This is a genomic window from Teretinema zuelzerae (assembly GCF_021021555.1).
GTDB lineage: Bacteria > Spirochaetota > Spirochaetia > Treponematales > Treponemataceae > Teretinema > Teretinema zuelzerae.
Map to the genome: position 1 here is coordinate 458,590 of NZ_JAINWA010000003.1, position 57,671 is coordinate 516,260.

Annotated in this window: 45 protein-coding genes and 1 tRNA gene (2 of these 46 only partly in view); 7 read left to right on the forward strand and 39 right to left on the reverse strand. The window is 55.2% G+C overall.

Features of this window, described 5'->3' with window-relative positions:
• From K7J14_RS09415 to K7J14_RS09490, 16 genes are all read right to left on the reverse strand, one after another.
• On the reverse strand, positions 1-428 hold the 5' portion of the coding sequence (locus K7J14_RS09415; protein ID WP_230755594.1) for a flavin reductase. It extends 133 nt beyond the left edge of the window; only the first 428 of its 561 coding nucleotides appear in the window; its start codon is at positions 426-428; the stop codon falls past the left edge of the window.
• The gene (locus K7J14_RS09420; protein WP_230755596.1) at positions 428-1,255 is read right to left on the reverse strand and encodes a DUF368 domain-containing protein; all 828 of its coding nucleotides are present in this window, start codon (positions 1,253-1,255) and stop codon (positions 428-430) included. Before K7J14_RS09420 ends, K7J14_RS09415 begins: the two co-directional genes overlap by 1 nt.
• A 26-nt stretch (positions 1,256-1,281) precedes the next feature.
• On the reverse strand, positions 1,282-2,148 hold the full coding sequence (locus tag K7J14_RS09425; protein WP_230755598.1) for a hypothetical protein: 867 nt from the start codon (positions 2,146-2,148) through the stop codon (positions 1,282-1,284).
• Between the two features lie 59 nt (positions 2,149-2,207).
• Positions 2,208-3,464, reverse strand: coding sequence for an argininosuccinate synthase (locus tag K7J14_RS09430; RefSeq protein ID WP_230755600.1), 1,257 nt, complete (start codon positions 3,462-3,464; stop codon positions 2,208-2,210).
• A 33-nt stretch (positions 3,465-3,497) separates the two neighbouring features.
• Positions 3,498-4,706, reverse strand: a complete 1,209-nt coding sequence (locus K7J14_RS09435) for an acetylornithine/succinylornithine family transaminase (RefSeq protein WP_230755602.1) — start codon at positions 4,704-4,706, stop codon at positions 3,498-3,500.
• A 27-nt stretch (positions 4,707-4,733) separates the two neighbouring features.
• Complete coding sequence (gene argB / locus K7J14_RS09440) at positions 4,734-5,606, reverse strand: acetylglutamate kinase (RefSeq protein WP_230755603.1); 873 nt, start codon at positions 5,604-5,606, stop codon at positions 4,734-4,736.
• Positions 5,603-6,820 (reverse strand): bifunctional glutamate N-acetyltransferase/amino-acid acetyltransferase ArgJ, encoded by a 1,218-nt coding sequence (gene argJ, locus K7J14_RS09445; protein WP_230755606.1) that lies wholly within the window; start codon positions 6,818-6,820, stop codon positions 5,603-5,605. Before argJ ends, argB begins: the two co-directional genes overlap by 4 nt.
• A gap of 31 nt (positions 6,821-6,851) precedes the next feature.
• Positions 6,852-7,901, reverse strand: a complete 1,050-nt coding sequence (argC, locus tag K7J14_RS09450) for an N-acetyl-gamma-glutamyl-phosphate reductase (protein WP_230755608.1) — start codon at positions 7,899-7,901, stop codon at positions 6,852-6,854.
• A 325-nt stretch (positions 7,902-8,226) separates the two neighbouring features.
• Positions 8,227-10,158 (reverse strand): AMP-dependent synthetase/ligase, encoded by a 1,932-nt coding sequence (locus tag K7J14_RS09455; protein WP_230755610.1) that lies wholly within the window; start codon positions 10,156-10,158, stop codon positions 8,227-8,229.
• Positions 10,159-10,241: 83 nt separating this feature from the next.
• A complete protein-coding gene (locus tag K7J14_RS09460) occupies positions 10,242-11,393 on the reverse strand; it encodes a thymidine kinase (RefSeq protein ID WP_230755612.1) in 1,152 nt (383 codons plus the stop codon).
• 29 nt (positions 11,394-11,422) lie between these two features.
• Positions 11,423-14,020, reverse strand: coding sequence for an ATP-dependent chaperone ClpB (clpB, locus tag K7J14_RS09465; RefSeq protein WP_230755614.1), 2,598 nt, complete (start codon positions 14,018-14,020; stop codon positions 11,423-11,425).
• Positions 14,021-14,061: 41 nt separating this feature from the next.
• Positions 14,062-14,265 carry a hypothetical protein gene (locus tag K7J14_RS09470; protein WP_230755615.1) on the reverse strand — a complete coding sequence of 68 codons (204 nt, stop codon included), beginning with the start codon at positions 14,263-14,265 and terminating at the stop codon, positions 14,062-14,064.
• A gap of 32 nt (positions 14,266-14,297) precedes the next feature.
• Positions 14,298-17,297, reverse strand: a complete 3,000-nt coding sequence (locus tag K7J14_RS09475; protein WP_230755617.1) for an insulinase family protein — start codon at positions 17,295-17,297, stop codon at positions 14,298-14,300.
• Positions 17,294-18,634, reverse strand: a complete 1,341-nt coding sequence (locus tag K7J14_RS09480) for a flagellar motor switch protein FliG (RefSeq protein ID WP_230755620.1) — start codon at positions 18,632-18,634, stop codon at positions 17,294-17,296. The genes K7J14_RS09475 and K7J14_RS09480 overlap by 4 nt, the downstream gene beginning before the upstream one ends.
• Positions 18,631-19,758, reverse strand: a complete 1,128-nt coding sequence (locus K7J14_RS09485) for a hypothetical protein (RefSeq protein ID WP_230755621.1) — start codon at positions 19,756-19,758, stop codon at positions 18,631-18,633. Before K7J14_RS09485 ends, K7J14_RS09480 begins: the two co-directional genes overlap by 4 nt.
• A gap of 4 nt (positions 19,759-19,762) precedes the next feature.
• Positions 19,763-20,578, reverse strand: coding sequence for a response regulator (locus K7J14_RS09490; protein WP_230755623.1), 816 nt, complete (start codon positions 20,576-20,578; stop codon positions 19,763-19,765).
• Between the two features lie 204 nt (positions 20,579-20,782).
• On the opposite strand from K7J14_RS09490, the gene K7J14_RS09495 reads away from it, so the two are divergent.
• Positions 20,783-20,856 (forward strand) — tRNA-Pro (locus K7J14_RS09495).
• A gap of 91 nt (positions 20,857-20,947) precedes the next feature.
• Here the strand turns inward: K7J14_RS09495 and K7J14_RS09500 are convergent.
• The 6 genes from K7J14_RS09500 to K7J14_RS09525 all read right to left on the reverse strand — a co-directional run bounded on the left by K7J14_RS09500 (position 20,948) and on the right by K7J14_RS09525 (position 28,806).
• Complete coding sequence (locus K7J14_RS09500; protein WP_230755625.1) at positions 20,948-21,373, reverse strand: response regulator; 426 nt, start codon at positions 21,371-21,373, stop codon at positions 20,948-20,950.
• 9 nt (positions 21,374-21,382) lie between these two features.
• Positions 21,383-22,702 carry a sensor histidine kinase gene (locus tag K7J14_RS09505; protein WP_230755627.1) on the reverse strand — a complete coding sequence of 440 codons (1,320 nt, stop codon included), beginning with the start codon at positions 22,700-22,702 and terminating at the stop codon, positions 21,383-21,385.
• Complete coding sequence (gene ercA, locus K7J14_RS09510; RefSeq protein WP_230755629.1) at positions 22,692-23,843, reverse strand: alcohol dehydrogenase-like regulatory protein ErcA; 1,152 nt, start codon at positions 23,841-23,843, stop codon at positions 22,692-22,694. Before ercA ends, K7J14_RS09505 begins: the two co-directional genes overlap by 11 nt.
• A gap of 85 nt (positions 23,844-23,928) precedes the next feature.
• The gene (locus K7J14_RS09515; protein WP_230755632.1) at positions 23,929-25,359 is read right to left on the reverse strand and encodes an outer membrane protein assembly factor BamD; all 1,431 of its coding nucleotides are present in this window, start codon (positions 25,357-25,359) and stop codon (positions 23,929-23,931) included.
• A complete protein-coding gene (locus K7J14_RS09520) occupies positions 25,356-25,724 on the reverse strand; it encodes a hypothetical protein (protein ID WP_230755634.1) in 369 nt (122 codons plus the stop codon). Before K7J14_RS09520 ends, K7J14_RS09515 begins: the two co-directional genes overlap by 4 nt.
• Complete coding sequence (locus K7J14_RS09525; protein WP_230755635.1) at positions 25,717-28,806, reverse strand: AAA family ATPase; 3,090 nt, start codon at positions 28,804-28,806, stop codon at positions 25,717-25,719. Before K7J14_RS09525 ends, K7J14_RS09520 begins: the two co-directional genes overlap by 8 nt.
• Before the next feature lie 127 nt (positions 28,807-28,933).
• Between K7J14_RS09525 and K7J14_RS09530 the strand changes: the two genes are divergently transcribed.
• Positions 28,934-29,674 carry a hypothetical protein gene (locus tag K7J14_RS09530; RefSeq protein WP_230755638.1) on the forward strand — a complete coding sequence of 247 codons (741 nt, stop codon included), beginning with the start codon at positions 28,934-28,936 and terminating at the stop codon, positions 29,672-29,674.
• Positions 29,675-29,728: 54 nt separating this feature from the next.
• Here K7J14_RS09530 and K7J14_RS09535 read toward each other — a convergent pair whose 3' ends face one another.
• Genes K7J14_RS09535 through K7J14_RS09550 form a run of 4 tightly spaced genes read right to left on the reverse strand, consistent with a single transcriptional unit; the run spans position 29,729 to position 34,437 of the window.
• Complete coding sequence (locus tag K7J14_RS09535; RefSeq protein WP_230755640.1) at positions 29,729-30,166, reverse strand: response regulator; 438 nt, start codon at positions 30,164-30,166, stop codon at positions 29,729-29,731.
• Between the two features lie 18 nt (positions 30,167-30,184).
• Positions 30,185-30,649, reverse strand: coding sequence for a chemotaxis protein CheX (locus K7J14_RS09540; RefSeq protein WP_230755642.1), 465 nt, complete (start codon positions 30,647-30,649; stop codon positions 30,185-30,187).
• A gap of 26 nt (positions 30,650-30,675) precedes the next feature.
• The gene (locus tag K7J14_RS09545; RefSeq protein WP_230755644.1) at positions 30,676-32,010 is read right to left on the reverse strand and encodes a CheR family methyltransferase; all 1,335 of its coding nucleotides are present in this window, start codon (positions 32,008-32,010) and stop codon (positions 30,676-30,678) included.
• Positions 32,011-32,019: 9 nt separating this feature from the next.
• A complete protein-coding gene (locus tag K7J14_RS09550) occupies positions 32,020-34,437 on the reverse strand; it encodes a chemotaxis protein CheA (RefSeq protein ID WP_230755645.1) in 2,418 nt (805 codons plus the stop codon).
• A 119-nt stretch (positions 34,438-34,556) separates the two neighbouring features.
• Between K7J14_RS09550 and K7J14_RS09555 the strand changes: the two genes are divergently transcribed.
• Both K7J14_RS09555 and K7J14_RS09560 read left to right on the forward strand, forming a co-directional pair.
• Positions 34,557-35,669 carry a hypothetical protein gene (locus K7J14_RS09555; protein ID WP_230755646.1) on the forward strand — a complete coding sequence of 371 codons (1,113 nt, stop codon included), beginning with the start codon at positions 34,557-34,559 and terminating at the stop codon, positions 35,667-35,669.
• The gene (locus tag K7J14_RS09560) at positions 35,669-36,514 is read left to right on the forward strand and encodes a hypothetical protein (protein WP_230755647.1); all 846 of its coding nucleotides are present in this window, start codon (positions 35,669-35,671) and stop codon (positions 36,512-36,514) included. The genes K7J14_RS09555 and K7J14_RS09560 overlap by 1 nt, the downstream gene beginning before the upstream one ends.
• 183 nt (positions 36,515-36,697) lie before the next feature.
• Here the strand turns inward: K7J14_RS09560 and K7J14_RS09565 are convergent, their stop codons facing one another.
• Genes K7J14_RS09565 through ilvD form a run of 5 tightly spaced genes read right to left on the reverse strand, consistent with a single transcriptional unit; the run spans position 36,698 to position 43,982 of the window.
• Positions 36,698-37,930: an LL-diaminopimelate aminotransferase gene (locus tag K7J14_RS09565; protein WP_230755648.1), complete on the reverse strand. Its 1,233-nt coding sequence runs from the start codon at positions 37,928-37,930 to the stop codon at positions 36,698-36,700.
• A 43-nt stretch (positions 37,931-37,973) separates the two neighbouring features.
• Entirely contained in the window at positions 37,974-39,167 is a 1,194-nt protein-coding gene (locus K7J14_RS09570; protein ID WP_230755649.1) for a DUF459 domain-containing protein, read from the reverse strand.
• Between the two features lie 16 nt (positions 39,168-39,183).
• A complete protein-coding gene (locus K7J14_RS09575; protein ID WP_230755650.1) occupies positions 39,184-40,617 on the reverse strand; it encodes an MBOAT family O-acyltransferase in 1,434 nt (477 codons plus the stop codon).
• 6 nt (positions 40,618-40,623) lie between these two features.
• On the reverse strand, positions 40,624-42,327 hold the full coding sequence (gene ilvB, locus K7J14_RS09580; protein WP_230755651.1) for a biosynthetic-type acetolactate synthase large subunit: 1,704 nt from the start codon (positions 42,325-42,327) through the stop codon (positions 40,624-40,626).
• Positions 42,324-43,982, reverse strand: a complete 1,659-nt coding sequence (gene ilvD / locus K7J14_RS09585) for a dihydroxy-acid dehydratase (protein WP_230755653.1) — start codon at positions 43,980-43,982, stop codon at positions 42,324-42,326. Before ilvD ends, ilvB begins: the two co-directional genes overlap by 4 nt.
• 106 nt (positions 43,983-44,088) lie before the next feature.
• Here ilvD and K7J14_RS09590 point away from each other — a divergent pair, with 106 nt between their 5' ends.
• Together K7J14_RS09590 and K7J14_RS09595 are read left to right on the forward strand one after the other, a co-directional pair.
• Positions 44,089-44,421: a helix-turn-helix domain-containing protein gene (locus K7J14_RS09590; protein WP_230755655.1), complete on the forward strand. Its 333-nt coding sequence runs from the start codon at positions 44,089-44,091 to the stop codon at positions 44,419-44,421.
• 15 nt (positions 44,422-44,436) lie between these two features.
• Entirely contained in the window at positions 44,437-44,643 is a 207-nt protein-coding gene (locus tag K7J14_RS09595; RefSeq protein WP_230755657.1) for a hypothetical protein, read from the forward strand.
• A gap of 15 nt (positions 44,644-44,658) precedes the next feature.
• Here K7J14_RS09595 and leuB read toward each other — a convergent pair whose 3' ends face one another.
• The 3 genes from leuB to K7J14_RS09610 all read right to left on the reverse strand — a co-directional run bounded on the left by leuB (position 44,659) and on the right by K7J14_RS09610 (position 49,025).
• Positions 44,659-45,753, reverse strand: a complete 1,095-nt coding sequence (gene leuB, locus K7J14_RS09600; RefSeq protein WP_230755659.1) for a 3-isopropylmalate dehydrogenase — start codon at positions 45,751-45,753, stop codon at positions 44,659-44,661.
• Between the two features lie 94 nt (positions 45,754-45,847).
• Positions 45,848-47,479, reverse strand: coding sequence for a citramalate synthase (gene cimA / locus K7J14_RS09605; protein WP_230755661.1), 1,632 nt, complete (start codon positions 47,477-47,479; stop codon positions 45,848-45,850).
• 10 nt (positions 47,480-47,489) lie between these two features.
• On the reverse strand, positions 47,490-49,025 hold the full coding sequence (locus tag K7J14_RS09610) for a 2-isopropylmalate synthase (protein ID WP_230755663.1): 1,536 nt from the start codon (positions 49,023-49,025) through the stop codon (positions 47,490-47,492).
• Positions 49,026-49,174: 149 nt separating this feature from the next.
• On the opposite strand from K7J14_RS09610, the gene K7J14_RS09615 reads away from it, so the two are divergent.
• Entirely contained in the window at positions 49,175-50,401 is a 1,227-nt protein-coding gene (locus K7J14_RS09615) for an AAA family ATPase (protein WP_230755665.1), read from the forward strand.
• 64 nt (positions 50,402-50,465) lie between these two features.
• On the opposite strand, the gene ilvN is transcribed toward K7J14_RS09615, so the two are convergent.
• The 5 genes from ilvN to K7J14_RS09640 form a co-directional block, all read right to left on the reverse strand.
• Positions 50,466-50,957: an acetolactate synthase small subunit gene (gene ilvN, locus K7J14_RS09620; RefSeq protein ID WP_230755667.1), complete on the reverse strand. Its 492-nt coding sequence runs from the start codon at positions 50,955-50,957 to the stop codon at positions 50,466-50,468.
• A complete protein-coding gene (gene aroF, locus K7J14_RS09625) occupies positions 50,957-52,924 on the reverse strand; it encodes a 3-deoxy-7-phosphoheptulonate synthase (protein ID WP_230755669.1) in 1,968 nt (655 codons plus the stop codon). The genes ilvN and aroF overlap by 1 nt, the downstream gene beginning before the upstream one ends.
• The gene (thrA, locus tag K7J14_RS09630; RefSeq protein ID WP_330165597.1) at positions 52,918-55,431 is read right to left on the reverse strand and encodes a bifunctional aspartate kinase/homoserine dehydrogenase I; all 2,514 of its coding nucleotides are present in this window, start codon (positions 55,429-55,431) and stop codon (positions 52,918-52,920) included. The genes aroF and thrA overlap by 7 nt, the downstream gene beginning before the upstream one ends.
• A gap of 341 nt (positions 55,432-55,772) precedes the next feature.
• On the reverse strand, positions 55,773-56,444 hold the full coding sequence (locus K7J14_RS09635) for a response regulator transcription factor (protein WP_230755673.1): 672 nt from the start codon (positions 56,442-56,444) through the stop codon (positions 55,773-55,775).
• Positions 56,445-56,473: 29 nt separating this feature from the next.
• Positions 56,474-57,671 carry the 3' portion of a sensor histidine kinase gene (locus K7J14_RS09640; RefSeq protein WP_230755674.1) on the reverse strand. The gene runs 80 nt beyond the window's last position, so only the last 1,198 of its 1,278 coding nucleotides appear in the window; its start codon lies off the right edge, out of view; its stop codon occupies positions 56,474-56,476.

A 57,671-nucleotide genomic window follows, 5' to 3' on the forward strand; every position in this document is an offset into this window, starting at 1 on the left:
CTCATATCCTGCGCGTAGATTTTACGGCAGACAAGGGAAAACCTCGCCTGGGAAAATCCGACGGCGCCCGGCTCGAGCACAACCGGTTCGATTCCGGCGGCCTCAGCTTTGTCCGTATCCCGGCCGCTTACGCTCCCGCAGATCTGCAGGGCTTTTTTATGTTCAGGACCGAAAAACGAAAAAGTCAGAAGGGGCTCGCGTTCAGCAAACGGAAAGGTATGGCGGGTCGGCCTGATGACGCAGGAGACGGTTCTGCGGTTCCAGTGCACCCCGAACCCTCCCCATGACGCGGTCATGGCGTTCCATTCGTTTCTCGAGGTTCCGGTTCCGGCGCTTATCAGCATCCACTCATGGCCGATTGAGGTAAACGGCTGTACAAGAGATTCCAGCAAAGGGCCGGAGGCGTCGCAGCTTGCGAATCGAGCCATCAGGAGGCCTCCGGCGAAGCAGATTCGGAACGGCTGAAAAACCAGGAGAGCGCCGTGCCTGCGATCAAAGAGGCCAGGGAAATGAGCGTTGAAGCGATTCCGGATGGCAGACCCGGATACACGGGAAGAACGGAACCGGCCACGAGGCCGAGGATCAGCGCGTAAGTCGCTTTCGGGAACCGGGTCATGAGAAAGCGGACGAGTCCGGCTCCAGCGAGAAGGCCTGCGATAATGCCGAATCCGATGGGAAGCAGCAGGGGAATATTAAAATCGGAGATCGCGGATATCACCGTGCGGTAGCCGCCGAGTATCAACAATACAAGGGAACCGGATATTCCGGGAATTATCATCGCGACTGCTCCGACCGCTCCAAGAAAAAAGAGCCAAAAAAACACCGGAACGGACAGCGACGTAATCGCGGAAACCGACTCATCGGCCTGAACGACGGCCATCACTATCATGACGGCCAACCCCGCGGCGATGAAAACGGCTGCTCCGGGAGAGAAGGAATCGCCTTTGGCCCGCTTGAAAATAAAGGGGACGCTTCCCAGAATAATGCCGGTAAAAAAGAAAGCGGTAGGCGTCGGATGGGAGGCGAAAAGCCAATCGACGAGGTTTGCGAACAAAAGCACGCCGGTGGCGAGTCCGGCGGCAAGAAGCAACAGGAAAAGGATATTCTTTTTAATCCTGGAAAAATCCAGGGAAATGACTTCGAGTATTTTATCGTACACATTGAATACGACGGCCATAGTCCCGCCGGATACTCCGGGAATGACGTTCGCGATGCCGAGAATAATCCCGACTAAATACGTTTTCAAGTTATTCATTAAAGCTCCTGTTGCGTAAAAGTCTATCATAAAGGCCGATCCGCGGACAACAGAGACGAACAGCCGTCCGGTGAGAGGAGAGAGGAAAGCTCGAGATCCGTTTCAAGAAAGCGGCTGAAAGCGGTCGGCACAGGCTTTCCGACTGCGCCGAGCCACCTTTCGAGAAATTCCTTCCTCGGAGTGACGCGGGCTCCCAGGTCCCGCTTGTACTGCATTTGCGGCTGGCCCAGATTCCAAAAGGAAAAACCGGACCGTTCCAGCAATACCGCAAGCGCGTGGAGCTGGAGCTTTCCGCAGTTGTTCCAGGCTCGTCTGTCAGGATGCATGAAGCCCGAAAGGCTCGTGTAGACGGAGCCGGTAATATAGCCGAGCTCTCCGGCGACGGGACGATCGCAGCGAGAAGACCAGAGTTCTACGCCGACCGGAATGAGGGGCGGCGAAGGAGAATCGCCGGAAAACGAATACTCGCGAGTGCGCGAAGCAAGTTGGTTCATAACCTTCCGATATGGCGCGTGGAGCCAGGATTCGCCCTCCCAGCATTCGCCGAGGCACCGCATCGCAAGCCCGGGATCGCGGGTAACGCGGAGGGTCAGCGACAGACGATCGCAAATTCCCGAGCGGATTGCGGAGAAAAGGGAGCGGGACAAGCGGCGATCCCTCCAGTCGAGAACGGCGGACTCGATATGCATCTGAGGAAGCAACAGCATCCTGCCGTCGAAATGATCGGAACAAATCGATATGAACCCCGCTCGAGCAAGGGAAATGTAAAAATCGGGGTCCCAGTCGTCGGACCAATACCAGGCCTGCGTTTCATTGCCGTAGATGTAGGGAACCAAAAAAACAGGGTTAAGCCATTCGGGACTTATCGGAAGAATCGTGTTTTCGCTGCTCATATCGCTCTGATGATAACGGAAACGGCGCCGAACGCATAACGCCCGGCGCCGCTTACTCGTTATTCAGTAGGCCGCTGCTTCAAGGCCTTGGCCTCGACGGCCTGGCCCTGGCCGGTGGCCTGCTCCATCATGGCGCGTACTTTCAGCGGAAGGCCGAAAAGCGTGATGAAACCTTCGGCGTCGTGATGATCGTAGAGATCGCCGGTAGTGAAGCTGGCGATATTCGCGTTGTAGAGGCTGTACGGCGAACTCGAGCCGGCGCCCCTGATGGAGCCCTTATACAGTTTCATTTTGACGGTGCCGGTGACGTTCTGCTCGGCCGTATCCATGAAGGCCATCAGCGATTCCATGAGCCGGGTGTACCAGCGGCCGTTGTATATGAGCTCGCTCATCTTGAGCGAAGCCTGCTGCTTGAAGAAGTAGGTATCCCGGTCGAGGCACAGATGGTCCATCTGCTCGTGGGCGAAGTAGAGAATCGCTCCGCCGGGAGTTTCGTAGACGCCGCGGCTTTTCATGCCGACAACGCGGTTCTCAACGATGTCGACAAGGCCGACTCCGTTCCTTCCGCCGATCTTGTTCAGCTCCTTCATCAGCTCGAGGGCTCCCATCTTCTTTCCGTTGACGGAAACAGGAATGCCGTGTTCGAAGCCGACTTCCACGTACTCGCCGGCCTCCGGCGCTTCCTCGGGAACGACGGTGAGCTGGAGCATGTGCTTCCAGTTCGGCTCGTTTTCTGTTTCCTCGAGCTCGAGCCCTTCGTGGGACAGGTGCCAGATGTTCTCGTCGCGGCTGTAGGATTGATCTTTCTTCATCGGAACGGGGATGTTCCGTTTTTCGAGATACTCGATTTCCTCTTCGCGGCTCTGGATATCCCAGATCCGCCAGGGGGCGATGATTTTCAGATCGGGAGCGAAGGCCTTGATGGTGAGCTCGAAGCGGATCTGGTCGTTACCCTTTCCCGTCGCGCCGTGGCAGATGGCGGTAGCGCCTTCCTGCCGGGCGTAATCCACGAGAATTTTCGCGATCAGGGGACGAGCAGTGGAGGTTCCGAGAAGATAGCGGTCTTCGTAGATCGCGTTCGCCTTGAGAGCCGGCCAGATGAAGTCCGTGATATATTCTTCCCGGGCGTCTACGACGTAGCAGGATGAAGCTCCCGTGTCCAGGGCGCGCTGCTTGATCTTGCCCCAATCGTCGCCCTGTCCGACGTCGATGCATACGGCTACCACATCGTAGTCGTAGTTTTCTTTCAGCCAGGGAATGATGACGGTGGTGTCCAAACCGCCGGAATACGCCAAGATAACCTTTTCTTTGCTCATGTAATGCTCCTTGCTAATCTATCTTCGATAAAATCACTGATTACTGTTCGAACCGGTCAATACGCTGTGCAGAATCTCGAGGCCTTCGTCGATTTCTTCCATAGTTACAACGAGAGGAGGAAGAAAGCGCAGCGTCTGGACGCCCGCCGTCGATATGCACAGGCCCCTGCCGCCGGAACCCGGGAAGCCGAGACAGGCCTTTTGTATGTCCGAAGCGGGCGAATCGATGTCTACGCCGACCATCAAGCCGCGTCCCCGTATTTCCCGAATGCAGGGAAGCTTCCAGGCTGCGATCTTGGCGCGGATATAGTCGCCCTTTTCCGCGGCCTTCGAAAGGAAGCCCGGCTTTGCCAATTCAGCCATCACAGCAAGAGACGCCGCGCAGGCAAGGGGATTTCCGCCGAAGGTCGACTGGTGGTCGCCGGCGACGAAAACATCCGCCGCCGCGCCTTTGGAGAGGCAGGCTCCCATAGGAACTCCCCCGGCGATTCCCTTGGCGAGGGTGACGACGTCGGGATCGAGGCCCAGCTGTTCGCAGGCGAGAAAGGTTCCCGTCCGCCCTACTCCGGTTTGCACTTCGTCGATCATGACGAGGGCTCCGGCCTTCTTCGCCGCAGCGCAGGCGGCCCGGGCCCATTCGCGGTCCACGAGGTTCACGCCGCCTTCGCCCTGTACGACTTCCATGAAGAAGGCGCACACGGTTCCGTCGAAGGCCGTTTCAAGGGCGGAAAAATCGTTCGCGTCGATATGCCGGAAGCCCGCGATGTACGGAGCGAAGGCTGGCGCATGGAATTTCTCCTGCCCGGTCGCTGCAAGGGTTGCGAGCGTTCTGCCGTGGAAGGACTTTTGCAGGGTAACGATGACGTGGCGGGTTCCCGCCTGTTTTCCCTCTTTCGCGTCGGACTGAGATCCGAACTTTCTGGCGAGCTTGATCGCCGCCTCGTTCGCCTCCGCTCCGGAATTGCCGAAAAACACCTTGTCCATCTTTGTGCGGGACAGGAGGGCCTCAGCGCAGGCTAGCCCCGTATCCGAATTATAGTAATTGGAAATATGAATCTGCTTCGCGGCCTGGTCGCAAACCGCCTTCACGAGGGCCGGATGATTGTGGCCCAGACAGTTCACCCCGATCCCCGAGACGAAATCTATATACTTCTTTCCCTGGTCGTCCGCGAGGATGCTTCCGTTTCCGGAAACGAACACTACCGGCAGACTTCCCAGATTGTTGATTATCTTTCCCGCCATTCAAGGCTCCTTTCCCTGTTCCAGGGATTATACGATCATAGTTCCTATGCCCCGGTCGGAGAACATCTCTATCAGCAAGGCGTGGGGAACCCGGCCGTCGATGATGTAGGTTCGGGGAACTCCGCCCTTGATAGCCTCAAGATTGCATTCGATCTTGGGAATCATTCCCTCGGAGATTACTCCTGTCGCTATCATCGAGGGTACCGCCACATGGTCGAGGCGGCTGATGAGGCTCGAAGGGTCGTTCACATCCCTGAGCAGACCGGGGACGTTGGTAAGCTGCACGAATTTCTCGGCCTTGAGAGCCACGGCGATCTTCGCGGCGGCGGTGTCGGCGTTGATGTTGTATCGGCTCATGTCTCCCTGCTCGCCGAGCGCTACGGTAGAGACGACCGGGATGTATCCCTTGTCGAGGAGGGTTTCCAGAATCTCCGGATGCACCTCGGTCACGTCTCCGACGAAGCCGAGATCGACTCCGTCCTTGTCGATTTTCTTAGCGCGCAGAAGGCCCGAGTCCACGCCTGAAAGACCGACAGCCTTTCCGCCCGCCTGCAACAGGAGCCCGACGATGTCCTTGTTCAGCTTGCCGGTGAGCACCATCTGGACGATTTCCATGGTCTCCGCGTCGGTGTAGCGCAAGCCGTTGATGAACTTCGATTCCTTGCCGGTTTTCTCCAGCATCGCGTTGATTTCAGGACCGCCGCCGTGAACCAGGACGGTGCGGATTCCGATGGTTGAAAGAAGGACAAGATCCTCCATCACCGCGGCTTTCAGGGTTTCGTTGAGCATGGCGTTTCCGCCGTACTTCACCACGATCGTCTTTCCCACGTACTGTTTGAAGTACGGGAGAGCCTGAACCAGAATATCGGCCCAATCCTTGTTGCTTATCGCTTCGCTCATGTGCGGTAGTCTCCGTTGATCTTCACGTAATCGTAGGTAAGGTCGCAGCCCCACGCGGTTCCGTTTTCCTTTCCGTCTTTCAATTCGATCCTGATTTTCACTTCGGTTTCGCCGAGAATTTCCTTTGCCTTCGGTTCGTCGAAATCGAGCGGAACGCCGTTATGGAACACTTCGATTTCCCCGGCGCCCGAATCGAAGAACACGCTCGTTCCCTCCTGAGAGAAATGCTCTCCCGAGTATCCCATCGCGCAAAGGATTCTTCCCCAATTCGCGTCCTTGCCGAAAAAGGCCGCCTTGACGAGGCTCGACGAAATAACGGCCTTCGCGAGGTTCCTCGCAGCCTCCGCGGACTTCGCGCCGTTCACGACGCACTCGAGAAGATGGGTCGCGCCTTCTCCGTCTGCCGCGATCATCCGGGCCATCCGCGTGTTCACCGCGTTCAGGGCCGAGACGAAGGCGCGATAGTCCGCGTTTTTCGAAGCGATCAACGGATTTCCCGCCAACCCGTTCGCCAGGGCGCACAGTGTGTCGTTCGTGCTGGTGTCCCCGTCGACGCTTACGCAGTTGTAGGTTTGATCCGCGCTTTCCCGCAGAGCCGCGTCCAGCATCTTCGGGGTGATAGCAGCGTCGGTGGTAATGAAGCCGAGCATGGTACCCATGTTTATGTGGATCATTCCCGAGCCCTTGGCCATAGTGCCGATCCTGGCTTTCTTTCCGCCGAGCTCGAATTCTACGGCCGTTTCCTTATGCTTTGTGTCGGTAGTCATGATGGCTTCCCGGGCCGCCGCATTGCCGGATTTCGACAGGCCTTCGCACAGGGCTTCCATGCCGGATTCGATCGCGCCGATGTTGATCTGCTGGCCGATGACTCCGGTCGAACAGACCAGAACGTCTTCTGTATTCAGCCCGAGAAGCGAAGCGGCGAGTTCCGCCGTCCGCTCGGCGTTCGCATAGCCCTGCTCTCCCGTGCACGCGTTCGCGTTTCCGGAATTGGCGACAATCGCCTGGGCTGCGCCGTTCGCAATATGCTTTTTCGTCAGTTTTACCGGTTCAGCCTTCACCAGGTTTTTCGTAAATACCGCGGCAGCCGAGCAGGGAACTTCGGATTCGATGAGAGCAAGATCGTTCTTTGTGCGGCCTTTCTTGATTCCGCAGAGAACTCCGTTCGCCGTAAAACCGGCGGGGGCGCATACGCCGCCTTCTATAAAAGTCATAGATTCTTCTCCTTCCGCATGCTCGCGGCGGTTAAAAAGCGGCGGGAATCGCGTCGATTCCCATTGTTTCCGGGAAACCGGAAATCAGGTTCATATTCTGCACCGCTTGTCCGGCGGCGCCCTTTACCATGTTGTCGATGGCGGAAACAATCTCGACGGTGTTTCCCCCGTTCACCACATGGATCGAAAGATCGCACCAGTTGGAAAGCCGCACGTTTTTAGTCGTAGCGGTGTCTCCGAGGGGAAGCACCCGGACGAAAGGCTCTTCGGCGTAGCGCTCCGCAAAAATGGCGAACACCTCTTCTTCAGTCACCGGCCGGACCGTCTGAGCGTATACGGTCGCTATGATGCCGCGGCTCATCGGCAAAAGATGCGGAGTGAAAAGGACGTTCACGGGCTTCCCCGCAGCCTTCGAGCAGTTCCTCGCGATCTCGGGCTGATGCCGGTGCTTGCCCACATTGTACGGAGCAAAGGACTCTCCCGATTCGGAATAGTTGTTCTTCTCGCTCGGATTCCGGCCAGTTCCGGTAATTCCGCTTTTCGCGTCGACGATTACGCAGTCCGTTTTCGCCAAACCCTTTTCCAGCAGGGGAAGAAGGGCAAGGGTCGCCGCGGTCACATAGCAGCCGGGATTCCCGATCACCCTGGCCTTGCGAATTTTCTCCCGATTCATTTCCGGAAGCCCGTAGACCGACTCGCTGTGCATCGCGGGAAATGCGTACGGTTTTTTATACCATTCCACGAAGGTCGCCTCATCCTCGTCGAACCGGAAATCAGCCGAAAGATCGATCAGCTTTTTCCCCTGTTTTACGCAGGCGTCCGCGTACTGCTCGGCGACTCCGTGCGGAAGAGCGGTGAACACCACGTCTGCGGCGGCGACAACCGCGTCGGCGCCGGTGAGCACGCCGTCGGTTTTCCCCCGGAGCATTCCGCGCAGGTTCGGATACACGTCGACGATGTTCTGCCCCTCGAAACTGACGGAGCTGAGGGCCAGGGAAGAAACTTCAGGGTGCGCCAAAAGGAGGCGGACCAATTCGACGCCGACATATCCTGTCGCGCCGATAATACCGGCAACAATCATATGCTACTCCAATTCAAATAATGTATTGTGTTAGGAAAATAAAACCGGAAAGGCCTCGAACGAGGCTGACCCTGACCGGACAGGGGCGATGGAAGAAGTTCTTTACGCCTGACGGCGACGGAGGGCGCGGAAAAGATGGAAACCGGATAGACACAGTGCGGAAAACGTTTCGCAGCATTGATCAGTCATTTCTCTTCTCCTTACCAAGGATGAACTTTAGCAAAAGTGTAACTACTTTAGCTGCCGATGGTCAAGAAGAGAAATGCAAAAATATGCAGAATTCTTTCAAAAACTGCATACTTTTTCTTCCTGGAGCTGCCTTCCGTCAATCTTCCTTAAACAACCCTTCAATTACCTCGCCGTACAGTTCAGCCATAACATGGCGCTTGATCTCCTGTTTGGCGGAAAGCTCTTTCCCGAGTTCGAACGTTCTATCGAGAAGGGCGAAGCGTCCGATCCGCTCGAAGGGCCTGAATCCGTTTCGAGCGTTGATTCTGAGCGAGATTTCCTCGTTGATGAGCTCCCTGACCTCGGGCATCGCGGCAAGAGTGTCGCGGGCTATGTAGGGCACGGCGTTCGCTTTCAAATACTGCTCGACCGCCTTCGTATCGATCTGTATAAGGGCGCCGAGGAACTTTTTATCCTGTCCGACCACCATCGCGTGTTCGATGAATTCGCTTTCCCTGAGCTTCGCCTCGATGGGAACCGGCTCCACGTTTTCTCCGCCCATCAGCACGATGGTATCCTTGGCGCGTCCGCGGATCGCGAAATTGCCGTCATGCGTCCACACGCCGAGGTCTCCGGTATTGAACCAGCCGTCCGCGTCCAGAACCTTCGCGGTAGCTTCGGGATTCCGGTAGTAGCCCTTCATCACCTGCTTTCCCCGGGCGAGAATCAAACCGCGCACGCCCGGCGGGCAGTCCCTGCCTGAGTCGTCTACGATGCGTATCTCGGTTCCCGGAAGGGGCGCGAGGGTCAGGCGCACCGGGCGGAAAAAGTTGCGGATCGCGATGACCGGCGCCGTCTCAGTCAAACCGTAGCCGTTCAGCAGCGTGATGCCCGCCGCCGCGAAAAACTCGTCTATATCTGCAGGAAGGCTTCCGCCTCCTGAAATGCCCGCCTTGAACCTGCCGCCGAGCTTCGCCTTCACCTTCGAAAATACCAGGGCGTCTCCCAGCTTTTTCAACGGCCACAGAACTATCAGCGGCACAATGGAAAGAAGCCGATCGAGAACGGCCGAACGTTTTTCGAATTGCGGCATGAGGCCCTTGTTCATGGCAGTCAAACGCGCATAAAAAGAACCGAAAGCGACGAAGAAGAGGAAAATCGCAGCCTTCGCTCCGCCGTGCTCCGTCGCGTTTTTATACACTCCCGCCTTGATCGCTTCCCAGATTCGGGGAACAGAGGCCATCCAGGTCGGCCGAACGAGCGCGAAATCGTGCAGCATGATCTTGCCGATAGGCTTCGAGTACGCGAGCGTGCTTGCCGAAATGAGCGCGATATACTGGACGATGCGTTCAAAAACGTGCCACACCGGCAGAACCGAAAGGAAAATGTCGCCGGGACGGATATCGATCACCTGTGGAATAGCCTCGAGCTGGTGGCAGAAGTTCTGATGCGTCAGAGGAACTCCCTTGGGTTCTCCCGTAGTTCCCGACGTGAAAATAACAGTGGCTACATCGTCGGGTTCGACCTGCGAAAGGGATCGCTCCCAGAAGTCCTTATCCTCCGAACGATAGCTGACGCCCCTGTCGAGGATCGAGCGGTAACTCAGAATTTCTGTTTTTCGGCCTGGGGTTGCCCCGTCCGGCAGGGCGGACTGCGGATCGAGAACTATGACCCGCTCAAGCAGCGGAAGCGACTCGAGTATTCCAAGAACTTTCTCGGCCTGCTCGAGATTCTCCGCAAGCACCGTTTTGCATTCTGCCCTTGAAAGTATGTACGACAATTCTATGGGAAGGGTATCGCGGCCTCTGGGCACATCGGCGGCGCGCAATCCCAACACTGCCAAATCGGCGACCAGCCATTCGCGACGGTTGTCGGAAACGAGACCGACGCGGTCCCCCGCCCCGATGCCCAGGGTATGAAGCCCCGCGGCGAAATCTCCCGCTTCCCCGTAGAGATCAAGGAAGGTGCTGGGCTTATACTGGCCCCAGGCATTCTTGGAAAGCTGGGCAATACCGTCGGGATGCTTCTCTGCTGTCTGTTTCAGAACCGCGGCGATTGTGCCGGGGCTGGACAATGTTTCGTTGTGCATACAATCATTGTACGCTAGTACTTTTCAGGAATCAAGCAAAATATAAGACATTTCGACACTATTCGCAATTTTGTCGCAATTATTTACAACTCGATCGGACGGTGATTATCCGAAAGCCTGCGGGACAAATACTCGCGGTCAAGATCGAGGCGCTCGGCGAGCAGCCTGGTCTGGTCTGCCGAAAGCAGGTTCTGTTCCGCAAAAAGATATACGACGGCGCGCTCGGCGATGCAAGGAACGTTCAGCGCGTTCAAATGCTCGCGGGAGGGTTTCGGACCTTCGAGATATTGCTGGCGGAACGATTTATGAAGCTCGGATTTTTCCGGCTCGTACTTGATTGCGCGCAATTCCGCCTCGAGCCGGGAGAGGTCTCCGATGCTCGCCCGCTCGCCGAGCGGCTTCAGCGTGAAATACGTGTACTGCTTTCCGGGGAGATAATGATGCTGATCGCATCTGGTGCAGTAATTCGGCTCCCTCGGATCGGTTTTTTCCCTGTCTCCCCCGACTATGATCAGCGGATCGAAAAAGAGGGCCGGGCATTCGACTCCGTCGACCAGGTAATAACGGTAGGTGTTGTAGGCGCTTTCCAGGCATTCGGGATGCTCGCAGTAGGCCGAGAGGGGATAGATGTCCGTGGACGTTTCCATTAAAAGCCGCGCTGTTTCGTTGAACATCTCGCCGCGGAAATTAAGGAGAAGGGTCGGCATGACGAAGACAAGGCCGCGTTGTTCCGATTCCCGTTTCACCAGGTACGCGAGCCGTTCGTCGTAGAAAGCCGCTTCGTCGATTATCCAGGTACCGACCTCCGGATGGGCGTGTATGGTCTGTTCAAGATCGAAGGAATTGCTGATGGTCGCTATGTTTTTCCCGCACCGTTCGTATCCTCCGCGATAGGCGAGAGCGTCCTCCGGATAATCGGCGAAGCGTTCCTTATCCAGAGAGTAGCGAACGAAAAACGTATTCCTGCGGTCGGCGTAGCCTATGCCGCTTTCAGGCTCGAACAGCTCTTTTTGATTGCCGCCGCCGCTGGTGAGCCAGGCGATGGCCAGACCCTTTCTGCGGGCGACAGCCGCGTCGCGCCACAGGCGGGCGGCGTATTCGGTCTTCCCGGAACCCATCGGTCCGATGACGAGGATGGTCCGGGAAGGTTCCACGAAATCGAAGTGCGAATTCGCTTCGTGCACGGTTACGGAGGGAAATCCGAGACTTTTATATAATCCTGTATGAGTATCCATAAGCACTCAGTATATCATACAGTTCCGGTTTAGACCGCTGAAAAATCCAGTCCATGACCGTCTGCGCGGAGGTCCGCCCGTATCCTGGAGCCGTCGGGGAAGCGGCCTGAAAGAACCGCTTTGGCCAGAGGATTCTCCAATTCGCTCTGAATAGCCCGTTTTAACGGCCGCGCGCCGAAGAGCGGATCATAGCCGACCTCCGCGAGGTACTGCCGGGCAGCGTCGGTAATATCGAGGGTTAAACGCCTTCCTTCCAACCGGCGAGCGACGGAGGCGAGCTGTATATCGGCGATTTTAACGATATGATCGCGGCCCAGACGGTTGAAGGTGAGGATTTCATCGATGCGGTTCAACAGCTCGGGACGGAAGCTCGCTTTCAGAATCTCCTGAATCTTCGGCTTCGCTTCGTCCATGGTCTTGGCGGTCAGAATATAGTCGGAGCCAAGATTGCTCGTCATGATGACGATGCAGTTCCTGAAGTCCACCACCCTGCCCTGTCCGTCCGTTAAGCGTCCGTCGTCCAGCAGCTGAAGGAGGACGTTGAATACGTCGGGATGAGCTTTTTCAATCTCGTCGAAGAGAACCACGCTGTACGGTCTTCTTCTGACGGCTTCCGTGAGCTGTCCGCCCTCCTCGTACCCGACGTAGCCGGGAGGAGCGCCGATGAGCCTGCTTACCGCGTGCTTTTCCATATATTCGCTCATATCGATCCGGGTAAGGGCTTTTTCATCGTTAAATAGAAAATCCGCCAGAGTTCGGGCGAGCTCGGTTTTTCCGACGCCGGTCGGACCGATGCACAGGAAACTTCCGAGCGGGCGGTTCATATCTGAAAGGCCGGCTTTGTTTCTGCGGATCGCGTCCGATACGGCGGTGACCGCTTCGTCCTGTCCCACGACCCGTTTAGCGAGTACGGATTCAAGCTCCAGATACTTTTGCATCTCGCTGGCGAGCATTTTAGCTACCGGAATTCCGGTCCATACCGACACGACGCGGGCGATATCCTCTTCCGACACCTCTTCCCGTAAAAGCTGGGTGCCGCCTGCGCTTCCCGCTTCCGCCGCCCGCGTGAGAGCCTCTCCTACTGCCGCTATTTTTTTCTCAAGCTCAGGAATCCGGCCGTATTTGATTTCTGCGGCCTTGTTCAAATCGCCTTCGCGGGTATATCGGGTTTCTTCTATTCTGAGCTGTTCAAGGGCTTCCTTGAGCTTGCGGGATTCGTCGATGCGGCTTTTTTCGTTCGTCCACTGCATCTTCATGGCGTCGCGGCGGGCGGAAAGTTCGGCAAATTCCTTCTCCAGCTTGGACAGCCGCTCAAGGGACGCAGGATCCTTTTCCTTCGAAAGCGAGACCTTTTCAATAGTCAGCTGGAGAATCTTCCGTTCAACCTGATCAAGCTCGGTCGGCTGGCTTTCGATTTCCATCTTGAGCCGGCTCGCCGCTTCGTCTACCAGATCTATTGCCTTGTCCGGCAAAAAGCGGTTGGTGATGTAGCGGTTAGAAAGAGAGGCCGCGGCCACCAGCGCGTCGTCTCGTATGCGAACGCCGTGGTGAACCTCGTATTTTTCCTGCAAGCCGCGCAGGATCGCGATCGTATCCTCGACGCTCGGCTCCGGGCAATATACCTGCTGGAAACGGCGTTCAAGAGCCGCGTCCTTCTCGATGTATTTGCGGTATTCGTTCAAGGTGGTGGCGCCGATCGCCCGAAGCTCTCCGCGCGCGAGAGCGGGCTTAAGCAGATTGGACGCGTCCATCGATCCTTCGCTCGCTCCGGCTCCGACCAGTGTATGAAGTTCGTCGATAAAAAGTATGATGCTTCCGTTCGACTGCTGAACCTCGTGAATGACGGCCTTGAGCCGTTCTTCGAATTCTCCCCGAAATTTCGCTCCGGCTACCAGAGCCCCCAGATCGAGGGAAAGGAGGCGCTTCCCGGAAAGGCTTTCAGGAACGTCGCCGGAAACGATTCGCCGTGCGAGACCTTCTACAATGGCCGTCTTGCCGACTCCCGGCTCTCCGATCAAAACCGGGTTGTTTTTCGTTCTCCGCGAGAGAACCTGCATGACGCGCCTGATTTCCTCATCGCGTCCGATTACCGGATCGATTTTTTCCTGTTTGGCGAGCGCGGTGAGATCCCGGCAATATTTCTCCAAACTCTGAAAGGTCGCTTCCGGATCTTCGGTAGTTACGCGTTGGTTCCCGCGAATCTCCTTCAACGCTGAAAGGATGGCGTTGCGGTCTATCCGCTTGGAGCGCAGCAATTCGCCTGAGGAATCTTCAGCCTGGCTGAGCGCCATCAATATATGTTCGGTTGAAACGTAGTCGTCTTTGAGACTCGAAGCCTCGCTCTCCGCGCGGGCCAACACCTTGGCGGCGGATTGGGAAAAATGAAGCTGCGAGGATTCGCCTTTGACGCGAGGCTTGCGGTCGAGTCTGTCCAAAACCTCCGAACGAAGCGAATCCGGAGAAACGCCGATGCGTTCGATGAGAGGAGTTACAATTCCGTCTTCCTGTTCAAGAAGAGCGGCCAGGATATGATCGGTTTCCACCTGCGCATGATCTTCGCGCTGAGCAATGGAAGTCGCTTCCTGTACCGCTTCCCGGGTTTTTACCGTGCATTTATCAAAATTCATACTCTAAATATAGCGATAAATGCCGTTAATCGTCCAGATTATCAAAACTTCGGCAGGTTGTCTTGATCCTTGTCCTTCGGAAAGTTTTTATCGATATATTCAAGACATTTGATCGCTACCTGCTGCGCATGCTCGTACCATATCCGGTAGAGCTCGTTTTCTATCACATTCGGATACGGAGCGCCCTGTACGTCCGAGACAAGCTGTTTCATTATAACGTAACCTTCATGGTCCATTTTTTTCATGATCACACTCCTGTTGTCCAAGTCCTATCCTATTATATGGTATAGGCGCGCACATTTCCATAGAATTCCGATACCGAATCGCGCGGAAGCGCTTTTTTTCCCGCAAGGGCCACGACGCGGGCGGAAGACCAGCAATCAAGAAGCCTCGACGCGGCAAACGAAAGGCTTTCCGGTGTTACGCGCAAGATTCCCTCGATTTTCGCTTTTCTCACTTCGTCGGTGATTCCGTACAACGAGCGGATAAAAGCAGTGAAACCCTTGTCGGAAGGAGAACGCGGCTGGACTTCGCGGCTGTAGCAGCCGGTTATCGTCTTGGCAAGCTCGAGCGCGTCCACGCGTTCCGAAGCGGCCTGTTCGAGCGCCTCCCTGAAAACTTCGACAGAACGGAGAGGCTGAGGATCGCGGTAGGAACTGAAGGCGAAGACCCGCTCGACATAATCGGGGTACGCGAAGGTTCCGTAAGCGCCGCCGGTCGTGCGGATCTTTTCCCACAGGGGGCCGCTCGCAAGCCAATGGCCGAGCACGATTTCCACCGGCTGGCCCGGATCGCCGAACGGGAGGGCGGGAATAACGGCGGAAGCGAAGCCTACCTGAAGGGACGAGGAAAAAAGTTCGACGGAAGGGGCGCCGATGCGGGAGGCGTCAGGATTCGCCAGATCGAGGAATTCCGCGAAACGGTCCTTCCCGGACGGCGGAGTCGGCGAGGCAAACCCGGAGAGCTCTTTTGCGAGAATAGTTTTCACCTGCGCGAGTATCTCTTCGGTTCCGGTAGCGTTTACGATCATTCCTGCGCCCAAAAGCCGCGAGCGCATGTCGTCGAAGCGGGCGGCAAGGCGATTCATCGCTTTTGAGTCTCCCGCTCCGGCGGATATCTCCCGCACGAAGCGTATCTGCGCGAAACCGTTCCAAATTTCGTCCACGGCCTTGGTGCGGCTGAAATAACTGGCCGCGCGGCTCGACGCGTATTGATGTCCGGCGGGAGCCAGGGACGAATCGAGATCGTTCCGGTATTCGAGGAGGAGGTCTCCCAGGCGCTTGGCGTCCGAAAAATCGGCATCGCGCAAAAAGCGGATCGCCAGAGGCAGGGCGTCTTCCGCGAGCTCTGCGAGCATCTTCACCCTGACGACCATGAGGTCGCGTCCGCAGGCGTTCGGATCAAGGCCGGGCGTCGGCGCTGAGCCGGGAATAGAGGAGCTTGCGAAGAGCATCGCTCCGAGGCCTCCGGTGAGACGCGCCGAAAGGGCCGACGTTTCTACCCATCCCAGTCCCGGCAAAGCCATGCCGGTGAGAGCCGAGGTGAAAAGCGGAAGGTACGGGTAATCTTCAGGTTCGAGCGCGTCCACAGGAAGGGCGATATCGACGTACGCAATGCCGTTCGTCGACTGCTCATGGCACAATAGAGGAACTTCGCCTGCCCGATCGACAATCGTCGGTATGCGGTCGGCAAGGGCGGGCAGATCCTCGGTTTCAAGATGGGGAATGCGCGCAAGATTTTCAGGGCTGTCGGTCTCTTTCTGCCAGGCGAAAAATTCTTTTTGAGCGATCCCGAGGCGCTCTTTCTTTTCGGGCGTCAGCGTCGATTCGAAAAGCCTGACGCGGGAGGCCAGGGATTCCTCGAGCCTCTTTTCGTACTGGGAGTCCGGATACACGGTCACAAAACTGCGATGCGGATTCTGAAGGAACCAGGAACGCAGCAGATCCTGAATATACGAAGGATTGCCGGATAGCCGGCGCTTAATCTCCTCGAAGGCGGGAACATAGCGAAGGGTCGCCATGGGCGAAAGGCCGTGTATCCAGCCGCGCAGGGACCGGCGCATCAAAGTAAGGGCGAAGGGGCCGCCTGAACGGCGAATCTCCCTATTGCTGAAATCGATGGACCGGACGGCAGTCTCGACTTCCTCAGGATCGATGCCGGACTCCGCCAAACCTCTGATCGTCTTGAAGACAAGAGCCTCGAAGTCTTCCTTAACAGAGCGGTCTGCGCCTCGCAGTCCGATGGTGAAGCACAGATGTCGCATCTCGGTCTCCAATCCGGTGGAAGGCGCGAGATCCTCGCCGAGCCCGGACTCCATGATCGCGCGGCTCAGCGGCGCGCCGTCGTGGCCGAGAAGAATTTCCGAAACGAGATTCGCCTCCATGAGAGAAACCACGTCGGTGGCGTCCGGAAGGAGCCAATTCAACATAAAGGTGACTTTATTCTTATCCTGCTCGGCGCCGGCGGGAGCGGGCACTTCCAGTTCGCGGGGAGAATCGAATTCCGGGACGGGTGCTATCAACTCGGGCTTTTGCGCCGGCGCGAAGCGATTGAGGAATCGGTCCTGAAGGAAGGCCAGCTGTTCTTCAGTAGAAATATTTCCGGAAAGAAAAACCCGGCAATTCACGGGATGATAGTATTTTTTGTGAAAGGCGCAAAACTGTTCGTAAGTCAGGGCGGGAATGTCGGCGGGGTCGCCGCCTGAATCATGCTCGTAGGGCGTGCCGGAAAGAAGGGAGCGCACGGACCAGTCTCCTGCGACCGAATCGAAGGAGGAGTAATTCCCGCGCATTTCGTTGAATACGACTCCCTGTATCGAAACCGCGCCGTCTTCCGCGAATTCGAACCGATGGCCTTCCTGGCGGAACACCTTCTCGTCGAGCAAGGGAAAGAAGACCGCGTCGCCGTAGACGGACATGAGATTGAAGTAGTCCTTGCGCACCATCGAACTGGCGGGATACACGGTTTTATCGGGAAAGGTCATGGCATTGAGAAAGGTTTTAACGCTTTGCTTCGCCAGCACGAGGAAGGGATCCTTAAGGGGATATTGTTCGGAACCGCAGAGAACCGAATGTTCAAGGATATGAGCGACTCCGGTCGAGTCTTCGGGGGGAGTCATGAACGCATAGGCGAACAGATTTTCCTCGTCGTCGGTAACGATATGAAACACCTCGAGGCCGGTGGCTATGTGGCGCGCGAAAACCCCGGTTCCCTTCATTTCGGGAATTTCGGAGATATCCAGAATTTCAAACCCGTGCATCAGCTGACCTTTAATCATCGTATCCATTCCTCCGCATCGTCGCGATCGTCTATCCCGCACCGGCCTTCTTCCCAACCCTTTCTGACCGCGGCGAAAAAAGCCGCGGTAACGCTTACCGCTTCCGGCCCGGGCAGCGGGACGAGCAGCTTCTCCTCCTCGAGGACGAGAGCTCCCCTCGTGCGGGAAATATTGTCGAATATTTTTTTCCTGAACGCTTCGTCCTTGCGGGCGACGAGGAGGGCGATATCCCTGTCGTCGAGAGTTCGAAGGCGTTCCTGGATGAACCGGTCGTCGCATCTGACGACGTCGGCCAAGGTAAAGAGCCTCTCGCGGATATCCTTTCCCAATTCGGGATCTGCTTCTATCAGGCCGGATAGAATGGAACTTTCCTTCCCCGGATCGAGTTTTCTCAAGATTTCAGCCAGGGCGGAGCGGCCGTCTACCGATTCCGAATCTACGGCGCCCGCGGATTGAACCTTCTCGCGTATCGCGTCGTCCACGCGTCGCAGCACATCCGGATTGATATCCTTCAATTTCGCGAGCCTGATTATCGTTTCGGTTTTTTCGCCTTCGGCCATTGCTTTAATGATCCCGGCGGCTTGCGCGGGAACCAGCTTCGAGAGAACCAGAGCCTTGACTGCCGGCAGCTCATCGGCGATCAGTCGATATACGCGCGCCGGATCCATCCCGTCGAGGTAATCGAAGGGACGGCCTATAACCTGGGGGACGGCCTTTTGAAGCATCGCTTCCGCGCGTTCAGGACCGAATGCGGCTTCAAGAATGGAACGCGCAGTGTCGACTCCGCCGGAAGGCTCGCGCGCCTTTCGGAACAAAGCTTCGAATTCGGCAAGGACAAGAGACGCTTCATCCTTTTCCACCCTTCGAATCGATGCGAGTTCAAGAACGACCTTTTCAACCTGATCAGGGGACAGTTTAGACAGCACTTTCGCGGCTTCGTCTACTCCGATGATTAAAAGAAATTTCGCCACTCTGCGGAAGGGACTGTCCCTTCCGCCGCTGGAGGAATCGGGAACCTTGATGAGGCCCGGCAGCTCATTGCCGCGGGCAGAACCCGGTCCGGAATTCGCTTGTCCGGATCGGCCGCTCGCTTGCTTGGATCCGCCGTTCGACTGTCCGGACCGGCCGCTTGCTTGTGCAGATCCGCCGTTCGACCGTGCGGACCCGCCATTCGACCGTGCGGGCCCGTCGTTCGCTTGTTTGGATCCGCCGTTCGACCTTTCGGACAGCGGCTTCGATTCACCAGGCCGGGAGTCAGGTTGAGATCCGGAGCTTGAAGGGTTTTCGGTGTTCAGTATTTTCTTGTACGCGCCGAGGCGTCTATCGTTCAAATTCATGTGAGGTCCATCATACCAATGCCGGTATCCGGGGTCAACCGAACAGCGGAGAGCCAGGTTCTTCTCTTTTCCGCCTGCCGGAAGAGCTCGTCTTCCAACGGAAAAGGATCCACCCACTTAACGATTCCGGTAAGGCCGTCGTCTCCGCATACGCCGAGGCACTCGTTTCCGACAAGGGAGGCGATCTCCGCAGGGGTCGAAACCGCCAGCGACGGCGAAAGGCCGGGCGAGCCGTTGTTTGAAAAAAGCATGCCGGTTTCCGGCCCGAAAACAGCACAGAGCAGTTTCGACGCGGATTCGACAGCGAGGCCAAACAAATCCTCGACGGATTCGGTATGAACTGCGCCGGAAACGGGATGCATCCATTGCGCATGAGCGATATTCGCCCAATCAATCGAAGAATCAACCTCATCAGGATGAAGCAGAGCCGCGCCCTCGAGACCCAAAGAAGCATAACGCTCGACGGTTTCGATGGAATTACGGGTTCGGACCGCGAGTACCGCGGGATTCGTGACCGAATAAAAATGCACCGCGTCGTCGAAGGCGTTGCGGACGCGGAGAGAAAGCTGTTCGTCTCCGTCAGCCTCCCGGGGATACGCACAGGAGAGAGCCTCGGAGATTTCCGGAACCAGCAGGCGAAGAGAATCCTCGCCCGGCGAAAACGCATGCCCGGTATCGAAAGACGAGAGGCGGGCGCCGGCGATCGCTTGAAGCACGCACACATCGATGATGCGCTCGAAAAACGCATGATACCGAGCGGGATTCACTTTGCGGGTTCGCCGTTCCTGAACGCCCGACGAGCGGTACACGATATAGGGATGGAAAATTCGGTCCGAAATTTGATGAGTTAAAAAACCGACATACCACGGCAATCCCGCGCGCACAAAATCGGGACTCCCTTTGAGAAGCCGATCGTAAAAGGCCCCGCAGAAAACGCCGTAATCGCGGCGATGCAGCAGCCGCGCGTAGGCAAGAGCGAAGGGTCTGGTTCTCCTGTTGTGCGCGAACAAGTCGGGACCCTGGCAACCGAGGCGGAATTCGGGAGAATCGACGATCCCGGCGGGCATACCCGCCTGAAGAGCCGCTCTTTCGCCTGTCAACACATGGAGAATCTGGGAGGGCATGCTGTTATTGAGAGAGCCTTTCGAGGGGGATCATCATTCCGTGAGCGCCCTTCTCCCCTGCTTTGCGGAGACCGATCAGAGAGTACAAACGCGTTGTTCCGTCGGAATGAGAAAGATCGATGCACGCAGAAATGATCGAATCGGATCCCGATGAGGGGACCCTCGAATCCTCCCCGAAAAAGGTTCCAAGCGCTTTGTTCAATGCGGTAACGGCTTCTGAGCTTTTCAATTCTGCGAACGGTCGCGAATCGGCCGCGGGACTGGCGGCCTCGATTGATCGAGGATCTTGAAAAACCGGAATCGAAACGCCGGAATCGGGAGCCCACAGCCATTCGCAGGCTGCATTGCCGTCGAACAGCTGTTTGATGATTCCGCATTCGTCGGCAAGAAGGCGATACCGCTCCTCGGCTTTTTGAACCCTTTTTTCGAGCTTGAATTTATACAACACCGTATCCAAGGTGGTGGAAAGAGTGTCGGGGTTGATGGGTTTGAGAAGGTAGCTGGAAAACGAGACTTCCTTTGCCCTGACCAGAACGGAAAGGTCGGGAGACGCTACGCAAAAAATAACCGGAACTTCTTCGTTCCTGTGGATTTCACGCGCTGTTTGAACGCCGTCCATCGATCCGCTCAGCATCATATCGATGATGATGATATCCGGCTTGAACTGAACTGCGGCGGCGACCGCGGACGGTCCGTTATCGACGATCGAAACGACGTCGTATCCCAGGCGCATGACCATTCCCTGCAGATCCAGAGCGACGATGGCATCGTCTTCGGCGATGAGAATCTTCGCGCGGGAATTAGTCGTGGGCTCAGCCATCAGGGTGTCTCCGATAAGAATAATATCTCCTCTTAGTCTAGACGTTTTTCCCGGTTCAATCAACCTGATTTTTCTCCAGCCTAAAAAGACTTTTCAGCAATCTGCTTGACACTGCTACTCCAATCTGATAAGTTCTTACTCGCAACTTCAATGACGGCTCCCCGCCGTATTGCACAGCGAAGTGCGGAGTCAAGCTTCTTAGGTCGGGCAATAGCGCAGTTGGTTAGCGTACAAGTCTGGGGGACTTGGGGTCCCCGGTTCAAATCCGGGTTGCCCGACCGAATAAGCTTGCCGAATAAAAAACCCCGGTTTCCCCGGGGTTTTTTTTATGCCTCTACGGAACACCGCCGCATCTGTGCCTGCGCGCCGCTATGCTTGGACAATCTGTAAAAACAAACCCAAACGACGAAGCGTTTCCGCGAACTGGGAGAAATCCACCGGCTTCGTCACATACGCATTGCAGCCGAGCTCATAGCATTTTTGAATCTCCCGAGGATCGTCCGTCGTGGTGAGCATGATAACCGGGAAGCTCCTCAAATCGGGGGACTGCTTGATACGCTTGAGAACATCCAATCCATCCATTCTGGGCATATTTATGTCGAGCAACAGAAGAAAGGCTTCATTCGGTTTTCGGCCGGGAACCGACCGAGATTCGCCATTTAAATACGCCCACAGCTCTTCTCCATTCGAAAAACGGATTATAGGATTGGTGACTCCGGAATTCTCCAAACCTTCGCGGATCAACTCCGCATGGCCGTCGTCGTCTTCTGTGATGATTACCGTAATACGCTTCATTTCATCCCCTCATTTCTCTTCTTCTGCCGCATCGAAGGGCTCCGCGGGAAGTTCAACATAAAAAGTCGAGCCGAGCCCTTCCGTTGATTCGTACCATGCTCTGCCGTTATGCTTATCGGCTATTCGTTTCACGATGCTGAGCCCCAAGCCCTCGCCGCTTGCCGGCGAAGACGGATCCACCCGATAAAAGACATCCCATATCCGTTCGCTGTATTTCTCGGCAATTCCGATTCCGTTGTCTCTTATATGATACACAACAAATCCGTTTTGCGCATGAGATTCCAGAATAATCTCGCATGCGCGGTCAGGATGCCGGTATTTAAGCGCGTTTCCGATCAAATTAGAAAAAAGCTGATGCAGAAGGCTTTCGTCGCCGTAACAGGACAAGACATTTCCTTGACTTACCTGAGCGCCCGCCTGTTCGATCTGATAAGAAAATTCCCCCACAATCTGTGAAAAAAGAGACGACATATTCACTTTTCGTATTTGGGGAGTTATTCTTCCTGTTCTGGATATTTTGAGAAGACCGGAAATGAGACGATCCATCTTTTCGACATTCCCGAGTACGACGGTAAGCGCTTTCGGCATTTCCTTATTTAACACCGCAAGAACTTCTTCAGATTCTTCTTCGGTCAAGAGACCCTGCATAAATCGACGAGCAAGGATTTCTGTAAATTTAGCGAGCCTGTTGCTGAACCCCTGAATATTCACAAGGGGAGAACGAAGATCATGAGAGGCTACATAAAGATAATTTTCAAGCTCCTTGTTTTTTGCCAGCAATTTTTCCTTAACCTGTTCAAGATCCGTTATATCGGTGGCAACCACCGTGAGCTGATCTTTTTGAAGAGGCACAATGGACACGCGGAATATCTTTTTTTTGGAGCTCCTGATTTCACCGTTCCAGGATAATAATCCCCGGGATATGAGTTCGAGATCTGATAGATGCGGCAATCCGCGATTCAAGGGTGATTCGCTCAGCCTCGTGTTCTTGATGCTATCAGAAGAAATTCCGAAACAATCGGACGCCGCCGGATTGGATTCCGCGATTCTGAAATCTGTCAGGATTCCCTCGGAATTCCGCTCAGCTTCGCAAAATAAAATCAATTCCGGAGTAGAGACAAAAAGAGCGCTCAAGCGTTCGTGCATTACCTTGAGAGACCTGTCCAAAGCCGCACGGGCGTCCATTTCGGTTCGAAGGAGTTCGTTGGTGTGTTCCAGTTCGAGAATTCGCTGCTGAAGCTCGGGATAATAGCTTTTCTTCAAAGACTTCTCTCCGAGGCCGATGATTTTCTGCCGCAGCTGTTCGATATCCTGAACTTCAGAGGGCATTACGGAACACCTCCCTGATTTCCGTAAGCACGGGTATTCGCGGGTTCGTCACCATGCAAGGGTCCGAGAGGGCGTTTTCCGCTAATTGGGCGATGAATGCTTCCTCCATGCCCCTCGACGAGAGGCTTCCGGTTATCCCGACTTCTTCGCGCAGGGACTCTATCTTTTCCGCGAGGGCCGAAGCAATCCCGGACGAGGACAGCTTATCTACGGGTATGTTCATCGCCGAAGCGACAAGCCTATACCGTTCAGGGGCGCTCGAATAATTGAACTCGACCACCGATCTCAGCAGCAGGGCATTGCATTCGCCGTGCGGTATGTCGAGCAAGCCGCCGAGGCTGTGAGCCATTGCGTGAACCGCTCCAAGGCTAGCGTTTGAAAAGGCGAGCCCCGCCTGCATGCTTGCGAACATCATCTTTTCCCGATGCTCGGCGTTTTTCGGATCATTCATAACCAGCGGCAGATGCGCGCAGATAAGCCGTATTGCTTCGAATGCATGCAAATCGGTAATCGGAGAGCTCGCCGTTGACACGGCCGCTTCTACGGCATGAACCAGCGCGTCCATTCCGGTACAGGCAGTCAGATACGGATCCATGGTGAAGGTCGTATCGGGATCTATCAACGCGACATCGGGAACCATGGTTTTGCTGATAATCGCGAATTTTTTCCGTAAATCGGTATTATTGATAATCGAGAATTGAGAGACATCGGCAGAGGATCCCGCAGTGGTAGGAATGCAGATTAGAGGAGGCCCGGGAACCTCGACATTATCTACACCTTCGAAATCCCTCACGCCGCGCTCATTCGTGGAAAGAATGCCGACGGCCTTCGCGCAGTCCATCGGGCTGCCGCCTCCGAGAGCCAGAATGACGTCGCATTTATTTTCGCGATAAAAAGAGGCGCCCTCCGATGCTTGAAAATCCCGGGGATTCTGGGAAACCGCGGCAAAGATTTTCGGATTCAAACCTTCTTCGGACAGCTCATTGGACAGCATATCGACCCAACCGGCTTTTGCGACGCCCTCGTCTGTAACGATCATAGGATTCCGTGCGCCGAAATTAACGGCGTAGCGGGCCGCAAGAGACAAGGCGCCGGAACCGAACACGATTTCCGGAGCGACGAATTTGCGCAAGTTTTGCAATTATCTACCTCCCGCTTCTCTTGGTCATTGCACTGTTCAATTAAGAATACTGCATGAAGCGGGAGAACACAAACAGGAGGGGAGTTCAGCGAATTTGCAGGTAGAATTGGCGGAGATAGCGAATTCTGGCGTCGGCGTCCTTCCAGCGCACGCTGGCCGGATACGCCTTCGTAAGCGTTTCGTAGGCCTGAATGGCCTTTCGTATATCGCGGTCGGGCGAGGCAGCTTCGAACGATTGTCCGCGCAGGAACCAGCCTTCATCGAGAGATTCAGTGGCGTTCATGAAAAATGAATCAAGCGCGGCGAGGGCTTCCCAGGGTTTACCGGCCGCAAGACTGGCGCGCGCCTGCGCTAGAAACTCAGCGGCCGAGGATGCAGAAGAAGAAGCAGCGACGGGAGCGTCGGATGCAGTCGGGGTTGCGCCGGTCGACAGCGCCGATGCGGTAGATGTCGACACAGGCGCAGAGGACGGGCTGGCGGTCGAGGGAGGAGGAGAGAAAGTTCGCAGGGAAGGCTCGTCGGAAATGCTCGACGGCGGAGCGATTTTTTGAATCGGTTCCGTTGATTCCCGGACGACCCGCCAGGAGGGAGCCCGTACAGCCCCTGTCTTCCTTTCGGAAGGCTCCGTTACAGTCACGCTCAAGGCGTCGGGCACGTAGGCGTCGGTCAATAAATCGAAACGCGAAAACTCCAGCACATAATCGCCGGGATTCCGGGCGCGGAAGGAAAACAGGGTGTCCTTGCCATCGAGTTTGCGTTGCAGATAGGAAAGTCCGTTGCGCGACGACGAGTCTCCGAGAAACACCCATCCCGTGCCGGGATACGACACCTCGAGGGTCTGTCCGCTTGAGAGAGAAACAGTCCGGGACGGAGGGGGGGCCGATTTATTGGAAGACGGTTTCAGCGAAGGGCTTTCAGGCTCGACAGGGCGGATTTCAGGAATAGGCGTTTCGGCTTTCGCATCTGAAGAATCGGAATCGTCTGCTGAATCGGCATCGCCGGTTTCGTCGTTGTCTTTTGGTTCCTTCACGGAAGCGTCTGCGACCGCTTTTTCTGCCGAAGCATCGACAGGGGCCGGCGGGGCGTCATCCGTCATACCAGAGCCTTCGGCAGGAGGCGCGTCGGAAACGACAGGAGGCAAGGCTGTCTGCTCCGTCACGACGACAGCTTCGGGTTCGGGATAAAAATATAGTAATTTCTGAGGATCGGGCGACGAAGGCGGCTCTACCGGCTTCGAAGGCATCGATTGGTCTTCAGGAGAGAATGAATCCATCAGAGGAGGGACAGCGGCAACGCTTGAATCGGCAACGATTGATACGGCATCGTCTGTTTCAACTTCGCCGGCATTCAAAAACCCGGAGTCTGCAGACGCGGCCGAAGAATCTGTTTCGTCGCCGCCAGCCTCCGGAGCCGCGGAAGGAGGCAAAGGCGTCGCCGGTGCGGCAGGCGTCGAAAGACAGGAGGCAAGAAATTGAACGGATACGCACAGCAACATGCAGGAAAGAAGCCTTTTCATGGGACCGACTCCAATATATCGTCAATTTGTTTTTGAGCGCTCAGCCTCAACGCTTCCTGAGCTTCAGGTTCGGGAAGGGAAAAGTAAGAAGCAGCTTCCTCAAGGGTCCATATATGATCAACATCGCGGGAGAGAATAACGCCGGGCGGAGTAAGCGGCTCCGGGGGAAGGAACAACTCGCCTGCCCTGAACGCCCGGCTTTTGTGAAGCCGGCTAACCCGCTCCGCTTCCCTGGAAACGGCATTGTTCTTCATCACTGACACCGCCAACACGGCAATGAGCAAAAGCAAAACCGCGCCCAGGACAGCGGCAATCTTAATCCGATGGGTATCGATAAAATCGGCAACCCATTCACGATCAAGCATCCGGTTCAACCTCCGCCGAGTCTATCATATTCGCAGTTGATGCAGATTCGTCCGCGGCTGCCGGTTCAGTCTCCAGCGCCGGTTCAGTCTCCAGCGCCGATTCAGTCTCCAGTGCCGGTTCAGTCTCGGCCGCCGGTTCAGTCTCCAGCGCCGGTTCAGTCTCGGCTGCCGGTTCGCCGCTTTTTTCAGAGCGCTGACGGCGGGGAGGCCGGGGAGGAACGACGATGCCCTCTTCGGGCGCGACATCTTCATCTTCGAAATTTTCGATATCGGGCAGATTGTCGTCGTTATGGCGATCCGCCTCGTTTTCAAGCTTGATGGTGATAACCTTGGTGATTCCGGATTCTTCCATGGTTACGCCGAGCATGGTGCTGGCGCCCATTACGGTCTTTTTATTGTGCGTTATGACGATGTACTGGCTGACGTTCGCGAACTCCCTCAGCGCGTTTACAAAACGGGTGACGTTCTGTTCGTCGAGGGCGGCGTCGATCTCGTCCAAGAGGCAGAAGGGAGACGGCTTGACCATGTAGGTCGCGAAAAGAAGCGATACTGCCGTCATGGACTTTTCGCCGCCGGACAGGAGGCTGATATTCTCGAGCCGTTTTCCTGGAGGCTGGGCGAATATATCGATTCCCGATTCCAGCACGTTCGAGGGATCGGAAAGCCTGATTTCGCCGCGTCCGCCGCCGAAAAGGCGCCTGAACATATTGTGGAAATTCTTCTTTATCTTGTTGTACGTCGCAAGGAACAATTCCGTCGACTCGGCGCGGATCTCTTCAGTGATTCGGCGCAGGTCGTCCCTGGCCTTCTGAAGATCGGCGATCTGGCCGTTCAGAAAGTCGTAGCGCTCTTTCGTTTCGGCGAATTCCTCGACCGCCATGAGGTTGACGCTTCCGAGATCCTTCAACGCCTGGCGCGCCGAGGCGAGGCGCTCGCGGAGCTCGCCGGCAGGAGTATTGATCGCGAACATCCGCTCCTCGAATTCCATCAGGTCGCGGGAATGAGCTTCGCGGAAATTATCCTTGATGTTTCTGATCTCGGTTTCGCTCATAGCCAGATCCATGTGGTACTTTTCGAGCTGGCCCTGAATCTTCGCCATCTCCGAGGTTCGGTTTTTAAGCGCATTCTGCTTGCTGGAAACGTCGGTATTCCGGCTGGAAATATCGCTTTCCAGCTTCTCCAGCTCCGAAGTAAGGGTCCGGCCTCGATGTTCGATGGAGGCGATTTCGCCTTCGATTTCGTCGATCTGCTCGCGTATGTCTTCAAGGCGCTTGCTTTCGGTAAAAAGCTCGTTTTCGAGCTCGCGGAGGGCCGCTTCCTGCGAAGCGAGTTCTCTTCGGATGAGGCGGGCCTGTTCTTCGGCAGCTTCGGACTGGGTCTTCATCTGAACCCGGTTCAATCGCAATCCTTCAAGCGTTTTGCGGTATTCATCGATCTTTTTGACAAGCTCGGTATTCTCGGCCTTCAATCCCTGGATGAGTTCGCGCTTTTCCACGATCGAAGCCCGGTTCCGCTGAATGCTTTCGTCGATAGATCTCTTGCGGGTGATTATTCCCTCGGGCGACAAAAACTCGTCGATAAAGAGCGGAGACGTTTTCCGGTACCGCTCGATGCCCTCCTCCAAACGAAGAAGCTGGGATTCGAGCTCGGTGAAGGTGGCTACGGCGTTTTCGGCGAAACGTCGCGTATCCTGGGCCGAAGGATCATGCAGCCTGGAAAAGTCTGTAAAAATATTCTTTCTTCCGCCGACTAATACCTTCAGCTGGCCCAAGGCCTCGGCGACTTCAGCCTCGGCATCGGATCGGGAACGAGAGGAATATCCGGCGTCCCTGAGCTTGCTGTCCAATTCGGTGACAATGTCTTCGGTAATAGATTGAAGCTCGGCTTCCATAACGGAACGTTCAGAGTCGAGACGGACTATCGAATCCTCATGGCGCGCCGCCGCGATGTCGTTATCGGAAATCCGGTTTCCTGCAACGGCTACGCTTTCTTCGAACGAGGCGATGTTTTTTTCGATTTCGCCCAAGCGGCGGTTCAAGTCGCGAACGGTTTCATCCTGGCCGTCGGCGTCCTCGCGAAGGCTTTCTACGCGATTTTCGACCGCCTGCTTGCGGCCTTCAAGCTGAGCCAGCTTTGACTTCACCTCGTTCTGGCGTTCTATAAGAAGCTTAGCCTGCTTGTCTTTTTCGTTTTTTTCAACGGCGAGGCCGTACACCTGCTTCTGGCACTCCACGAGCTTTTCTTCCATGGAGTTCACCTGATCAAGGTTCTGTTCCAAAGACTCGTTTATGCGGTCGATCTCGTCTTTGATGGAGTCGCGCTTGCGCCTGATTTCCTCGATGTCCGAAGAACGCCTGTCGCGTTCCTGCGTAAAACCCTTGAGGCGGAGAAGCTGAATATCGAGTTCGTTTTCAAACACAGACTCCCTGAGGCTTCTGTAGCGTATCGTTTTATCGGCCTGAACCTTGAGCGTGTCGTAGGATCGTTTGACCTCTCCCAGGATGCCCTCGATCTGGCGCATGTTTTCTTCGGTTTTTTCAAGTTTCCGCTCGGCTTCGGCTCCGCGCACCTTAAAACGGGTAATTCCGGCGGCTTCCTCGAAGATATAGCGGCGTTCTTCCGGTTTGCTCGAAAGAATCTGGTCGATTTTTCCCTGTTCCATGACGGAGTAAGCGGTTTTACCGACGCCGGTATCCCAGAACAGCTCGCGGATATCCTTTAATTTGACCGGGGTATTATTTATATAGTATTCGCTTTCTCCTGAACGGTACAAACGGCGTTTAATAGCTATTTCGCTCATTTCAAGATTCAACAAACCGTTTTCATTGGCTATCGTAAGGGTTACTTCCGCCACATTAAGGGGTTTGCGCGATTCGGTGCCGTTGAAGATGACGTCTTCCATCTTGTCCGCCCGCATCGCCTTGGACGCCTGCTCGCCGAGAACCCATTTAACCGCGTCTACTACGTTGCTCTTCCCGCAACCGTTCGGACCGAGCAGGGCGGTAATACCGTCGGCGAACTCAATCCGGGTGCGGTCTGCGAATGATTTAAAACCGAAGACTTCAAGACTTTTCAGAAACACAGTTATTGAGCCCCTTGCATAGCATTTTTTCGAAAATCCGTCTTTCAGTTTACAGTACTTGAAAGCAGCGGGTCAATGGAAAACGATTGATGGTCAAGTTTTGAGAAATTACTCCGTAATAGTGGATATGAGCATAAAAGTGATGGTGTTTGTTTCGCGAAAGAAGCGCGACAGGGCGCTTCTCCGCATGCTGGAAAAAGAAAAAATCGAGGCATCTTTCACCCGTTGGATAGGTCCGTTTCATACCGCATTGGCAAGACATGAATACGACGCGGTGCTGGTAAGCAGAAGTGCATTGCTTTCGCGGTTCACAGATCCGGTAGTCCATCTTGCCGCGGCTAAATCGCGGCATACGCTTATCGTCTACGGAGTATCGAAGGACAGAAAAAAAATAAGCGTAAAGGCTATCCGCTATCCAGGCTCTGATTACGATGACGGCATACTTGAAAATAGCGTCGATGCAAGAAAACGGAAAACTGATACGCTATGCGCGTTGATAACGCGATTCCTCGCTGAATATCATGCCGAAACCGGATACGACGTACGCGAAGCCTGCCCGCCTTATAGTAATAGCGGCGAATCATCAGAAACGAATGAAGAAAGCCCCGGGATTCGCGCCAAGCTCTCCGAAATGCATAAGAAAATTGCTGACTTATTGCAAAAGGCGGAATCCCGGGGCTGCGCGAACGACGAAATACAGGACTATCTTTGGCAAGACCGCGCAAGAAACAGAAAAAAAGACGTGCAAAGCTATATCTCTACGCTGAAGAAAAAAATGCATATCTTGTACCCTCACGCAAAATCGGCCGGCATCGAATACCGAAACGGCAGATACTATCTAAAAACTACAGAGCGTGACGAAAAGTGAATAGTTCCGGCAATAAAAAACCGGCACCCGAAGGATGCCGGTTTGCATCGGTAATTACTTGCCGAGAACGCTGGAAATGCGTTCCAAAACCTTTTTTCTATCCAAGGGCTTAACAATATAGTTTTTCGCGCCGAGCAGAAGAGCTTTTTTAACCAACTCTTCCTTCCCCAGAGCGCTGATCATTACGACCCGGGCGTTCTTGTCGAAGGCCATAATCTGCTCAAGGGCGGTAATTCCGTCCATTTTCGGCATCGTTATATCCATGGTAACGAGATCTACATTCGGACACAGTTCCTTGTACTTTTCAACTCCGTCCAACCCGTCGCCTGCCGTGGCTACGATCTCGTATCCTTCGCTTGTGAGGATCTGACCGATTTGCTTTGCGACGAACATAGAATCATCGACAACGAGAACCCGGAACGGGGATCCGTCGGCCTTAACGCCTTCAGGAGCGCGCTCGTTGATAGATGGAAAATCCTGCTTTGAAATCATATCTTACTCCCTTATCCTCTACATTCTGTCTCGAATGGCCACATTCACTTCAACCAGTCCAAGCGATGTCTCCATCGGAACGATCAAAGCCTCGACTTCATGATCGGAAATTTCCATGTTTTCTCCAGTAAATAATGCCGGAGGAGTGAGATCAAATCTAAACCCGAGATCGTGCAGCTTAGTCACCGCCTGGGCGGTTATAAGGTTCGCAAGCTCGGTAATTGTCGCCTTTGCCAAGTCGTCGAACGATTTTAAATCTTCCTGATTCATCTGAGACGCGATCTTCATAGCCGTTTTCATGTCCATGTCGAAAATAACGCGTCCTTCAACGTCGCCCGCAAGACCGACAAGAGCGGCGACGCCCATCACCGGCATGGAAGTCGATTTCAAATACAACTCCCCGCGCCGTATTTCTCCGCCCAAGACCTCGGTTAAAATATTATACGCAGCCTCAACAAACGGATTGATATACTCTACACGCATCAGATACTCCTTGTTATGTTGAACCCTTATTCTTTGCTGAAAGCCGTCAGTCCATCGTGGACGATTCTCGACCAACCGCTGTTCCGGGGCATCGCTTCGTTTTGCCCCAAAACAATAATACCATTATCCTTTATTTTCTCGGAAAAGTCAGCAAGCAAGGCGGCTTGCTGCTTCGGATTCAAGTAAGAAATCACATCTCGCGCGACGATCAGATCAATGTTCGGAATCGAATTCTGATTGGTGCAATCATGATACTCGAACAGAATCATGTCTCGGATGGTTTGATTAAAAGTCCAGGAACCGCCGGTGCCCTGGACCAGATAGGGTTTGTACAGCGAGCTGATTCTGGACTCGGGAACCGAGAGCATCGGGGCATTGGATATCGCGAGCAGGTCCGAATCGTTCGCGTATATTCGTATTCTCGCGTTCGGGTAGCGCTCTTTCAGCAAGACCGCGAGGCTGTAGGTTTCTTCTCCCTTGCCGCAGCCGATATTCCAAACATTGATCTGCTTCGCCTGGTTTTGTGGCAGCATTGAAGCGAATTTCGAGGAAAAGGAATCGCTCCAGATGGTTCCGGTTTCCGGGGACGGAAAGGTAGACAGATACTGTCGGGCATCTTCTTCCGAACGGAGTTGAACGTCGCCGGCCGAACGCGAATCACGCCATTCCCGATATCTGGCGGCCACCCAATCCTGATTAATCTGCGAAACGTGGAATTTCGCGAGGGCGGCAAGAGTATCGCTGATAAAGGAGATATCGAGTTCGTCGCGCGATTTTTTTTCTTTTTCTTTCAGGGGTGGCTGTATTACGGCTTCCTCGATCGCTTCTTTCTCTGCCTCAACCTGCCGGGTGCGGGAGCCGAAGATGCGCGTAACGTCGAGAATGATGTATAGACGTCCCTGGTTCTCTACTACGCCGTGGATATACTTGATGTTTATATCGCCGAATATCGGATGAGGAGGCTGTATAGAGGATTTGGAGATTCCGACAACCTTATCGATCCCATCAACTACGATGCCGAAGGTCTGCTCCTCTACATGAATGATAATCATGCTTTCAAGGGCATCGTCTTCTCTCGCCTTCGTCGGTATATTGAAGAATATTCTCAGATCGATGATCGGAATGATGTCTCCGCGGAGATTATACACTCCGAGCACAAAAGGAGACGTATTCGGCACATAGGTGAACCGTCCGGCTTTCGCGATCTCCTTCACCTGCATGATGTCTATTGCGTAGTCCTTCCCCGCGAGGGAAAAGGTAACCATCTTAAAATCTATAACGGCTATGCGCTCAGCCTTGTTCTGCGTCTCCTGAGCCTGCGCTTCCATTTGAGCCAGGGTGTTCGTTTCAGTCACTGCCATATCTCCCTCTTACCACACTGATGCTTCGCGACGTTCGCGGGCCATTAATTCCTGTTTGAGCCCGAGATCAAGAAGCTGGCTGACATCTATAATCAGAGAGACTGATCCGTCTCCGAGGATTGAAGCTCCGGCGATTCCCGGCGAATTGGTGAATTGATCGCGCAGGGGCTTGATTACCACGTCTTCTTCCCCTATTAAACTGTCCACCATGAGGCCGACTTTTTTTTCGGCCGTTCCGACGATGACGATGTAACTGTATTCCTGGGATTCGTTCGATTTGATGCCGAAAAGCCTGTTCAGGCGCAGAAGGCTGATTACCTCGTTGCGCACATTGAATACCTCGTAGTTGTCGATCCGGTTGATCTCTTCTGCTTTCACCCGATGGCTTTCGATGACGGAGGTTATCGGAATCGAGTATACCTCTTTTCCGACTCGTACCAAAAGACCCTGAATGATCGCAAGCGTGAGGGGCAGCCGTATCGTAAAGCGGGAGCCGATATTCGGCTGGGACGATATAGTGACCGTTCCGTTGAGTTTTTCTATGTGCGTCCGCACAACGTCGAGGCCGACGCCGCGCCCGGATACGTTGGTGATCTTGTCGGCTGTCGAAAAACCGGGCTCGAACACGAGCTGGAAGGCTTCGACATCGGTAAGATTCTTTCCGGGATGGATGATTCCCTTTGAAACGGCCTTTCTCTTGACCGATTCGACGTCGATTCCATGGCCGTCGTCGGAAATCTCGATGACGATCATGTTTCCTTCGTTGCTCGCCTTCAGGAGAACCCTGCCCTCCTCCGGCTTGCCGAGCTCGCTGCGGCGCTCGGGCGATTCGATTCCATGATCCAAGGCGTTCCGCACGCAGTGCATGATGGGATCGAGCAAATCTTCTATAACGGATTTATCGAGCTCTGTTTCCTCTCCCTCGATGACGAGCTGCACTTTCTTGTTCAGATCATGGGAAAGATCCCGTACCAATCGGGGAAACCGGCTGAAAATCTGGCTGATCGGAACCATCCTGATCTTCATGACGCCTTCCTGAAGTTCGCCGGTGATTCGGCCGAGGTTCTGCGCCGCGGAACGGAATTTAGAGACGGAGCCCTTCATTGAAACTTCAAAGGTGGAAAAGAGTTCGAAAATATCCGAATACTCGGCATTCAATTCCTTTTTCAGTTCCTTGATGCTGTAGCCGTTTTGAACCTGTTCAAGATAATCAGGGATGTGGTCGAGCAGTTTTCTCAGTTTTTCCTTGTACAAGGCTTCCGACTGCTGGAATTCGGATATGAGTTCGGTGAACTGCATTCCGCTCTGATTAAAGGAGGCCTTGGTGATGACGGTTTCGCTGACCAGATTCAGCAGATAATCGATGCGGCGGGAATCTACGCGGAGAACCGAACCGGAGGAATGCCCGCTCGACGAAGGAGACGCGGCTTTTCTGGGAGCTTCCGATCGTTCGGGAATCGCTGTTTCAGCCTGCGTTTCCGATTCGTCGCTTTCATCGACCGAAGGAGAGGCTTCCGCCGAAGGGCGGACCGCCTGGGGCGCAGGAACCGGAGAAGGCGCGGTTTGAACCGGAGCGCTCTGAGGCGCCGGCGCCGACGCTTTGCGGAATTCGAAAAGTGCGACTTCAACCTTCGTGGTCACATCGGAAATGCTCGCCACCTTTTGAATTCTTCCAACCTGTTCGGATGAGGCTAAAAAGTAAATTACCGTTTCATGAAACTGGTCTTCGTAGAGGGCATCGAAGTCCGGGATGGTCTTTAAAACCTGGCCGGCCTGTTTCAAGGAGGCGAAAACCTGGATTCCGCCGACAGAATTCATCGGATTCGATTCGTCGAAGAATACCTTGACCATATATACGTTCGAACCGGAGGGAACCGCTTCGCCGAGTTCAAGAACCTCGTACTCAGACAGCAAGCCGGCGCCGTCTGTGATAGGCACTGATGCATCGGGAGCGCGGGCAACCGGAGCGGGAGCGGCTGGTGCGGATTCAGCCTTCGCTTTTTTAGCGGGAGTTTTCTGCTTCGGCTCCTTGGCGGGAATCAGAGAGACCAGTTTGTTTTTTATGTCAGAAACATCCTTGGAATACACAGAGCCGGACGCCCGGGCTTCGAGCATGGCCTTGATAATGTCAAGGGATTTTAACAGAACATCCACGACCGGACCGTTTACTGCGAGGGCTCCTTCGCGGATAACATCGAGGAGATCTTCCACGATATGAGTAAATCCGGACAGTTCATGCATTTCCACAGTGGCGGAACCGCCTTTCAGGGTGTGGGCCGCCCGAAAGATCTCATCGATAGCGTCATGATTGGACGGATCGTTCTCGATGATTAAAATGTTGCTTTCGAGGGTAAATACCTGCTGTTCCGCTTCGCTGAAAAAGTCCTTCAGCAGTTCTTCGTTGTTGATATCCAGATAATCACTCATATGGTCTAAGTTTATACGGTTTTTTTTATTAGTCAAGCTATATTCCCCGTACTTGTTTTCCTAAATAACAAAGATGACAGTCTGGAGCCTATTGGTATATACTCGAATAAGGAGTATTCATGAGAATCAGGATTTCAGGCATGCTGGCGTGTGTACTTATGTGTTCCAACCTCGGCTCCCAGGCAGTGTCGCTGTCGAATTTCAATGTCGAATCGATTCTATCGATACAGGAAGACTCCTTCATGCCCAACGCCGACACCGAGGTATCCGCAGGCGCCCGCTTCGCGCCGGCCGCTTCGGTGCTGCTTGAAGCCGCCTTTACCCTGGAAATCTCCGATATGGCCGATTTTCTGCATCCGCTGCCCGAATACCGCGAGCCGGGAAATTTTTATTTCGACGGAGCTTCCCTTCAATTTCCGCGCAGGAGCGAAACAGGCGCGAGCTGGGGAGTATTCACCGGTTTTTTCGACGACCCATCGTCGGATTCGCTTTTAAAAAGAGAACTTAAAACATCGGTCTCGCCGCCCGAATTCCGCGCCATGCCGGCAGGTTCGGTTTTCGATCCTGATCCCGTTATCGCCGGAAACGGATTGGTTTTTTGGGGAGTTCCCGGAGACGGAAGCCTTGCGCTGGCGGGATACGGATATTGGAATTCGCTGCTGGGAAGCGACACCGCGCTTACCTGGGACGTACGCGCCTCCAGAACCGATGTGTTTTTTACGTATAACATGTACGGCGGTTTTCTCGCGGAGATGGCGACCGGAGTACCGTATCTGAGAGCGGGATTTACGGGTCTATTCTCCTCCGAACAGGGAAACAGCCTTTTTATCGAAGGAATTTTAAAGGACTACGCGCCGGGCTCTAAAAAAAGAATCGACCGAAACATCCATGTTCTGTTCGAACCGCGCATACAGCTTCGCCCCGCGGACATTGCGCTTTCATTTTTTTATTCGCCGCTCGAGGAAGAAAACACCAACTACATCGGCGGAAATCTGTTGATCGGATTCGGCGACCTGAAAAAAAACCGAATGAGAGGCGGCATGAGCGTCCTCGCTTCGATCGATCCGAATAATCCGGGAACGATCAGCCCGTTTTCGTTCTCGCTCACTCCGTTTTATGCCGTCGCGAAGGGCGATTTCGCTATCGAATCCGCTGCGGTTATACACCCGCTCAGCTTTGACGAGTGGAGAAGCGCAGTTCAATTACAATTACGCGTGAAGGCGGTGTACTGATGAAAAAAATCGTTGCAATATTCCAGATTGCCGTATTAACGGCGGGACTTTCCGCGACTGACGTCGTTATCGAGGCGCTCGGAAGCAACCAGGCCTTCGATGAGAACGGAGAAACGAAGGCAGAACTGCCCTCGTTCGGAGCGGCCATACGCATTTCTGATAAAATTCAGGAAAACCTGGAAGGCAGCATCTCGTACGAGAGCGATCCTGCCTACGGCAACACCCTTTCCGCGCGAGCGTCCCTGAGAACCTCGTATATGGAAGTATCGGCGGGACCGTCGTTCGGAGTGATGAATCAGGGTTCTACGGAAGGAGCCGTCGGCGTGCTCTTTCAGCCGGGGCTGGGAATAGGATTCAGCGTGACGGTTCCGGGAATCGTCGTTGCCCGCGCGGATACGGACTTCGCCCTTCCCGCTCCGGGAGACACCGGAGGCAAGGTATATCTCCAGAGAAGCAGCGCGACCGCGGGATTCTACCTTCCGAACGTGTTGTGCTCCGCCGGAATACACCAGCGGATTAATACTGAATCAGGCAATCGCATCTCCGGAACGACCGACTACGGCTTTTACGCTGAAGCGTTCCGGAAAGGGTCTTCGTTCAGAATCGGCATGGATTTCATCTATCGGGTCATGGATTATTACGTCGCGCCGGATCATGCCGATAACAGGAAACTGGGAAATCTGGTGATCGGAGGCGGCCTCACCTGGGCGCCGAAGGCGGACTTCAGCGTCTTCGCAAAGGGAAGCGGGGCTCTGTATACCTTCTCGCTCGGCGATCCCGTAGACGGACTGGAACAGTTTCTCTTTGATTTCAGGGGCGGCGTGCGCTTCCAGATCGGAAACTGACGAGGCGAAAAAGCGGACCGCCGCCTCCTTCGCGAAGAAGAAGGCGGTTCAGGCCCGGATGATTGTAGGGCACCTCGAAAAACTCGGTTAGTTTTCCTCGGTGCCCTTGTAAATCCTTACAGGATTTACACCTATATTAAGGTAGACCTCTAAAAACTGAAGTTTTTAGAGGTGCCCTGTATATCAAGACAGAATCAGTTTGGACAATCTGCTGCAAGCCTCTGAAACCTGAGCGCGGTGGCCGAAAGAACTGAAGCGGATGAACTCTTCGCCCGCGGGCCCGAATCCGGCGCCGGGGGTGCACACGACGTGGCAGGAATCCAGAATCAGATCGAATATTTCCCAGCTCTTCCGTCCCGGAAATCTTGCCCACACGTACGGAGCGTTGTCTCCTCCGAAAATTGATACGCCCGCGTTGCGGAAGTTCTCTCCCGAAAGGGTTTCGCGGATGAGGCGGGCGTTTTCAAGATAGTAATCCGTGAGCGCGAGCGTTTCGGCAATGCCCTGTTCGTCCAGGGACGCGAGTCCGCCCTGTTGGGCAATGTTCGAGGCGCCGTTGAATATAGTCGTCATGAGGCGGGTCCAATCGGCGGCGACGGGTGTTCCGTCCGCGAAAGAAAGTTCGCGGGGAACGATCGACCAGCCCAAACGCACGCCGGTGAAGCCGATCGGCTTGGAGAACGAGTTCACTTCGATGGAGCACTCTCTTGCTCCCGGGATCTCGAAAATCGAACGGGGAAGAGCCGGGTCGCGGATGAAGGCCGAGTAGGCGGAATCGAAAATGATGATGGAAGATTTTTCCCTGGCGACGCGCACGAGGGAAGTCAGCTGTTCGCGCGTCGCGACGGCTCCGGTCGGATTGTTCGGAGAACAGAAATAAATGAGCGAGTTTTCAGGAACCAGCGCGAGATCCGGAAAAAAGCCGTTCGCCGCTGTACAGGGCATATAAACGATGCCCGCGTAACCGCTCGCGCCGGATGCGGCCGGGCCGGCGGCTCCCGCCATGACAGAGCCGTCGACATAGACCGGATAGGCCGGATCCTGAACGCATACCTTCGCGTCCGGCCCGAAAAGATACTGCAGCCTGCCGATGTCGCATTTCGCTCCGTCGGAAATAAAAACTTCGTCAGCGCTTACGCGGTTTTCATATAATACTTCTGCGATTTTCGCTCGAAGGGCCGCAAGCCCGGTTTCGTCGCCGTAGCCTGAATAGCCTTCGGGTGTGCCCAGGCGGGAAACCTCCGCATGAAGAGCCGAGACGATATGGGGAGTGAGAGGCTCCGTTGTGTTTCCGATCCCGAGACTGATGATCTTCGCCTCAGGATGCGCTTTCGCGTATGCGGCGCGGCGTTTCGAGATCTCGGGGAAGAGGTAGCCGGATGAAAGATTCGCGATCCGGGGATTTCGTTTCAGCATGGGACTCTCCGTATTATTTCAAGATTTGAGCGAAATATACCATCTATTCCGGAAGATGGGCAACTGGCAGTTCCGAGAAGGCGAAGTCTGCCGAGAGGCGTTTGAACAGCGGGCTCATGGCAAGCTGGCCTCCTTCAACCGTAAAGTGGCTGCCGTCTTCCGACATGATCCGGATAATCTTGCCTTTAAAATCGACAGAATCGGTATAGGGTATTTCGTTTTTACCCAAAAATTCCCGCAGAGAAACGCGGGTGACGAGATCGGGGCTGTATTCGGAGGCGACCTCTGCCTGCACCCGGTCAACGGCGGCCAGATTCTGCGCGTAGGCTTGGCTTTTCACCAGAGGCATTTCTATCCAGTAGAGGCGAGAACCATAGAGCAGCGCGACGTCGATCAAATCTCGGCATTTTTTGCGGTAGGCCTCGTTCCATTCTTCCGTGCCCTTCACCATCACCCGGCCTTCGTCGTTCCAGAAATTCTGCCAGTCGTTCATTCCGAGCATCATGATCACCGCGTCGCGGGGGGAGGAAGAGAGCGTATCGGCGAGCTTCGATTTCCAATTATAATAATCGCCGCGGATTATGCCCGACGAGTGGATCGCGAGAAATTCGACGTCTACGGGAGAATCCTTTCCGGCGAGGCGGGAAAGCCCCGAGCCGAGGCTGAAAACCTGAGAATCGCCGAACATGAAAACGCTTAAGGGATTTTGGGACGAATGGACAAAGGATTTCGATCTTTCAACCGGTGAGGCGGGCGGGTTTTCAGCGTTTGAGATCGGAAGCGAGCCTGAGGAAGACTGTTCCGCGGGACTCTGCAGGACGGTTTCAGGGGATGACAGCTCACCTTGCCGGGCGGGCGGAGACAGCACGTCCGGGGAGAAGGAAGAGGAGGCGTTTGTTTCGATTGAAGCCGCCGATGAAGAAGGAAGGCTTTCTGCCGGCTGCCTCCGGTTGAAGTAGCGCGAATCCCAGGAGGGATGATTTTCCAGGCCGGCGGTTTTCAAATACGCGGAGCGAACGAGCGGCACCGCGCAGTCTAAAGTGGTTTTGCCGGCATGGTGAGAGATAAGATCCGTGAGCGAAAGCAGGACTGCGCGAACGTGAAGGTCGCTGATCCGGGAAGCGGGAATCCAAAGATCCTTCGCGCAGAATAGTGAAGCGAAAACCGCGGTCAACAGCGCGAAAAGAAGGGTTTTATTTACGGAATAGAAGCCGTCTGAAGGAGCGATTATGCGCATGGATAACTCCTTGAACCTAGAATTGGAAATAAATGAACGGGGCAATTCCCGCCATCGAAACAACGGACAGGAAGGCGAAGAAAAGGGCCGCGGCGAGAGCCTTCACCGGAAGAGGCAGCGCGCGGTATGCGCGGAACATGACGGAGAGTACAGACCGGGGGACTGCGTGCATGGCGAGTCCCGCCGTGACGAGAATCACGTTGACAGGCGAAAACTGAAGCGGCGAGAAGCCCTTGAAATTGAGAAGGGAACGGAAGAAAAGGCCTGCCTGGCCGAGAGAAGCCGAGCGGAACACGATCCAGCTCGCATAGGTGAAGGCGAAGGTTCCGCACACTTGCAGAATTCTCTTGCCGGGAACGGGAGAAGGAGCCGTTCCGTAATTGAAGGTTCGCTCCAATGCGAGGGCGGCTCCCTGCATGGCTCCCCACAGCAGAAAGGTCCAGGAAGCTCCGTGCCAGAGGCCGCCGAGCAGCATGGTGGCGAAGAGAGCAAGAAGGGTTCTCGCTGTCCCGAACCGGGATCCGCCGAGGCTGAAATACAGATAATTTCTCAGCCATGAGGAAAAGCTGATGTGCCACCGGCGCCAGAAATTGGTGACTGACCACGAGGCGTAGGGCGAATCGAAGTTCGCGGGAGTATGAAAACCGAGAAGCAAGGCGATGCCGACCGCCATGTCGCTGTAGCCGGAAAAATCGCAGTAAATGACGACGGCGTAGGCGAGTCCGGCTAAAAACACATCGAGAGCATGGAACGCGAGGGGATCGAGAAAAACGGGGTCGACCAGAAGCGTCGAAAGATAATTGGCGAAGACCATTTTCTTTAAGAGGCCGAGCATGATATGGAGGACGGCCCTGTCGAGCTCGATCGGTCGCGAGCCGAGTTCGAGACCCGAGCCGATCGCGCGGGTCATGTCGGGAAAGAAATCCTCGGCATGAACGATCGGACCGGAAGCGACCTGGGGGAAGAAGGAAAGATAGTTGAGAACGTCGAGACAGGATTTCACCGCGGGCATCTTGCACAGATATACGTCGAAAACATAGCTCATCGCCTTGAACGTATAAAAGGAAATGCCGACCGGCATGACGACATGAAGAAGAGGAAGCAGAAAGCCTCCGCCGCTCCTGGCGAACAGAAGCCCATTCAAAGAGTCCGCGAAAAAATCGTAGTATTTAAAAAAGCCGAGAAGGGCGACGTTGAAAACGACCGAGAGAACAAGAAACGCCTTTCGTTTCAGATGGTCGCGGTTCAAGCCGACGAGAAGGCCGAAACCGTAATTCGCTGCCGCCGAGGCGGCGAGGATGAAACAAAACCGCCAGTCCCAAAAGGCGTAAAAGAGGAGGCTGGCGGCGCAGAGGAACAAGCGGCGTTCAAGGTTCCTTCTGAATACATAGTGGAAACCGATGAACACCGCGAGAAAAAAGAATGCGAATCCGAAAGTTGGAAAAACCATGTTCCTCTAGGATTGTGCATCCAAAAGCAATTCGTCAATAGGTTTTCCTGCGGGAACCATCGGAAATACCATTTCATCGATGTCCATGTAGCAGTCGATCAGCGCGGGCTTCCGCTCCGCGAGGGCCTGATCGAAGGCGGACACGAATTCGGCTTCTGTTTTCGCCCTGAAGCCTCGGATGCCGAAGGCGTCCGCGAGCTTGACGAAATCCGGCGGACGATCGAGCGTGGTGGCCGAATAGCGCTTGTCGTAGAACATCTTCTGCCACTGGCGGACCATGCCGAGGGTGCCGTTGTTCGCGACGATGATGATCACCGGCAGATTGTAATGCGAGATCGTCGCAAGCTCGTTGAGGTTCATGCGGAACGAGCCGTCTCCGGCGATATGAACCACGGTGCGGTCGGGATTTCCCGCCTGGGCGCCCATAGCGGCGCCGGTTCCGTAGCCCATGGTGCCCAAACCGCCCGAGGTCAGGAAGGTGCGGGGCTTGGAGAACGGATAAAACTGGGCGACCCACATCTGATGCTGGCCGACCTCTGTCGTAATGATCGCGTCGTCCCCTACCCGCTCGTGCACCGACTCGAGAACGAAGCGGGGATGAAGCGAGGTTTTCCGCGAATACATCGCGGGAATGTGGGTTTTCCACTCGTCGACGCTGTCGTTCCAGCCGTCGCGGGGGCGAGCGGAAACGAGAGATACAAGCGAGGCGAGAATTTCCTTGATGTTTCCGTTCAGACAGGCCTGTGTGGGCATGTTTTTATTGATTTCAGCCGGGTCTATGTCGATTTGGAGGATCGAGGCGGAACGGGCGAATTTTTTCGGATCGGAGATGACGCGGTCCGAAAATCGGGCGCCCACCGCGATCAGAAGATCGCATTGATTCGCCGCTGTGTTCGAAGCCTTTGTTCCGTGCATTCCGATCATGCCGGTGCACAGGGCATGCGGAGCGGGGAAAGCCGTTTTGCCCATCAGAGTGACCGAGACCGGCGCGTTGATTTTTTCCGCCAGAGCGCGAAGCTCCCCGGACGCGTCGGAGATGACCACGCCGCCGCCGACATAGAAAAAGGGGCGAGCCGATTTTGATATCAGGGCTGCTGCATCCGCTATCGCCCGGGGACTGGCTACCGGAATTTTAACGTTCGTGCGATTGACGGCCGGAGTATGAACCGAGCCGACCGGCGCCGCAAGAGGAGTCCACTCGGCAGAAGCCGCGGTGATGTCCTTGGGAATATCGATGAGAACCGGGCCGGGCCTTCCGGACCGGGCGATATCGAAGGCTTCCCGGACTACTCCGGCGAGTTCGTTCACGTCGCGCACGATGTAATTATGCTTGGTGATACTCATGGTGATGCCGGTAATGTCGACTTCCTGAAAACTGTCCTTGCCTAGAAGATGGGTCGGAACGTTGCAGGTGATGGCGACCATCGGAACCGAATCCATGAAGGCGGTGGCGATGCCGGTGACGAGATTGGTGCAGCCGGGACCGCTTGTGGCCAGGACGACGCCGACTTTTCCGGTCGAGCGGGCGTACCCGTCTGCGGCGTGGGCCGCGCCCTGTTCATGAGCGGTGAGGATGTGCTCTATCCGGTCGGAGTTCTTATACAATTCGTCGTAAATATTGAGTATGGTTCCGCCCGGATATCCGAATACGGTTTTTACGCCCTGCTCCGCAAGGCACTCGATCACAATTTTCGCTCCAGTATATTTCATGACAATACAGCTCCCGTATCCGCGCTGGATACCATTTTTGCGTATCGGGCCAGGAAGCCCTTGGTAACTTTGGGTTCGGGAGCCGTCCATGCGGCTTTTCTCCGCTCGAGCTCCTCGTCCGCTACTTCAAGCTTGATTGAGTACGCGTTTATATCGACGGCGATTATATCGCCTTCCTCGACGAAGGCGATCGGTCCGCCCACTGCGGCTTCGGGCGAGCAGTGGCCGATCGAGGCTCCCCTGGTAGCGCCGGAAAAGCGGCCGTCGGTGATCAAGGCGACTTGCTTATCAAGCCCCTGTCCGGCGAGAGCCGCGGTAACGGACAGCATTTCACGCATTCCCGGGCCGCCTCGCGGGCCTTCGTATCTGATGACCACGACGTCTCCGGCTTTTATGCGATTGTTCATGACCGCCTTGAAACAGTCTTCTTCGGAATTGAAAACGCGCGCCGGTCCTGAATGTTTGAGCATTTCAGGGGCGCAGGCCGATCTTTTCACGACGCAGCCGTTCGGCGCGAGGTTGCCGAACAGGATGGCGATGCCGCCGGTCGCGGACCAGGGATTGTCGGAGGGACGGAGGACAGCCGGATTTTTATTGCGGGCATTCTTGATGTTTTCCGCGATCGTCTTGCCGGTAACCGTAAGCAGATCGGTATGAAGGATTCCCTTTTTATCCAATTCCGCAAGCACCGCCTGAATGCCTCCGGCTTCGTCGAGATCCTCGATGAAGGAGTCTCCGGCGGGAGCAAGGCGGCAAAGGTTCGGAGTGGTTTCGGAAATTTCGTTAATCCGGCGAAGATTGATTTTTACGCCGGCTTCATGAGCGATCGCGGGCAGGTGCAGGATCGTGTTGGAGCTGCAACCCAGGGCCATATCGGCCGCCAAAGCGTTTTCGAAGGCTTTTTCGTTCATGATCTGCCGGGCGGTAATGCCCTTTTCGAACATGTCCATTACGGCCATGCCGGCCTTTTTCGCAAGCGCGATGCGGGCTGAGTATACCGCGGGAATCGTGCCGTTTCCGGGAAGGCCCATCCCGAGAACCTCGGTGACGCAGTTCATCGAGTTGGCAGTGAACATGCCGGAACAGGAGCCGCAGGTAGGGCAAGCGCACATTTCCATCTCGCTGAGTTCTTCTTCGCTCATTTTTCCGGCGGCTACCGATCCGACGGCTTCGAACATATTGGTTAGCGACAGCCGTTTGTTTCCGTATTTTCCGGCAAGCATCGGGCCTCCTGAAACAAACACGGTGGGAAGATCGAGGCGGCCCGCGGCCATGAGCATTCCGGGAACGACCTTGTCGCAGTTCGGTATCATCACGAGCGCGTCGAATGCATGGGCGGTCGCAACGCATTCGATGGAATCCGCGATGAGCTCGCGGGTGACGAGCGAATACTTCATGCCTTCGTGATTCATGGCTATGCCGTCGCATACGCCGATCGCGGGGAATTCCATCGGAGTTCCGCCCGCCATTCTGATGCCGGCTTTAACCGCGTCGACGATCGCGTCAAGATGAATATGACCGGGAATAATCTCGTTCTTTGAATTGACGACTCCGATGATCGGCCGCGCCATTTCTTCGTCCGTATAGCCCATTGCCCTGAAAAGCGAGCGATGCGGAGCCCGCTCGATACCCTTCTTCGTTCTTTCGCTTCTCATCATATTCCTCCTGAACCGCTTTCAGACTCTGCTGAAAGTGCAATGTTAATTCATCCAATAGATGTTTGCGCAGAATTTGAACCAATAGTTTACTAACGGTACAACTATGAAGCAATCTTACAACGTCAAACAGATAGTAGGAAACAATCTGCGCAAGATCCGAAACCGCCGGAAACTCTCCCAGCTTGACCTTTCGGATCGTACCGGCAGATCTCTGACCTACATAAACAATATTGAAAACGGAAAGAAGTTTCTTTCCGAAAAAACCCTGCAATTGCTTTGCACCGCGCTCGAAGCCTATCCTTTCGAATTCTTTTTAACAGACGATATCCCGAATCTCGACCAGGCATACGAAATACAAAAAGAACAGGAAAAAATGCTGAACGATCTGAATGAAGTACTCTCCAGATATCAAAGAAAAGGAGAGAATTCAGACTGAAACAAGGACAGCGAAATGTTAAAAAAAATCGTCGCCCTGTATAATCGTCCAGCAAAAAAAACCGGCGGATTTCTTGTCCGTTCTGCCGGCGTTCAAACCGGCAGGGGAATGAATCCCTTCAAGTCTTTCAGAAACCACCCTGAAAGGATCGAGATTTCCCCGGAGCCGGCGGAAGAAACCCTTCTCGATCCGAACTCCATGGAAAACAGTCTTGAACACTAATTAAAACGATCCGAGTCAGAGCGCTTTCAGCGCCTCGACGACGAGGTCGCCCATTTTCTTCGTACCGACAAGCTTATCTCCGAGGCGCGAACGGGCCTCGGCACCACCGGCGATATCCCCGGTGCGCCAACCGGCGTCCAATACCTTTTCGACAGCCGCTTCGATCGCCGCCGATTCCTTCTCCATCGAAAAAGAATACCGCAGCATCATCGCGCAGGTGAGAATCGTCGCGAGAGGATTCGCGAGATCCTTCCCGGCGATGTCGGGCGCCGAGCCGTGGATCGGCTCATAGAGGCCGGGGCCCGAGTCGCCGAGGGATGCTGAGGCGAGCATGCCGATCGAGCCGGTGATCTGGCTGGCTTCGTCGGACAAGATGTCGCCGAACATATTGCTGGTAACTATGACGTCGAACTGGCGGGGATTGCGGACAAGCTGCATCGCGGCGTTGTCGACGTACATGTAGGAAAGCTCGACTGTCGGATAGGAGGCCTTCATGGCCTCGGTTACTTCGCGCCAGAGGCGGCTTGTTTCGAGAATATTCGCCTTGTCTACTACGCACAGCTTGTTTTTCCGCTTCATTGCGGATTCGAATCCGATCTTTACGACCCGCTCGATCTCTGGAATGCTGTAGGCTTCGGTATCCCAGGCGGCGGTATTATCCGCGTTTCTGCCGCGGTCGCCGAAATAAATCCCGCCGGTCAGTTCGCGGACGATCAGAATATCCAGGCCGTCGCCGACTACTTCGCTCTTCAGGGGGCACGCGTCCGCGAGCTGGCGGAACATGAGGGCGGGCCGGAGATTAGCGTACACCTTCATGCCGGCGCGCAGTCCGAGCAGGGCTTTTTCCGGACGCTTCGAGCCGGGAAGAGTATCCCATTTCGGGCCGCCGACCGCGCCGAGAAGCACTGCGTCGCTTGCGAGGCAGGCGTCAAGGGTCGCCTGAGGAAGGGGTTCGCCGGTCGCGTCGAGGGCGGCTCCGCCGGCGAGAACCGGCGTATACGAGAACGAATGGCCGAACTTTAATCCGACGGCGTCGAGCACGCGGCATCCTTCGCGCACGATATCAGGTCCGATTCCGTCTCCCGGAATAGTTGCAATTTTGCAGTTCATGTTCAATCACCTCTTTAAGTATTTATAAAGTAATGCAGTCTGGTTAAATACAATACCCTTTGAACCGGTTGTTTGTAAAGACCGCGCAGGGTCATTACAGATACGCGCGAAAACGCTTTTCCACGTCCGTAATCAGCTTGTATTCGAAGGAATCCACCAGGGCAAGCCAAGACGCCTCGATAAGGTCGCTTGAAACTCCTACCGTAGTCCACACTTCCTCGCCGTCGGTCGATTCGATCAATACGCGCACCTTCGCGGCAGTCGCGCTGCGCGAATCGAGAACGCGAACCTTGAAGTCGGTGAGGCGAATCTGGCGCACGCCGGGATAGAAGCGTTCAAGGCCCTTTCTGAGCGCGCAGTCGAGGGCGTGGACGGGACCGTCTCCTTCGCCGGCGGTTATGGCCATTTCCCCTTCGACGCCGATTTTCACCTGGGCGAACGCGGTGCAGGTCACGTCGTCGATCGGCTGTTCGCCGATTATCTTGTAATAATGAAGGTCGAAGAAGGGTTTGTATTTGCCCATATTCTTCCTGACTAACAACTCGAAGCTTCCCTCGGCGCCTTCGAACTGATAGCCTTCGTGTTCAAGCTCTTTCACCCTGGCGACGATCTGCGCAGCCAGAGGGGTGTCCTTCTTGATGTTCGGATCGAATTTGCGGATCTTTTCTATAATCATGGAGCGGCCCGCAACCTCGCTCATAAGGAAGGTGCGTTCGTTGCCCACGGCATCAGGCGGCACATGCTCGTAGGCGGTAGAGTTCTTGGTGACCGCGTCGATGTGCATTCCGGCCTTATGCGCGAAGGCATTGTGCCCTACGAAGGGCATGCCGCCTTCGAGGTTGATGTTGGCTATTTCCGCGATTCGGCGGGCCACAGGAGTAAGATCAGCGACGCGCCCGGCAGGAATACAGGGAATATGCATCTTGAGCTCGAGGTTCGCGATGATCGTGGAAAGATTGGCGTTGCCGGTTCGTTCGCCGAAGCCGAGCATCGTTCCCTGCACCTGGACAGCACCTCCCTTGACGGCGAGAATCGAGCTCGCGACAGCCATGCCGGTGTCGTTGTGGCAGTGTATTCCGACCGGGATGCCGAACTCGGCGACCACTTTTTCCGTCATTAATTGTATGTCGTCCGGAAGAGTGCCTCCGTTCGTGTCGCAAAGAACGAGAGCCGAAGCCCCGCCTTCAGCAGCCGCGCGAAGGGTTTCCATCGCGTAGCCGGGATTGGAGCGGAACGCATCGAAGTAATGCTCTGCGTCGTAAAATACCGTGCGGCCTTCGCCGACCAGAAACGCGACGGTGTCGCGGATCATGGCGAGGTTTTCTACCAGCGTGGAACGGAGAATTTCAGTAACATGGAAATCCCAGGTTTTTCCGAAGATGCACACATATTCGGTACCGGCCGCGAGGAGGCTCCGGAGGTTCTGGTCGGACGAGGCGTCAATGTCCTTCCGCCTGGTGGAACCGAAGGCGACCAGATGGGAATTGGAAAGTTCGATCTTCTTCACTTCCTCGAAAAACTCGAGGTCCTTCGGATTAGAACCGGGATTGCCTGCTTCAATAAAAGCTACTCCGAGTTCGTCCAGGGCGCGGACGATGTGCAGCTTGTCCTGGACGGAAAAGCTGATCCCCTCGCCCTGGGCGCCGTCGCGCAGAGTCGAATCGAATATATGAACGTTTCTGAGCAGCCCGTTTTTATCCTGCGCTCCGTCTTTTTGATCCTTCATTCAGCTCTCCTCACAATTCCTGTCCGAGTTCGAAGGTCATCGCGTTGATGGCCGACAGATACGCCTTGAGGGTTGATTCCACGATATCCGTGGATACGCCTGAACCGTTCCAGGAGCGTCCGTCGCGGGAAATGCGGATATGCGATTCGCCCTGAGCGTCGGCTCCGGTATCTGTGGCGTCTACGATCTGAAGGGAGAAATCCTCCAGTTTGATTTCCGAGCCGCCGATTATCTTGTCCACCGCATTCAAGGAAGCGTCGACAGGGCCGTCTCCAATGGAAACTTTTTCCACCCGGGTTCCGTCTTTCATGACGAGGCGCACCACAGAAGTAGCAGTTATTGAAGAACCGGAATTGATGACGAAGCGGTCGAGCTTGTAGGTTTCGGGAATTCCGCCGGAAGAACCGGTAACGAGGGCGTCGATATCCCGGTCGGAAACGGTTTTCTTTTTATCGGCGAGAACCTTGAACTCTTCGAACAGAGAGGCCAGCCGTTCTTCGCTTACGCGGTGTCCGAGGTACACCAGGCGCTCCTCGAAGGCATGGCGTCCGGAGTGCTTTCCAAGAACCATCTTGTTGTGCGGGAGGCCGATGGACTCCGGCGTCATGATTTCGTAGGTCGCGCGGTTCGCCAGCACGCCGTGCTGATGGATTCCGGATTCGTGCGCGAAGGCGTTTTCGCCGACGACGGCCTTGTTCGGCTGGCTGCGTACGCCGGTAGCCTTGGAAACTTTCTTGGAAGCCTGCCATATCTGGGTCGAATCCACCCGCGTCGTCATGTTGTAATAATCCTTGCGGGTATAGAGATTCATGACGATTTCCTCGAGCGCGGCGTTTCCGGCGCGTTCCCCGAGGCCGTTTACGGTGCATTCGATCTGATCGGCGCCGGCCATCGCGGCGGCAAGGCTGTTTGCCACGCCGAGACCGAGATCATTATGGCAGTGAACCGATATGACGGCCTTGTCGATATTCGGAACATTATTCTTGATGCCGCGGATGAGAGCCGAGAATTCCTCGGGAACCGCATAGCCTACCGTATCGGGGATATTGACGGTGGAAGCTCCCGCGTTGATGACGCCTTCGATAACCCGGTACATGAAGGCCGGGTCCGAGCGGGACGCGTCTTCCAGGGAGAACTCGACGTCGCCGCACAGATTGCGGGCATAGGCGACCATTTTAACCGCCTGTTCGTACACCTGGTCGGGAGTCTTTTTCAGCTTGTATTCCATATGCAACGGACTCGTCGCCAGGAAGGTGTGTATGCGGGGGCTTTCAGCGTCGCGGATCGCGTTCCACGCGGCGTCGATATCCTTTTCCAGGGCCCGGGACAGGGATGCAACGGTTACGCCCTTTATTGAGCGGGCGATAGCCTGGACGGACTGAAAATCTCCGGGACTTGCTATGGCAAAACCGGCTTCGATAATATCTACGCCCAGCCGCGCAAGGCTCTCCGCAACTTCAAGCTTGTCCTGCAGATTCATGCTGCATCCGGGGGCCTGTTCGCCGTCGCGCAAGGTCGTATCGAAAATCTTGATCTGTCGTGCCATAAGTAACACTCCTTCAATGTGATAGCGAAAATGTACCCGGTTTGCCCGACCCCATCAATACAAAATCTTGCATAGTCGTGTAATTTTCGTCTTATATAATTAATTTAAATCTGGTAATTTTTTTAATTGTTTATTATAATTGACAAATAATGCAAATCAATAGAGAAAAGCTGCTGACGGAAGCTATCTCCATGAGAAACGAGTCCAAAATCATTCTCATTACCGGAACGCACCGATCAGGCAAGTCGACATTTCTTGGACAGATAGCGCGGGAACTGCGCTCCGTACGCCCTCCGCTGCGCATCATTCAGGCAAGCGGTTCGGAAAGAATCCGAACGGGAGCCGATCTTCTCGGCGAGGTCCGTTCGCTCGGCGTCGGGCCGTCAGCCCTCCTCATCGACGACGCGGACAGAATCGAGGGATTAATCGAAGCCGCGTCGCAGATCATCCGAAAGTATGAAACGGTGATCTATCTTACCGGACGAAGAACAAAACGCCTGGAAACAGCGGGCAGAAAAGCGTTCTCCCCCTACTTTGCCGCAGTTCGCCTGTATCCCGCCGGCTACCTCGATTATCTGAACGCGCTTGAGCTGCAGGACTCCCGGGTGCACTTCGAATCCTTTCTGAAAACAGGAGGGCTTCCCGACTGGATGAATCTCCCGCTGTCGCTTCCCGGCAGGGACATCTACCTTGAATCGCTCGGGAATTCGTTCTTGCTTACCGAGGTACTCGAGGCCCGGGGCATCAGAAATCCGGCTCATGTACGCATGCTGCTTGAAACGCTCGCGCGCTCCGCGGGAGAGCCGCTGCCGGCGCGCGAAATCGCCCTGGCGCTTGCCGCACGTATGGCGACTATCTCGCCGCAATCGGTATTGGAATATCTAAAAGCATGCGAAGAAGAGGGATTGATCGAGTCACTTCCGGTATGGGATATCACGCGCAAAAAACTGCTGGATACGGCCTCGGCATGGTATTTTACCGATTGCGGACTCCGCTTCCCCTACGCAAACGCGGCGGCGAAAAACGAAGCGGATAAAGCTTCTCAAACCGCCGTCTATAATCATCTAACACGGGAGGGATGGACGGTCTACCAGGGACGGGTCGATCTGTCCCGTCAAATCAAGGAAACCATCCAGTTCGTGTGCGAACGGGGAGGAAAACGGCTGTACATACAGATGACCGGCTCGTCCGAAGGCGAGGCCGAACGAATCAGAAAACAAAAAGCCCTGCTCGCGGCGAGGGACGCATGGCCGAAATATATAATAGGCGCCGAAAACGAGGGCGTAAGTCCTGAGGGAATCGGAAGAATCCGAGTCCGCACGTTTCTTGCCGCGGAACCGGGAGACGCGCTTTTGACCGAACGGTCGGCGAAATAAATAAAAGCCCCTCGGCGAACGAATCGCGAGGGGCCTGAACATAATCGATTATCGAAGGAAGCCTCTATTCAAGAACTGTTTGGCCGCGCTCCATCGCCGTCAGGCCGGTTCGCACCAGCTCGAGAATTCCGAAGGGCTCCAAAAGTTTGATCAGTCCTGCGATCTTTTCCTCGCTGCCGGTCGCTTCGATGACAAGGGATTCGGTCCCCACATCGACGATGCGCGCGCGGAAGATGTTCGCGGTTTCAATGACGCCGACTCTGCTTGTGCCGACGGCGGAAACCTTGATGAGCGCGAGCTCGCGGACAACGGTCGCAGACGGGTCGCACTGCCTGATGGACACGACTTCGACCAGTTTGGCCAGCTGTTTTTCAATCTGCTCCAGGATATATTCGTCCCCGCGAACGACGATCGTCATGCGGGAGCGTTCGCTCTTTTCCGTGACTCCGACGGTAAGGCTGTCGATATTATATCCGCGGCGGCTGAAAAGACCGGAAACGCGGCTTAGAACGCCGGAATGATTTTCCACCAAAACCGAAATAACGTATCGTTTCATTATATCTCCTTCGCGCTGTAGAGGCCGAGAACCCGAACGCCCTGTACTATGCCGTTATCCTGACTGATTTTCTCCATTTCTGCAAGTGCGGAGCGGATTCTTTCGGCGGAGACCACGCTCGAACCGACGCCCTCAGGAAGGGATACGTTCGCGTAGAAGCGGTATCTCCAGGGTTCTCCCTGGATGGGCCTGGATTCGAGCTTGGTGAGGTTAAGCCCGTGCTTCATGAAAAGACCGAGAGCCGAATGGAGAGATCCGGGTTCGTTCGCCGTCGAGAAGATGACAGAGGCATGGTTCGGAGCGTCGCAGACGACCTCTCCCGAGCGGGCGATGACGACGAAGCGGGTATAGTTGCGGGGATCGGTTTCGATGCCGGATTTGAGGGCGTCGAGGCGGTACAGCGGACCGGCGACGTCGCTCGCGATCGCGGCCTTCGATGGATCGCCCGAAGAGGCAACCAGTTCCGCGGCAGCCGAGGTGGATTCGGTTTCGATATGCTTCCAGTGGGGATATTTCGCGAGAAATTCGGAACACTGGGCGAGGCCCTGCGGATGCGAATAGACGGTTTCAATGCCGTCGATCGAGGCGCCTTTCACCGCGAGAAGAGAATGTTCGATGCGCAGCGTCGCTACTCCGATTATTTCAATATCCTCGTAACGGGCCAGGTTATCGTAGTTTTCGTATACCGAACCGGCAAGGCTGTTCTCTATCGGCAGCATCCCCGTATCGGCCCGGCCGTCCAGAACGGCGTTTATCACCTCGCGGAAATTCTGTACGGGAAGAGAGGCCGCATCGTCGTCGTAGTATCTGCGGATAGCCTGTTCGGCGTATGCTCCCCTGCCCCCGGCATAGGCGCACACGGAAGGCCCGTTTTTCCTGCCGGCGACGGCCGCAGCGGCGTTTTGAGACTGAGCGGCGGTTCCGGGAACGGAAAGCTTGCCCTGAAGCCGGCGTCGGGAAACCGAGCGGCCGACGACCGGAGCGAGGACTTCGATATCGCGCATCATCTTTTCGAACTGGGCGGGATACAGGGACTGGGCGCCGTCGGAAAGCGCGCACTCGGGGCAGGGATGCACTTCGACGATGAGGCCGTCCGCTCCGGCGGCTACGGCGGCGAGGCCCATCGGGGGAACCTTGTCGCGAACGCCGACGGCATGGCTCGGATCGACGATAATGGGAAGATGAGTCAGCGAGCGGAGCACCGGAATGGCCGAAAGATCGAGGGTGTTGCGGGTCGCCTTTTCATAGGTGCGGATTCCCCGTTCGCAGAGAATCACGTCCTCGGTTCCGCTTGCCAGCAGGTATTCCGCCGCCATCAACCATTCCTCGATCGTAGCGGACAGGCCGCGCTTCAGGATGACCGGGCGTCCGAGTGCTCCGACCTTTTTTAACAGCTCGAAGTTCTGCATGTTGCGGGCGCCGATCTGATACACGTCTACATAGTCGATCATGGCGGGAATATGTTCGGACGAGACGATTTCAGTTACGACGGGAAGGCCGTACGCGTCGCCGGCTTCGCGGAGAATCTTCACGCCTTCTTCGGCCATGCCCTGGAATGCATAGGGGCTCGTCCTCGGCTTATACGCGCCGCCGCGAAGCATGACGGCCCCGGACTCGGCCACGCGGGCGGCTGATTCCATCATTTGTTCAAGGCTTTCAACCGCGCAGGGGCCGGCGATAACCGACACGCGGTTTCCGCCGATCTTCACGCCGCGTACGGAAACGACGCTGTTGTCGCGCTTAAATTCGCGCGAAGCCATTTTATAGGGCTTCGATATGGGAATGACGCGCTGAACGCCGGGAAGTATTTCCACCTCCCGGGGATCGATCCCCACCCGTCCTACGGCGCCGAAAATAGTTTCTTCGTCTCCGGCAATCTCATTCACCCGCAGAGAATTTTTTTCCAAAAAGGTTCTGATGCGCTGTTTGTCGTCGTCGCGGATATTCTTTTCAAGTACGATTACCATGTTATTGTCCTTAATATGTCTGCGAATACGCCGGACGCGGTTACATCGGCGCCGGCTCCGTACCCTCTGATCACCAGGGGTATGGGCGAATAATACTTCGTCGTGAAGACGAATGCGTTCTCTCCTCCGCGGATGGCCGCAAGGGGATCCGCGAGAAGGGCTTCGACCGGTCCGACGCGGGCGGTTCCCTTCGAGCCGTCGATGGAGGCGGCGAAGCGGAGCACCTTTCCCGATGAGGAGAGGGCCTGTATGCGTTCGGCGAACCAGGCATCCGCGCGGGGAAGACGTTCCAGAAATTCCTGCACCGATCCGGACGAATCAAAATCAGGGGGGAATACCGAGTCGATGCGGACATCGGAAAGCTCAAGCTCCAGCCCGGCTTCGCGCGCGATGATGAGGGCCTTCCGCGCCACATCCATGCCGGACAGGTCGTCCCGCGGATCAGGCTCCGTAAAGCCTTTTTCGCGGGCTTCGAGAACCGCCCGGGAGAAGGAGGCTCCTTCGTCGAGCCGGCCGAAGATATACGACAGAGAGCCGGACATGATGCCGGAGAACGCCGTCAGCGAATCTCCCGATTTCAGCATGTTCCGGAAGGTATCGATGACGGGAAGCCCCGCGCCGACGTTCGTCTCGTACAGGAAGCGTTTGCGGCTCGCTGCGGCCGTCTTCCTCAGCTCGCGGTAATAATCCATTGTAAAGGAATTCGCGCGCTTGTTCGGAGTAATGACGTGCATGCCGGCGCGCAGTACGTCGCAATACCGCTCGGGCAAGGCTCCGGTCGCGGTGCAGTCCACGAATACCGGATTCAAGGGCTGCTCTGCCTTTACGAAGGCGATGATATCATCCACGGAGGTATGAGTCTGCGCCTGGTCGAGCAGATCTTTCCAGCCGTCCAGAGGAAGTCCTTCCTTGTTCAGAACCATCCTGCGGGAATTGGCGATTCCCCATACGCGCAGATCGACGAAGCTTTTGCGCAATTCCTCCTGCTGGCTGCGAATCTGATCGAGGAGCTTTCCGCCGACTACGCCGAGGCCGAAAAGAAACAACTCGATGGTTTGCATGGTATTGAAAAAGAAACGATGCGCAATGCGGACAGCCTTGTCGCCGTCCTCGCCGGAAACGACGGTGCTGATCGAACGCTCGGAAGACCCCTGCGCGATGGCATGGATGTTGATCCCTCCGAACGCAAGGGAAGAAAAGAAAGTTCCCGCGACGCCGCGGCGTTCTTTCATGCCGTCGCCGACGATCGACACGATCGACATCCCTTTTTTAACGGAAATTTCGTCGATCAGGTGTTCGCGAATTTCCAGGGCGAATTCTTCCTGAAGGGCGAATTTGACATCGTGGTATTCGGTCCCCCGTACGCAAAAGCTGATCGTATATTCGGAACTCGATTGGGTGATGAGGAGCACCGACACTCCGGAGCGGCCGACGGCGCCGAAAACGCGGGCGGCTGTTCCCTGCTTTCCCTTTAAGCCGGCGCCGGAAACGCTTACCAGGGCGACGTCCTTTAGGCAGGTTACGCCCCGGACGGGACCGGCGGCGGGATCGGAGGCGATCGAATCAGAGGCGGCGATGCGGGTTCCGCGCGCGGTCCGGTTGAAGCTGTTCAAACTCCATGTTTCGATCCTGCGGGCGGCTATCGGCATGATGGTTTTCGGATGAAGAACCTTCGATCCGAAGAAGGAGAGCTCCATGGCTTCCTCGTAGCTGATGTCGCTTACGAGAACTGCGTCTTTTACAATTCTCGGATCCGCGGTATAGATGCCGTCCACGTCAGACCAGATCTCCAGCTTATCGGCGTTCAAGCCCATTGCGTAGAGAGCCGCTGAAAAATCCGAGCCGTTCCTGCCCAGAAGAGATTGCTTTCCGGAGGAGTCCGACGCGATGAAGCCCGCGGCGAGCAGAATCGGCTCGGAAGAGCTGCGATAGGAAGAAAGAGCCGATTCTATTTTTTCATAGACCGGATCGCCTTCTGTCAGGCGGCCTTCAGTCCATATTATCGATCTGCTGTCCAGAACCGCCGGCGGCAAGGATTTCGCCCGCAGGAGTTCGGCGAAAATGGGCACGCATAGCCGTTCGCCCAACCCCATTATTCTCGCCTCGACGGATTCAGGGCATTCGCCGAAGGAAGCAACGGCTGAAAGAAGGCGTTCATATTCTTCGAATATCGCATCCAGAGCGGCGAGAACGCCGGTTTTATTGTAACCGGCAACAGACAAAGCAAGAGAATCCAGTATCGCGGCATGCGTTGTCTTTACCGAAAAAACCGCATCGGCGGCGCTGGTAAAACCGTCTGTGCTGGTAGTTGCCGCGGGTCTGGCCGACGCGGCAGGAGCGCCGGAAAGAGAGAGCGCAAAAGAAATACTGTCCTGAAGGCGGTTAGAAACGCCTCCGACAGCTGAAACGACAACACCGACCCGTTCCTTCCGGGCCCGGTCGCGGATAATGTCCACAGCGGAACACATCCGGTCGGCGCTTCCCATGGAAGTGCCGCCAAATTTCATAACCAGCATATACACCTCGTCGATACGATAGCGTTTCTTACAGAATCGCTTCCGTACACAATACCTGATAAGGTTGCATTAGTTCTAGGGGGCGATTTGCATATTTATGCATTTAAATTGTATAAATTATATAAGCGTTATATAAAAAAAACCGCCGCGAGGGATAAGCGAGAAAATCCCACGCGGCGGTCTTATAAAAAAAGAAAAAGAAAGTTTTTTACCTCGATGTTTTACTTAAGCCAATCATACGCAATGAAAAGCCTGTTGTCTTGAGAGTGGCCTCCCGAGATTTGCACGGTATCTTCGGGAGTTTTTCCCAAACATCGGGAGTTTAGGATGTTTTACATGCGCGAACCATTATTTTTCGCGTACACAACCAGTTCATACCGGTTTTTCAGCCCGAGCTTCTGATAAATAATCGAGATATAGTTTTCAACTGTTTTTAGTTTTATGCCCATCGTCTCCGCTATCTCCGCGTTGGTCATATTGCGGGATGCGAGACTAAACACCCTGCCCTCTTGAAAGGTCAACTGGTCGTGGGGCTGTTCGTCGGTTTGATCGTTGCGAAAGCTGAAGGTTTTACGGGTAAGCGCATAACGGGCCAGATGAATCTTCAGCGCCTGGCCGTCGAGATAGGGATTTCCCGTAAACACGGCATCCAAAGCGGCGAGAACCTCCTCTGACGGAGACGACTTTGAGACATAGGCAAGGGCGCCGGTCTGCAATGCGGTTTGAATATATTCCGCCGTTACGTGCATCGAATACATGATGCACCGCAAATCCCCCCGCTGTTCGAGCAGAGAACGTACCAATTCTATGCCGTCACGGTCCGGCAAACTTATGTCTATAATGGCGGCGGCCGGTTTAAATGACTGATCGGCAAAAAGAGCCCAGGTTTCCTTTGCGGATCCGGCTTCGCCTATCACCCGCCACTCCGAGTTCTGTTCGAGAAAGGATTTCAATCCCTCGCGAAGCATTGCGTGGTCGTCTACAAGCAGCACCGTCTTTTCCATATAACTCCATCCTGCGAAACGTTTTCGTGTTATTTTTTCGAATTATACAGGGGAATCGTCACCGAAACCGATGTGCCCCCCTCGATTTTATTCACGATCTCAAGCTCGCCGTTCATCAGCTTCGCGCGTTCATTCATCCCTTTTATGCCGTAGCGCCCGGAAAGTCCGCCGTCCAGAAAACGCCTGCCGATGCCGGAGCCGTTGTCCTCTACCAGAATGGAAAGGCGCGAATCTCCGATCAGAGTAAGCTGGACCAGAACCTCGGTGGCGCCTGAATGTTTACGCACATTGTTCAGGGATTCCTGAATAATGCGATAACAGTTAATGCCCTTATCGTTCGGCAGAACGATGTCGCCGGATACGAGGAAATGGCAAACCAGTCCGGTTTGGTCCCTGAATTTTCCGCATAAATCGGCTATCGCCGCTTTCAGGCCGAGGTGTTCTAATTCGGGAGGACGAAGCTCCTGGCAGACTTCCCTGATCTGTTCGACAGACCGGGATTCAAGAGCCACGATCGACGCCAATTCCGCCGATATCTGACCAGCGGGTATTCCCGAAGCCCCGGACGACGAGATTAACCGGCCCAGCGTGTCCGTTTTAAGGCGGATATACAGCAGATCCTGCGCGAGGGTATCATGAAGCTCCCGCGCCAGAGCGACTCGTTCGGCCTCCTGGGCGTGGATCATGCTTCGCGCGAAACGGGCCGTCACCGCCTCGCTTTGAAGAGACAGGGACAATCGGGATCTGAACAGCAGAATGATGAGAACTATGAAAGCGATCAACAGCACAAAAAAGGACAGAAGAACCACGTACTGGCGGGATTTCGCGGTCGCCATGGAAAGGCGTGCGGAAAGATACTGATTCATGAGCTGGTTAATGCGGAGCTCCGAGGAAAACAACGTTTCACGGGAAGCCGACTGGTCGAGGGAAGAGCGGAAATCCCATAAAAAAGAATCCAGCGCATAGGCGAAAGTCCTGAAGCCGTCGTCCTGCGTCCGTTGAAGTGAAAACGAATCCGAATGGCGATAATCGATGAGGGCGAGACGGAAACGGTCTATTCCCTTTTTGAGGGCTTCTACGTTGCCCTGCGTCTCCCACTCGGAAAAACAAGTCTGATACTCCCGCCATGAAAGGATGAGAGGATCGGGAATCGACTGGTGCTCCTGAGAAAAATAAAAGGAAACCGGAGTCGGCGGATATCGAGCAGGCTCAGCCGCATGGATGCCG

What these genes read in the sequence shown, in the direction of transcription:
- K7J14_RS09420 (WP_230755596.1), bottom strand. Translation starts at nt 1,255, where the DNA reads ATGAATAACTTGAAAACGTATTTAGTCGGGATTATTCTCGGCATCGCG.
- K7J14_RS09425 (WP_230755598.1), bottom strand. Translation starts at nt 2,148, where the DNA reads ATGAGCAGCGAAAACACGATTCTTCCGATAAGTCCCGAATGGCTTAAC.
- K7J14_RS09430 (WP_230755600.1), bottom strand. Translation starts at nt 3,464, where the DNA reads ATGAGCAAAGAAAAGGTTATCTTGGCGTATTCCGGCGGTTTGGACACC.
- K7J14_RS09435 (WP_230755602.1), bottom strand. Translation starts at nt 4,706, where the DNA reads ATGGCGGGAAAGATAATCAACAATCTGGGAAGTCTGCCGGTAGTGTTC.
- argB (WP_230755603.1), bottom strand. Translation starts at nt 5,606, where the DNA reads ATGAGCGAAGCGATAAGCAACAAGGATTGGGCCGATATTCTGGTTCAG.
- argJ (WP_230755606.1), bottom strand. Translation starts at nt 6,820, where the DNA reads ATGACTTTTATAGAAGGCGGCGTATGCGCCCCCGCCGGTTTTACGGCG.
- argC (WP_230755608.1), bottom strand. Translation starts at nt 7,901, where the DNA reads ATGATTGTTGCCGGTATTATCGGCGCGACAGGATATGTCGGCGTCGAA.
- K7J14_RS09455 (WP_230755610.1), bottom strand. Translation starts at nt 10,158, where the DNA reads ATGCACAACGAAACATTGTCCAGCCCCGGCACAATCGCCGCGGTTCTG.
- K7J14_RS09460 (WP_230755612.1), bottom strand. Translation starts at nt 11,393, where the DNA reads ATGGATACTCATACAGGATTATATAAAAGTCTCGGATTTCCCTCCGTA.
- clpB (WP_230755614.1), bottom strand. Translation starts at nt 14,020, where the DNA reads ATGAATTTTGATAAATGCACGGTAAAAACCCGGGAAGCGGTACAGGAA.
- K7J14_RS09470 (WP_230755615.1), bottom strand. Translation starts at nt 14,265, where the DNA reads ATGAAAAAAATGGACCATGAAGGTTACGTTATAATGAAACAGCTTGTC.
- K7J14_RS09475 (WP_230755617.1), bottom strand. Translation starts at nt 17,297, where the DNA reads ATGATTAAAGGTCAGCTGATGCACGGGTTTGAAATTCTGGATATCTCC.
- K7J14_RS09480 (WP_230755620.1), bottom strand. Translation starts at nt 18,634, where the DNA reads ATGAATTTGAACGATAGACGCCTCGGCGCGTACAAGAAAATACTGAAC.
- K7J14_RS09485 (WP_230755621.1), bottom strand. Translation starts at nt 19,758, where the DNA reads ATGCCCTCCCAGATTCTCCATGTGTTGACAGGCGAAAGAGCGGCTCTT.
- K7J14_RS09490 (WP_230755623.1), bottom strand. Translation starts at nt 20,578, where the DNA reads ATGGCTGAGCCCACGACTAATTCCCGCGCGAAGATTCTCATCGCCGAA.
- K7J14_RS09500 (WP_230755625.1), bottom strand. Translation starts at nt 21,373, where the DNA reads ATGAAGCGTATTACGGTAATCATCACAGAAGACGACGACGGCCATGCG.
- K7J14_RS09505 (WP_230755627.1), bottom strand. Translation starts at nt 22,702, where the DNA reads ATGCCCTCTGAAGTTCAGGATATCGAACAGCTGCGGCAGAAAATCATC.
- K7J14_RS09515 (WP_230755632.1), bottom strand. Translation starts at nt 25,359, where the DNA reads ATGAAAAGGCTTCTTTCCTGCATGTTGCTGTGCGTATCCGTTCAATTT.
- K7J14_RS09520 (WP_230755634.1), bottom strand. Translation starts at nt 25,724, where the DNA reads ATGCTTGATCGTGAATGGGTTGCCGATTTTATCGATACCCATCGGATT.
- K7J14_RS09530 (WP_230755638.1), top strand. Translation starts at nt 28,934, where the DNA reads ATGAGCATAAAAGTGATGGTGTTTGTTTCGCGAAAGAAGCGCGACAGG.
- K7J14_RS09535 (WP_230755640.1), bottom strand. Translation starts at nt 30,166, where the DNA reads ATGATTTCAAAGCAGGATTTTCCATCTATCAACGAGCGCGCTCCTGAA.
- K7J14_RS09540 (WP_230755642.1), bottom strand. Translation starts at nt 30,649, where the DNA reads ATGCGTGTAGAGTATATCAATCCGTTTGTTGAGGCTGCGTATAATATT.
- K7J14_RS09545 (WP_230755644.1), bottom strand. Translation starts at nt 32,010, where the DNA reads ATGGCAGTGACTGAAACGAACACCCTGGCTCAAATGGAAGCGCAGGCT.
- K7J14_RS09550 (WP_230755645.1), bottom strand. Translation starts at nt 34,437, where the DNA reads ATGAGTGATTATCTGGATATCAACAACGAAGAACTGCTGAAGGACTTT.
- K7J14_RS09555 (WP_230755646.1), top strand. Translation starts at nt 34,557, where the DNA reads ATGAGAATCAGGATTTCAGGCATGCTGGCGTGTGTACTTATGTGTTCC.
- K7J14_RS09560 (WP_230755647.1), top strand. Translation starts at nt 35,669, where the DNA reads ATGAAAAAAATCGTTGCAATATTCCAGATTGCCGTATTAACGGCGGGA.
- K7J14_RS09565 (WP_230755648.1), bottom strand. Translation starts at nt 37,930, where the DNA reads ATGCTGAAACGAAATCCCCGGATCGCGAATCTTTCATCCGGCTACCTC.
- K7J14_RS09570 (WP_230755649.1), bottom strand. Translation starts at nt 39,167, where the DNA reads ATGCGCATAATCGCTCCTTCAGACGGCTTCTATTCCGTAAATAAAACC.
- K7J14_RS09575 (WP_230755650.1), bottom strand. Translation starts at nt 40,617, where the DNA reads ATGGTTTTTCCAACTTTCGGATTCGCATTCTTTTTTCTCGCGGTGTTC.
- ilvB (WP_230755651.1), bottom strand. Translation starts at nt 42,327, where the DNA reads ATGAAATATACTGGAGCGAAAATTGTGATCGAGTGCCTTGCGGAGCAG.
- ilvD (WP_230755653.1), bottom strand. Translation starts at nt 43,982, where the DNA reads ATGAGAAGCGAAAGAACGAAGAAGGGTATCGAGCGGGCTCCGCATCGC.
- K7J14_RS09590 (WP_230755655.1), top strand. Translation starts at nt 44,089, where the DNA reads ATGAAGCAATCTTACAACGTCAAACAGATAGTAGGAAACAATCTGCGC.
- K7J14_RS09595 (WP_230755657.1), top strand. Translation starts at nt 44,437, where the DNA reads ATGTTAAAAAAAATCGTCGCCCTGTATAATCGTCCAGCAAAAAAAACC.
- leuB (WP_230755659.1), bottom strand. Translation starts at nt 45,753, where the DNA reads ATGAACTGCAAAATTGCAACTATTCCGGGAGACGGAATCGGACCTGAT.
- cimA (WP_230755661.1), bottom strand. Translation starts at nt 47,479, where the DNA reads ATGAAGGATCAAAAAGACGGAGCGCAGGATAAAAACGGGCTGCTCAGA.
- K7J14_RS09610 (WP_230755663.1), bottom strand. Translation starts at nt 49,025, where the DNA reads ATGGCACGACAGATCAAGATTTTCGATACGACCTTGCGCGACGGCGAA.
- K7J14_RS09615 (WP_230755665.1), top strand. Translation starts at nt 49,175, where the DNA reads ATGCAAATCAATAGAGAAAAGCTGCTGACGGAAGCTATCTCCATGAGA.
- ilvN (WP_230755667.1), bottom strand. Translation starts at nt 50,957, where the DNA reads ATGAAACGATACGTTATTTCGGTTTTGGTGGAAAATCATTCCGGCGTT.
- aroF (WP_230755669.1), bottom strand. Translation starts at nt 52,924, where the DNA reads ATGGTAATCGTACTTGAAAAGAATATCCGCGACGACGACAAACAGCGC.
- thrA (WP_330165597.1), bottom strand. Translation starts at nt 55,431, where the DNA reads ATGAAATTTGGCGGCACTTCCATGGGAAGCGCCGACCGGATGTGTTCC.
- K7J14_RS09635 (WP_230755673.1), bottom strand. Translation starts at nt 56,444, where the DNA reads ATGGAAAAGACGGTGCTGCTTGTAGACGACCACGCAATGCTTCGCGAG.